General features: G+C 62.4%; 53 protein-coding genes and 1 pseudogene (2 of these 54 cut by a window edge). 29 read left to right on the top strand and 25 right to left on the bottom strand.

The annotated features are described in order from the left end of the window. Both C4J89_RS26035 and dadA read right to left on the bottom strand, forming a co-directional pair. Positions 1 to 45, bottom strand: partial view of a RidA family protein gene (locus C4J89_RS26035; protein WP_124364960.1) — the start only. Its footprint begins 309 nt before the window's first position; only the first 45 of its 354 coding nucleotides appear in the window; the start codon lies at positions 43 to 45; the stop codon falls past the left edge of the window. Further along, complete coding sequence (gene dadA / locus C4J89_RS26040) at positions 17 to 1,318, bottom strand: D-amino acid dehydrogenase (protein WP_124368810.1); 1,302 nt, start codon at positions 1,316 to 1,318, stop codon at positions 17 to 19. Before dadA ends, C4J89_RS26035 begins: the two co-directional genes overlap by 29 nt. Positions 1,319 to 1,474: 156 nt before the next feature. Here dadA and C4J89_RS26045 point away from each other — a divergent pair, with 156 nt between their 5' ends. Continuing rightward, positions 1,475 to 1,963 (top strand): Lrp/AsnC ligand binding domain-containing protein, encoded by a 489-nt coding sequence (locus C4J89_RS26045; RefSeq protein WP_003176896.1) that lies wholly within the window; start codon positions 1,475 to 1,477, stop codon positions 1,961 to 1,963. Between the two features lie 124 nt (positions 1,964 to 2,087). Here C4J89_RS26045 and C4J89_RS26050 read toward each other — a convergent pair whose 3' ends face one another. Further along, positions 2,088 to 2,441, bottom strand: a complete 354-nt coding sequence (locus C4J89_RS26050) for a YkgJ family cysteine cluster protein (protein WP_124364962.1) — start codon at positions 2,439 to 2,441, stop codon at positions 2,088 to 2,090. Between the two features lie 114 nt (positions 2,442 to 2,555). Between C4J89_RS26050 and C4J89_RS26055 the strand changes: the two genes are divergently transcribed. After that, positions 2,556 to 3,848, top strand: coding sequence for an FAD-binding oxidoreductase (locus C4J89_RS26055; RefSeq protein WP_124415908.1), 1,293 nt, complete (start codon positions 2,556 to 2,558; stop codon positions 3,846 to 3,848). Here C4J89_RS26055 and C4J89_RS26060 read toward each other — a convergent pair whose 3' ends face one another. Beyond that, the gene (locus C4J89_RS26060; protein WP_124364964.1) at positions 3,849 to 4,073 is read right to left on the bottom strand and encodes a DUF1127 domain-containing protein; all 225 of its coding nucleotides are present in this window, start codon (positions 4,071 to 4,073) and stop codon (positions 3,849 to 3,851) included. 165 nt (positions 4,074 to 4,238) lie between these two features. On the opposite strand from C4J89_RS26060, the gene C4J89_RS26065 reads away from it, so the two are divergent. Continuing rightward, the gene (locus C4J89_RS26065) at positions 4,239 to 5,663 is read left to right on the top strand and encodes a PLP-dependent aminotransferase family protein (protein ID WP_124415909.1); all 1,425 of its coding nucleotides are present in this window, start codon (positions 4,239 to 4,241) and stop codon (positions 5,661 to 5,663) included. Between the two features lie 62 nt (positions 5,664 to 5,725). Next, positions 5,726 to 7,294, top strand: coding sequence for a phospholipase D family protein (locus tag C4J89_RS26070; protein WP_124415910.1), 1,569 nt, complete (start codon positions 5,726 to 5,728; stop codon positions 7,292 to 7,294). A 110-nt stretch (positions 7,295 to 7,404) separates the two neighbouring features. Here the strand turns inward: C4J89_RS26070 and C4J89_RS26075 are convergent, their stop codons facing one another. After that, a complete protein-coding gene (locus tag C4J89_RS26075; protein ID WP_124415911.1) occupies positions 7,405 to 8,898 on the bottom strand; it encodes an aldehyde dehydrogenase in 1,494 nt (497 codons plus the stop codon). Between the two features lie 232 nt (positions 8,899 to 9,130). On the opposite strand from C4J89_RS26075, the gene C4J89_RS26080 reads away from it, so the two are divergent. Continuing rightward, positions 9,131 to 9,493 (top strand): cupin domain-containing protein, encoded by a 363-nt coding sequence (locus tag C4J89_RS26080; RefSeq protein ID WP_124364968.1) that lies wholly within the window; start codon positions 9,131 to 9,133, stop codon positions 9,491 to 9,493. Positions 9,494 to 9,620: 127 nt separating this feature from the next. Here C4J89_RS26080 and rpmG read toward each other — a convergent pair whose 3' ends face one another. Together rpmG and rpmB are read right to left on the bottom strand one after the other, a co-directional pair. Next, positions 9,621 to 9,776, bottom strand: a complete 156-nt coding sequence (rpmG, locus tag C4J89_RS26085; protein ID WP_003176906.1) for a 50S ribosomal protein L33 — start codon at positions 9,774 to 9,776, stop codon at positions 9,621 to 9,623. Between the two features lie 11 nt (positions 9,777 to 9,787). Then, entirely contained in the window at positions 9,788 to 10,021 is a 234-nt protein-coding gene (rpmB, locus tag C4J89_RS26090; RefSeq protein WP_003176907.1) for a 50S ribosomal protein L28, read from the bottom strand. Positions 10,022 to 10,479: 458 nt separating this feature from the next. On the opposite strand from rpmB, the gene C4J89_RS26095 reads away from it, so the two are divergent. Further along, positions 10,480 to 12,075 (top strand): ABC transporter substrate-binding protein, encoded by a 1,596-nt coding sequence (locus C4J89_RS26095; RefSeq protein ID WP_124415912.1) that lies wholly within the window; start codon positions 10,480 to 10,482, stop codon positions 12,073 to 12,075. Between the two features lie 60 nt (positions 12,076 to 12,135). Here C4J89_RS26095 and radC read toward each other — a convergent pair whose 3' ends face one another. Beyond that, positions 12,136 to 12,810 (bottom strand): DNA repair protein RadC, encoded by a 675-nt coding sequence (gene radC / locus C4J89_RS26100; RefSeq protein WP_124364970.1) that lies wholly within the window; start codon positions 12,808 to 12,810, stop codon positions 12,136 to 12,138. A gap of 154 nt (positions 12,811 to 12,964) precedes the next feature. Here radC and coaBC point away from each other — a divergent pair, with 154 nt between their 5' ends. From coaBC to argB, 4 genes and pseudogenes are all read left to right on the top strand, one after another. Further along, positions 12,965 to 14,173 carry a bifunctional phosphopantothenoylcysteine decarboxylase/phosphopantothenate--cysteine ligase CoaBC gene (gene coaBC, locus C4J89_RS26105; RefSeq protein WP_048723622.1) on the top strand — a complete coding sequence of 403 codons (1,209 nt, stop codon included), beginning with the start codon at positions 12,965 to 12,967 and terminating at the stop codon, positions 14,171 to 14,173. Positions 14,174 to 14,178: 5 nt separating this feature from the next. Next, complete coding sequence (dut, locus tag C4J89_RS26110; protein ID WP_124368818.1) at positions 14,179 to 14,634, top strand: dUTP diphosphatase; 456 nt, start codon at positions 14,179 to 14,181, stop codon at positions 14,632 to 14,634. Between the two features lie 257 nt (positions 14,635 to 14,891). Continuing rightward, a pseudogene (locus tag C4J89_RS26120) lies at positions 14,892 to 16,295 on the top strand (phosphomannomutase/phosphoglucomutase); the annotation flags it as partial. Between the two features lie 19 nt (positions 16,296 to 16,314). Beyond that, on the top strand, positions 16,315 to 17,220 hold the full coding sequence (argB, locus tag C4J89_RS26125) for an acetylglutamate kinase (protein ID WP_124372285.1): 906 nt from the start codon (positions 16,315 to 16,317) through the stop codon (positions 17,218 to 17,220). A 198-nt stretch (positions 17,221 to 17,418) separates the two neighbouring features. Here argB and pyrE read toward each other — a convergent pair whose 3' ends face one another. Beyond that, entirely contained in the window at positions 17,419 to 18,063 is a 645-nt protein-coding gene (gene pyrE / locus C4J89_RS26130) for an orotate phosphoribosyltransferase (RefSeq protein ID WP_057723313.1), read from the bottom strand. A gap of 82 nt (positions 18,064 to 18,145) precedes the next feature. Between pyrE and C4J89_RS26135 the strand changes: the two genes are divergently transcribed. After that, a complete protein-coding gene (locus tag C4J89_RS26135) occupies positions 18,146 to 18,925 on the top strand; it encodes an exodeoxyribonuclease III (RefSeq protein ID WP_003195493.1) in 780 nt (259 codons plus the stop codon). Between the two features lie 58 nt (positions 18,926 to 18,983). Here C4J89_RS26135 and C4J89_RS26140 read toward each other — a convergent pair whose 3' ends face one another. Both C4J89_RS26140 and rph read right to left on the bottom strand, forming a co-directional pair. Continuing rightward, on the bottom strand, positions 18,984 to 19,355 hold the full coding sequence (locus tag C4J89_RS26140; RefSeq protein WP_124364976.1) for a DUF4870 domain-containing protein: 372 nt from the start codon (positions 19,353 to 19,355) through the stop codon (positions 18,984 to 18,986). Between the two features lie 22 nt (positions 19,356 to 19,377). Further along, complete coding sequence (gene rph / locus C4J89_RS26145; RefSeq protein WP_124415913.1) at positions 19,378 to 20,100, bottom strand: ribonuclease PH; 723 nt, start codon at positions 20,098 to 20,100, stop codon at positions 19,378 to 19,380. A 184-nt stretch (positions 20,101 to 20,284) separates the two neighbouring features. Here rph and C4J89_RS26150 point away from each other — a divergent pair, with 184 nt between their 5' ends. From C4J89_RS26150 to C4J89_RS26175, 6 genes are all read left to right on the top strand, one after another. Next, positions 20,285 to 21,148, top strand: coding sequence for a YicC/YloC family endoribonuclease (locus C4J89_RS26150; protein ID WP_124364978.1), 864 nt, complete (start codon positions 20,285 to 20,287; stop codon positions 21,146 to 21,148). Positions 21,149 to 21,158: 10 nt separating this feature from the next. Continuing rightward, positions 21,159 to 21,779 carry a guanylate kinase gene (gene gmk, locus C4J89_RS26155; protein WP_124405667.1) on the top strand — a complete coding sequence of 207 codons (621 nt, stop codon included), beginning with the start codon at positions 21,159 to 21,161 and terminating at the stop codon, positions 21,777 to 21,779. Between the two features lie 167 nt (positions 21,780 to 21,946). Continuing rightward, positions 21,947 to 22,210 carry a DNA-directed RNA polymerase subunit omega gene (rpoZ, locus tag C4J89_RS26160; RefSeq protein WP_003176920.1) on the top strand — a complete coding sequence of 88 codons (264 nt, stop codon included), beginning with the start codon at positions 21,947 to 21,949 and terminating at the stop codon, positions 22,208 to 22,210. 60 nt (positions 22,211 to 22,270) lie between these two features. After that, the gene (gene spoT, locus C4J89_RS26165; RefSeq protein ID WP_124364979.1) at positions 22,271 to 24,376 is read left to right on the top strand and encodes a bifunctional GTP diphosphokinase/guanosine-3',5'-bis pyrophosphate 3'-pyrophosphohydrolase; all 2,106 of its coding nucleotides are present in this window, start codon (positions 22,271 to 22,273) and stop codon (positions 24,374 to 24,376) included. A 39-nt stretch (positions 24,377 to 24,415) separates the two neighbouring features. After that, a complete protein-coding gene (locus C4J89_RS26170; RefSeq protein ID WP_003176922.1) occupies positions 24,416 to 24,796 on the top strand; it encodes a RidA family protein in 381 nt (126 codons plus the stop codon). A gap of 56 nt (positions 24,797 to 24,852) precedes the next feature. Then, positions 24,853 to 25,596: a hypothetical protein gene (locus C4J89_RS26175; RefSeq protein WP_124415914.1), complete on the top strand. Its 744-nt coding sequence runs from the start codon at positions 24,853 to 24,855 to the stop codon at positions 25,594 to 25,596. 123 nt (positions 25,597 to 25,719) lie between these two features. On the opposite strand, the gene C4J89_RS26180 is transcribed toward C4J89_RS26175, so the two are convergent. Continuing rightward, entirely contained in the window at positions 25,720 to 26,571 is an 852-nt protein-coding gene (locus C4J89_RS26180) for an SDR family oxidoreductase (protein WP_124415915.1), read from the bottom strand. Positions 26,572 to 26,760: 189 nt separating this feature from the next. On the opposite strand from C4J89_RS26180, the gene exbB reads away from it, so the two are divergent. The 6 genes from exbB to C4J89_RS26210 all read left to right on the top strand — a co-directional run bounded on the left by exbB (position 26,761) and on the right by C4J89_RS26210 (position 33,546). Beyond that, entirely contained in the window at positions 26,761 to 27,729 is a 969-nt protein-coding gene (exbB, locus tag C4J89_RS26185; RefSeq protein WP_124415916.1) for a tonB-system energizer ExbB, read from the top strand. A 6-nt stretch (positions 27,730 to 27,735) separates the two neighbouring features. Beyond that, the gene (exbD, locus tag C4J89_RS26190) at positions 27,736 to 28,161 is read left to right on the top strand and encodes a TonB system transport protein ExbD (RefSeq protein WP_003195519.1); all 426 of its coding nucleotides are present in this window, start codon (positions 27,736 to 27,738) and stop codon (positions 28,159 to 28,161) included. Continuing rightward, on the top strand, positions 28,158 to 28,904 hold the full coding sequence (locus C4J89_RS26195; protein ID WP_124364984.1) for an energy transducer TonB: 747 nt from the start codon (positions 28,158 to 28,160) through the stop codon (positions 28,902 to 28,904). Before exbD ends, C4J89_RS26195 begins: the two co-directional genes overlap by 4 nt. A gap of 159 nt (positions 28,905 to 29,063) precedes the next feature. Continuing rightward, the gene (locus tag C4J89_RS26200) at positions 29,064 to 29,984 is read left to right on the top strand and encodes a hydrogen peroxide-inducible genes activator (RefSeq protein ID WP_124364985.1); all 921 of its coding nucleotides are present in this window, start codon (positions 29,064 to 29,066) and stop codon (positions 29,982 to 29,984) included. Positions 29,985 to 29,992: 8 nt separating this feature from the next. After that, positions 29,993 to 32,068 (top strand): ATP-dependent DNA helicase RecG, encoded by a 2,076-nt coding sequence (recG, locus tag C4J89_RS26205; RefSeq protein WP_124415917.1) that lies wholly within the window; start codon positions 29,993 to 29,995, stop codon positions 32,066 to 32,068. A gap of 77 nt (positions 32,069 to 32,145) precedes the next feature. After that, positions 32,146 to 33,546, top strand: coding sequence for an aminoacyl-tRNA deacylase and HDOD domain-containing protein (locus C4J89_RS26210; RefSeq protein ID WP_124368829.1), 1,401 nt, complete (start codon positions 32,146 to 32,148; stop codon positions 33,544 to 33,546). A gap of 98 nt (positions 33,547 to 33,644) precedes the next feature. On the opposite strand, the gene C4J89_RS26215 is transcribed toward C4J89_RS26210, so the two are convergent. The 13 genes from C4J89_RS26215 to tagH form a co-directional block, all read right to left on the bottom strand. Beyond that, on the bottom strand, positions 33,645 to 34,019 hold the full coding sequence (locus C4J89_RS26215) for a helicase (RefSeq protein ID WP_124364988.1): 375 nt from the start codon (positions 34,017 to 34,019) through the stop codon (positions 33,645 to 33,647). Positions 34,020 to 34,143: 124 nt separating this feature from the next. Continuing rightward, positions 34,144 to 35,067, bottom strand: a complete 924-nt coding sequence (gene tagQ, locus C4J89_RS26220) for a type VI secretion system-associated lipoprotein TagQ (RefSeq protein WP_124368832.1) — start codon at positions 35,065 to 35,067, stop codon at positions 34,144 to 34,146. A gap of 84 nt (positions 35,068 to 35,151) precedes the next feature. Then, on the bottom strand, positions 35,152 to 36,864 hold the full coding sequence (locus C4J89_RS26225; RefSeq protein WP_124415918.1) for an SUMF1/EgtB/PvdO family nonheme iron enzyme: 1,713 nt from the start codon (positions 36,862 to 36,864) through the stop codon (positions 35,152 to 35,154). Further along, the gene (locus tag C4J89_RS26230) at positions 36,857 to 38,041 is read right to left on the bottom strand and encodes an ABC transporter permease (protein ID WP_124415919.1); all 1,185 of its coding nucleotides are present in this window, start codon (positions 38,039 to 38,041) and stop codon (positions 36,857 to 36,859) included. The genes C4J89_RS26225 and C4J89_RS26230 overlap by 8 nt, the downstream gene beginning before the upstream one ends. Then, on the bottom strand, positions 38,041 to 38,745 hold the full coding sequence (locus C4J89_RS26235) for an ABC transporter ATP-binding protein (RefSeq protein ID WP_124415920.1): 705 nt from the start codon (positions 38,743 to 38,745) through the stop codon (positions 38,041 to 38,043). The genes C4J89_RS26230 and C4J89_RS26235 overlap by 1 nt, the downstream gene beginning before the upstream one ends. Next, entirely contained in the window at positions 38,745 to 41,699 is a 2,955-nt protein-coding gene (locus tag C4J89_RS26240; protein WP_124415921.1) for a serine/threonine-protein kinase, read from the bottom strand. The genes C4J89_RS26235 and C4J89_RS26240 overlap by 1 nt, the downstream gene beginning before the upstream one ends. Beyond that, on the bottom strand, positions 41,696 to 42,415 hold the full coding sequence (locus C4J89_RS26245; protein ID WP_124364994.1) for a PP2C family serine/threonine-protein phosphatase: 720 nt from the start codon (positions 42,413 to 42,415) through the stop codon (positions 41,696 to 41,698). The genes C4J89_RS26240 and C4J89_RS26245 overlap by 4 nt, the downstream gene beginning before the upstream one ends. After that, positions 42,416 to 43,069, bottom strand: coding sequence for a type VI secretion system-associated protein TagF (tagF, locus tag C4J89_RS26250; protein WP_124415922.1), 654 nt, complete (start codon positions 43,067 to 43,069; stop codon positions 42,416 to 42,418). Then, entirely contained in the window at positions 43,066 to 46,566 is a 3,501-nt protein-coding gene (gene tssM, locus C4J89_RS26255) for a type VI secretion system membrane subunit TssM (RefSeq protein WP_124415923.1), read from the bottom strand. Before tssM ends, tagF begins: the two co-directional genes overlap by 4 nt. Continuing rightward, the gene (locus tag C4J89_RS26260) at positions 46,563 to 47,852 is read right to left on the bottom strand and encodes a DotU family type VI secretion system protein (RefSeq protein ID WP_124364997.1); all 1,290 of its coding nucleotides are present in this window, start codon (positions 47,850 to 47,852) and stop codon (positions 46,563 to 46,565) included. Before C4J89_RS26260 ends, tssM begins: the two co-directional genes overlap by 4 nt. A 6-nt stretch (positions 47,853 to 47,858) precedes the next feature. Further along, positions 47,859 to 49,193 carry a type VI secretion system baseplate subunit TssK gene (tssK, locus tag C4J89_RS26265; RefSeq protein WP_124368840.1) on the bottom strand — a complete coding sequence of 445 codons (1,335 nt, stop codon included), beginning with the start codon at positions 49,191 to 49,193 and terminating at the stop codon, positions 47,859 to 47,861. Between the two features lie 18 nt (positions 49,194 to 49,211). Further along, positions 49,212 to 49,721: a type VI secretion system lipoprotein TssJ gene (gene tssJ / locus C4J89_RS26270; protein WP_124415924.1), complete on the bottom strand. Its 510-nt coding sequence runs from the start codon at positions 49,719 to 49,721 to the stop codon at positions 49,212 to 49,214. Positions 49,722 to 49,777: 56 nt separating this feature from the next. Continuing rightward, positions 49,778 to 51,106, bottom strand: a complete 1,329-nt coding sequence (gene tagH, locus C4J89_RS26275) for a type VI secretion system-associated FHA domain protein TagH (RefSeq protein ID WP_124415925.1) — start codon at positions 51,104 to 51,106, stop codon at positions 49,778 to 49,780. A gap of 389 nt (positions 51,107 to 51,495) precedes the next feature. Here tagH and tssA point away from each other — a divergent pair, with 389 nt between their 5' ends. The 6 genes from tssA to tssF form a co-directional block, all read left to right on the top strand. Further along, on the top strand, positions 51,496 to 52,512 hold the full coding sequence (tssA, locus tag C4J89_RS26280) for a type VI secretion system protein TssA (protein ID WP_124415926.1): 1,017 nt from the start codon (positions 51,496 to 51,498) through the stop codon (positions 52,510 to 52,512). A gap of 54 nt (positions 52,513 to 52,566) precedes the next feature. Next, on the top strand, positions 52,567 to 53,073 hold the full coding sequence (gene tssB / locus C4J89_RS26285) for a type VI secretion system contractile sheath small subunit (protein WP_003195557.1): 507 nt from the start codon (positions 52,567 to 52,569) through the stop codon (positions 53,071 to 53,073). A gap of 2 nt (positions 53,074 to 53,075) precedes the next feature. Beyond that, complete coding sequence (gene tssC / locus C4J89_RS26290) at positions 53,076 to 54,572, top strand: type VI secretion system contractile sheath large subunit (RefSeq protein WP_065953261.1); 1,497 nt, start codon at positions 53,076 to 53,078, stop codon at positions 54,570 to 54,572. Between the two features lie 148 nt (positions 54,573 to 54,720). Beyond that, the gene (locus C4J89_RS26295; RefSeq protein WP_005792512.1) at positions 54,721 to 55,209 is read left to right on the top strand and encodes a type VI secretion system tube protein Hcp; all 489 of its coding nucleotides are present in this window, start codon (positions 54,721 to 54,723) and stop codon (positions 55,207 to 55,209) included. A 78-nt stretch (positions 55,210 to 55,287) separates the two neighbouring features. Then, on the top strand, positions 55,288 to 55,803 hold the full coding sequence (gene tssE / locus C4J89_RS26300) for a type VI secretion system baseplate subunit TssE (RefSeq protein ID WP_042945974.1): 516 nt from the start codon (positions 55,288 to 55,290) through the stop codon (positions 55,801 to 55,803). Beyond that, positions 55,800 to 57,103 carry the 5' portion of a type VI secretion system baseplate subunit TssF gene (gene tssF, locus C4J89_RS26305; protein WP_124415927.1) on the top strand. 556 nt of this gene lie beyond the right edge of the window, so 1,304 of the gene's 1,860 nt are visible here — the first part of the coding sequence; it begins with the start codon at positions 55,800 to 55,802; the stop codon falls past the right edge of the window. The genes tssE and tssF overlap by 4 nt, the downstream gene beginning before the upstream one ends.

A 57,103-nucleotide genomic window follows, 5' to 3' on the forward strand; every position in this document is an offset into this window, starting at 1 on the left:
GATCTGGCTCATACGCTCATTGGTGAGCTGGCGCTGGATTGACATGTCTTGCAGACTCCTGGTGGTTGCCGTAACGGGAAATAGCGAGGCCTTCGGCGCTGATCTGCGGGGTTTTCTTCGCCATCAGGTCAGCCAGCAAACGACCGGAGCCGCATGCCATGGTCCAGCCGAGGGTGCCGTGGCCGGTATTCAGGAACAGGTTCTTGAATGGGGTGCCGCCGACAATTGGTGTGCCATCGGGTGTGGTCGGGCGCAGGCCGGTCCAGAAACTGGCTTGGGCCAAATCGCCGCCCTGAGGATAAAGGTCGTTGACGATCATCTCCAGGGTTTCACGCCGGCGCGGGTTGAGCGACAGGTCAAAACCGGCTATCTCAGCCATGCCGCCGACGCGGATGCGGTTGTCGAAACGGGTGATCGCGACTTTGTAGGTTTCGTCGAGGATCGTCGAGGTAGGCGCCATTGCCGGGTTGGTGATCGGCACCGTCAGTGAATAGCCCTTGAGAGGGTACACAGGCGCCTTGATCCCCAGCGGCTTGAGCAGCTTCGGCGAATAACTGCCGAGGGCCAGCACGTAGCGGTCGGCGGTTTCCAACTTGCCGTCGATCCACACGCCATTGATGCGGTCGCCTGCATGATCGAGGCGCTGGATGTCCTGTTCGAAACGAAACTCAACGCCCAACTGCTCGCACATCTGCGCCAGGCGTGTGGTGAACATCTGGCAGTCGCCGGTCTGGTCGTTGGGCAGGCGCAGGGCACCGGCGAGAATATCGGTGACGCTGGCCAGGGCTGGCTCGACCCGAGCGATGCCGGCGCGGTCAAGCAACTCGAAAGGCACGCCGGACTCCTGCAACACGGCGATGTCCTTGGCCGCACCATCGAGCTGGGCCTGGGTGCGGAACACTTGGGTGGTCCCCAGGCTGCGCCCTTCGTAGGCAATCCCGGTTTCAGCGCGCAATTCGTCAAGGCAATCGCGGCTGTACTCAGAGAGGCGGACCATGCGCTCCTTGTTCACCGCATACCGGCTGGCGGTGCAGTTGCGCAGCATCTGCGCCATCCACAGGTATTGGTCGATATCGGCAGTGGCCTTGATTGCCAGCGGCGCATGGCGCTGCAGCAGCCACTTGATCGCCTTGAGCGGCACGCCCGGCGCGGCCCATGGCGACGCGTAGCCTGGGGATACCTGGCCGGCGTTGGCGAAACTGGTTTCCATGGCGGCAGCGGGTTGGCGGTCGACCACGACGACTTCAAAGCCGGCCCGCGCCAAATAATAGGCACTGGTCACCCCAATGACGCCGCTACCCAAGACCAGAACGCGCATTTTTATATCCTCACCACGGGCTGAGCCGCTGACGTGTGTTATTCGAGCAATGATGGACGCAGTGTAAAAAACAATCGCCAGTGCATTTCACTATATAAATGCCTATATTTGGCGACAATTCTCGGCACAAACCGTTTTAACAGAGGCGTATCCCCTATGCGTACCAACACCCAGACCAAGCGGGAGCTGGACAAGATCGACCGCAATATCCTGCGCATCCTGCAAACCGATGGGCGCATTTCGTTCACGGAACTGGGCGAGAAGGTCGGGCTGTCGACGACGCCGTGCACCGAGCGGGTACGCCGGCTGGAGCGCGAGGGGATCATCATGGGCTACAACGCGCGGCTCAATCCGCAGCATTTGAAGGGGAGTTTGCTGGTGTTTGTCGAGATCAGCCTGGATTACAAGTCTGGCGATACGTTCGAAGAGTTCCGACGCGCCGTGCTCAAACTGCCCCATGTGCTGGAGTGCCATTTGGTGTCCGGGGACTTCGACTATCTGGTGAAAGCGCGGATTTCCGAAATGGCTTCGTACCGCAAATTACTCGGCGATATCCTGCTCAAGTTGCCCCATGTGCGCGAATCCAAGAGCTATATCGTGATGGAAGAAGTGAAGGAAAGCCTGAACCTGCCGATTCCGGACTGACTGACACAACTCATTCAAATGTGGGAGAGGGCTTGCCCTCGATTGCAGTGTGTCAGGCATCGCAGAATGACTGACACACCGCTATCGGGAGCAAGCCCCCTCCCACATTGACCGAGTACACCTGCTACACCAGTACCTGGCGAGTACTTGCCATGTACTCATGGATCTGCTTTTCCACCCGTGGGTGAATCAGCTCCACAGGGCGCCGACCATTCGGGCATGGCAGGGTCTTGGTGGTGCCAAACAGCCTGCAGATCAACGGGCGTTCGTCGTAAACCGTGCAGCCGTTCGGCCCCAGGTGCACGCAGTTCAGCTCATCCATTGCAGCTTCCTGCTCGGCGGCCGTCTTGCGTGGCAGGCGCGACATTTCCTCGGGCGAGGTGGTGACCGGCCCACAGCAGTCGTGGCAGCCAGGGACACACTCGAACGAAGGAATCTGTCGGCGCAGGGCGCTGACTTTCTGACTGTTGCAACTCATCGACACCTACACCCCACCGCGAACAGGCCTGGATTCTGCCGTAAAACGGCGCGCACAGACAGCTCCGTCGGACCGTTGTATCCTGCGTCAAATTTTCCAAACAGGGAGGCCCCCATGACCGCCAGCGCCCGGCACACCGCGTCCTACTACGCCGCCAGCAGCGTGCCGCACCCCGATTACCCGGCATTGACGGGCGAGGTGCACGCCGATGTCTGCGTGATTGGCGGGGGGTATTCCGGGCTCAATACCGCCCTGGAACTGGCCGAGCGCGGCTTCAGCGTGGTGCTGCTGGAAGCGCGCAAAATCGGCTGGGGCGCCAGCGGGCGTAACGGCGGCCAACTGATTCGCGGCGTCGGCCATGGCCTTGACCAATTCACCAATGTGATCGGCACCGACGGCGTGCGCCAGATGAAACTGATGGGCCTGGAAGCGGTGGAGATCGTGCGCGAGCGTGTCGAACGCTTCCAGATCCCCTGCGACCTGACTTGGGGCTACTGCGACTTGGCCAACAAATCCCGCGACCTGCAGGGCCTCGCCGAAGACGCCGAAGAGCTGCGCAGCCTGGGTTATCGCCATCCAGTGCGCCTGCTGCAAGCCAGCGAAATGGCCAGCGTGATTGGCTCCGACCGCTATGTGGGCGGAATGATCGACATGGGCTCCGGACATTTGCATCCGCTGAACCTCGCCCTGGGTGAAGCCGGCGCGGCGCAGCAACTGGGCGTGAAGTTATTCGAGCAGTCGCAAGTGACGCGCATCGACTACGGCTCGCAGGTCAAGGTGCACACCGCCCAGGGCCAGGTACAGGCCAAGACCCTGGTGCTGGCCTGTAACGCTTACCTCAATGACCTCAACCCACACTTGAGCGGCAAAATATTGCCCGCAGGCAGCTACATCATCGCCACCGAGCCCTTGAGTGAAGCGCAAGCCGCCCGCCTGTTGCCGCAGAACATGGCGGTGTGTGACCAGCGGGTAACGGTGGATTATTTCCGCCTGTCCGCCGACCGCCGCCTGTTGTTCGGCGGCGCCTGCCACTATTCCGGGCGCGACCCGAAAGACATCGGCGCCTACATGCGGCCAAAGATGCTGCAGGTATTCCCGGAATTGGCCGATGTGAAAATCGACTACCAATGGGGCGGCATGATCGGCATCGGCGCCAACCGGTTGCCGCAGATCGGACGCCTGGCGGATCAACCCAATGTGTATTACGCCCAGGCCTATGCCGGCCATGGCCTCAACGCCACACACCTGGCGGGCAGGTTGCTGGCCGAAGCCATCAGCGGCCAGCAGCAAGGGCGCTTCGACCTGTTCGCCCAGGTGCCGCACATGACTTTCCCTGGCGGCAAATACCTGCGCTCGCCGCTGCTGGCCCTGGGGATGCTCTGGCACCGCCTCAAAGAACTGGCCTGATCAATCGCGCCAGAACGGTTTCAAGCCTTCATGGCGCGCCTGTTCTGCCGTCAGGCCCACGTCGCGCAACTGCTCGCGGGTCAGCGTCAGCAACGCCTTGCGGGTATGACGGCGGCGCCAGAACAGGCTCCAGCGATTGTCGGCAGGCATAGACAACCTCCGCTCCTGCGCTGCTTCCAGTTCCTGGCCATGTAATGCCAGCCGTACATCGCTCATGCCGTTCATTTACCGTCCCCTCGTTAGCGTGCCGCCTTGAGTGACTAGGATGAGCGCGCGAGCAAAACCAATACAGATTCAACCTCCCTTTATTAATTCCATACAGATACTGCTATGAACGGCTGAATCCTGTATTTTCCATCTATCTGTATTGGTCTGCTGGGAGTGGCCGCCGTGACCCTGTACGTCAACCTCGCTGAATTGCTGGGTACCCGCATCGAACAAGGCTTCTATCGCCCCGGCGACCGTCTGCCCTCCGTGCGGGCCTTGAGCGTGGAGCATGGGGTCAGCCTGAGCACCGTGCAGCAAGCCTATCGATTGCTGGAGGACAATGGCCTGGCGATGCCCAAGCCCAAGTCCGGCTATTTTGTACCGGTGGGCCGTGAACTGCCGGCGCTGCCCGAGGTGGGTCGCCCTGCCCAGCGGCCGGTGGAAATTTCCCAGTGGGACCAGGTGCTGGAGTTGATCCGTGCCGTGCCGCGTAAGGACGTCATACAGTTGGGCCGTGGCATGCCGGATGTATTGTCGCCGACTATCAAGCCATTGCTTCGCAGCCTGGCCCGCGTCAGTCGTCGCCAGGATCTGCCGGGGCTGTATTACGACAATATCCTTGGCTGTATGGAATTGCGCGAGCAGATTGCGCGACTGTCATTGGATTCCGGTTGCCAACTGACTGCCGAAGACATCGTCATCACTACAGGCTGCCACGAGGCCCTTTCCACCAGCATCCGCGCCATTTGTGCGCCCGGCGATATCGTTGCGGTGGATTCACCGAGTTTTCACGGCGCCATGCAGACCCTCAAGGGCCTGGGCATGAAAGCCTTGGAAATCCCCACCGACCCGATCACCGGCATCAGCCTTGAAGCCCTGGAACTGGCGCTGGAACAGTGGCCGATCAAAATCATCCAGCTCACCCCCAACTGCAACAACCCCTTGGGCTACATCATGCCGGAGGCGCGCAAGCGCGCACTGCTGACCCTGGCCCAGCGCTTTGACGTGGCGATTATCGAAGACGATGTGTATGGCGAACTGGCCTACAGCTACCCGCGCCCGCGCACGATCAAATCCTTCGACGAGGACGGCCGGGTGCTGCTGTGCAGCTCGTTTTCCAAAACCCTGGCGCCTGGGCTGCGCATTGGCTGGGTCGCGCCGGGGCGTTACCTGGAACGGGTGCTGCACATGAAATACATCAGCACGGGCTCTACCGCCACGCAGCCGCAGATTGCGATCGCCGAATTTCTCAAAGGCGGGCATTTCGAGCCCCATTTGCGCAGGATGCGTACGCAATACCAGCGCAATCGCGACCTGATGCTCGACTGGGTCAGCCGCTACTTCCCCGCCGGCACGCGCGCCAGCCGGCCCCAGGGCAGTTTCATGCTGTGGATAGAATTGCCGGAGGGCTTCGATACCCTGAAACTCAACCGCATGCTGATGGAACAGGGCGTACAGGTGGCGGTAGGCAGCATTTTTTCTGCATCCGGCAAGTACCGTAATTGCCTGCGCATGAACTACGCTGCCAAACCGACCCCACAGATTGAAGAGGCCGTGCGCAAGGTCGGTGCCGCTGCGCGCATCCTGCTGGCCGAATCGGCGGACTGACCTTTTCCGAGCAATTGCCGTCATATGCCGACAACCGCCCTGACCTGGATGGCGCTTCCTTGATGACTCAACGGCTTTTATCGCTTTTCCTGTTGGGAGCGCTGGCACTGGGTGGCTGCGCGACGGCCCCCACACCGCGTGTGCCCAGTGATGCCCTGCCCGCGGCACAGTCTTCCTTCGGCCGCTCGATCCAGGCCCAGGCGGCGCCGTATCAGGGCCGTTCGGGCTTTCGTTTGCTGCCCAACAGCAGCGAAGCCTTCATGGCCCGCGCCGAGTTGATCCGCAACGCCCAGACCAGCCTCGACCTGCAGTACTACATCGTGCATGACGGCATCAGCACGCGCATGCTGGTGGATGAACTGCTCAAGGCCGCCGACCGCGACGTGCGTGTGCGCATCCTGCTGGATGACACCACCAGCGACGGGCTCGACCAGATCATCGCGACCCTTGCCGCCCATCCCAAGATCGAAATTCGCCTGTTCAACCCGCTGCATCTGGGCCGCAGCACGGGCGTGACACGCGCCATGGGGCGCCTGTTCAACCTGTCGCTGCAACACCGGCGCATGCATAACAAACTCTGGCTGGCAGACAACAGCGTCGCGATCGTGGGTGGGCGCAACCTGGGGGATGAGTATTTCGACGCCGAACCCAATCTGAATTTCACCGATATCGACATGCTCAGCGTCGGGCCGGTGGCTGAGCAACTGGGCCACAGTTTCGATCAGTACTGGAACAGCGCGCTGAGCAAACCTATCGATGAGTTTGTCGCAACCATGCCCTCCAAGGTCGACCTGGCTGTCGCACGTGGACGCCTGGAAGCGTCACTGGCCCAATCGCGCCAGCAGAACCACGCCCTGTATAACCGCCTGCGTACCTACCAGACCCAGCCGCGCATGGATATCTGGCGTCGCGAGTTGATCTGGGCTTGGAACCAGGCGCTGTGGGATGCGCCGAGCAAGGTGCTGGCGAAGGCCGACCCGGACCCGCAATTGCTGCTCACCACGCAACTGGCGCCGCAGTTGGCAGGCGTCAGCCGTGAGCTGATCATGATTTCGGCGTACTTCGTTCCGGGCCCGCCCGGGCTGGTGTATCTGACCGGCCGCGCCGACGCGGGCGTGTCGGTGAGCCTACTGACCAATTCCCTCGAAGCCACTGATGTACCAGCCGTGCACGGCGGCTACGCACCCTATCGCAAGGCGCTGCTGGAGCATGGGGTGAAACTCTATGAGCTGCGTCGACAACCGGGCGACCCCAGCGCAAGCAGCGGTCCGCACCTGTTTCGACGAGGCAGCTTGCGCGGTTCCGACTCAAGCCTGCACAGCAAGGCGATGATTTTCGATCGGGAGAAGTCGTTTATCGGCTCGTTCAATTTCGATCCACGCTCAGTGCTATGGAACACCGAAGTCGGCGTGCTGGTGGACAGTCCGGAACTGGCGGAGCATGTGCGTAACCTGGCGCTGCAAGGTATGGCGCCGGCGTTGAGCTACGAGGCGAAGCTGCAGGACGGGCAGATTGTGTGGGTGACCGAAGATAACGGCCAATTGCACACCCTGACCCGGGAGCAGGGTAGTTGGTGGCGCCGGTTCAATGCCTGGTTCGCCACCAGCGTCGGCCTGGAGCGCATGCTCTAGAAACACGCTTATCCCATGTGGGAGGGGGCTTGCCCCCGGTTGCGGTGTGTCAGTCACCAGATGCAGCGACTGACACTAAGCTACCGGGAGCAAGCCCCCTCCCACATTTGTTAGAGCTTGATCCAGGTCGCCTTCAGCTCGGTGTATTTGTCGAACGCATGCAGCGATTTATCGCGACCGTTACCCGACTGCTTGAAGCCACCGAACGGTGCCGTCATGTCGCCGCCATCGTACTGGTTGACCCACACACTGCCCGCACGCAGGGCCTTGGCAGTCAGGTGTGCCTTGGAGATATCCGCCGTCCACACCGCTGCGGCCAGGCCATATTGGGTGTCGTTGGCGATAGCGATGGCTTCTTCGGCGCTGTCGAACGTGATCACCGACAGGACCGGGCCGAAGATCTCTTCCTGGGCAATCTTCATGGCGTTGGTCACGCCGTCGAAAATGGTCGGCTCGACGTAAGTGCCACCGGTCTCTTCCAGGGTGCGCTTACCACCGGCGACCAGCTTGGCGCCATCGGCATGACCCGATTCGATGTACGACAGCACGTTGTTCATCTGCTGGGTATCCACGAGCGCGCCCACATTGGTGGCAGGGTCCAGTGGGTTACCTGGCTTCCAGCCCTTGAGCGCCTCGATCACCAGCGGCAGGAAAGCGTCCTTGATCGAACGTTCCACCAGCAGGCGCGACCCGGCGGTGCAGACTTCGCCCTGGTTGAAGGCGATGGCACTGGCGGCGGACTCGGCGGCGGTTTGCAGGTTCGGCGCATCGGCAAACACAATGTTCGGGCTCTTGCCGCCGGCTTCCAGCCACACGCGCTTCATGTTCGATTCGCCGGAACGGATCAACAGCTGCTTGGCGATTTTGGTGGAACCGGTAAACACCAGGGTATCCACGTCCATATGCACCGCCAGCGCGTTACCCACGGTATGGCCGTAGCCTGGCAGCACGTTGAACACGCCTTTTGGAATGCCGGCTTCAACGGCCAGGGCAGCGATGCGGATGGCGGTCAGCGGAGACTTTTCGGACGGCTTGAGGATGACCGAGTTACCGGTCGACAGCGCCGGGCCGAGTTTCCAGCAGGCCATCATCAGCGGGAAGTTCCACGGCACGATCGCACCGACCACGCCCACAGGCTCACGGGTCACCAGACCCAGTTGGTCATGGGGGGTGGCCGCCACTTCATCGTAGATCTTGTCGATGGCCTCGCCGCTCCAGCTCAGCGCCTGCGCCGCGCCGGGTACATCGATGTTCAGGGAGTCGCTGATCGGCTTGCCCATGTCCAGGGTTTCAAGCAAGGCCAGCTCTTCGGCATTGGCCTTGAGCAGCGCGGCGAAACGGATCATGACGGACTTGCGCTTGGCCGGCGCCAGGCGCGACCAGACACCGGAATTGAAGGTGGCACGGGCATTTTCCACTGCGCGCTGGGCGTCGGCGGCGTCACAGCTGGCTACGTTGGCGAGCAGACGGCCATCGACCGGGCTGATGCACTCGAAGGTGTCACCGGAAGCGGCGGCGGTGTATTCGCCATTGATGTACGCGCGGCCTTCGATCTTCAGGTCCTTGGCGCGTTGTTCCCAGTCGGCACGGGTCAGGGTGGTCATGCAAGTGTCCTCCTCTTATTTGGATACAAGGGCCTGGGAGATTTGATCCCGGCGCCTCCACGAATTCTTGCCTGGCCAGCCTGCTGTTCGGCTCAAGGCACTTGCCACCCTAAACCAGCGACTGGGGATGTTTCAATATATTTGACATAACGGCGGCAAACGCCCTTGCGATGTTCATTTTAATAAACATAGACTTTGAGCTTTCCAACCGCAGGCCCGACGGGATAAGCCCATGAGCATCCAGGACATCGTTGATTTCAGCCAAGCCAACACCGCCCCCGAACGCTATCGCCCTGCCCCCGAAAAAATCCTCAAGGGCGATCCCGAACAGACGATCTACAACCACTACAACAGCCCATGTGGACAAATGAACGCGGGTGTCTGGGAAGGCGATGTCGGGCAGTGGACAGTCAATTACACCGAACATGAATACTGCGAGATCGTGCAGGGGGTGTCTGTGCTGCGCGATGCCGAGGGGAACGCCAAAACCTTGCGCGCCGGCGACCGCTTCGTGATCCCTGCCGGCTTCAGCGGCACCTGGGAAGTGCTGCAAGCGTGCCGCAAGATCTATGTGGTGTTCGAACAGAAAGACTGATCAGTGAACAGCGGGACGCGGAGCGCCCGAGGCGGCGTTACCACGCAGAGCGTGGGAACGATCATCACAGGCAAAAAAAAGCCCGTATCGTGAGATACGGGCTTTTTTTCACAAGGAAGGAAATCAATTACTTGATTTTGCCTTCTTTGTAGATCACGTGCTTGCGAACGCGCGGGTCGAACATTTTCTTTTCGAGCTTGTCCGGGGTAGTACGCTTGTTCTTGTCGGTAGTGTAGAAGTGACCAGTACCGGCGCTAGAGATCATTCGAATCAATTCACGCATGATAGAGCTCCTTAGATCTTGCCGGCGGCGCGGATTTCGGCCAGCACGACAGTGATGCCACGCTTGTCGATGATACGCATGCCTTTGGCAGATACACGCAGGCGAACAAAACGTTTCTCTTCTTCAACCCAGAAGCGGTGATGCTGCAGGTTCGGCAGGAAACGACGACGGGTTTTGTTATTTGCGTGGGAAATGTTATTCCCAGTCACCGGACCCTTACCGGTAACTTGACAGACTCTCGACATGCCTCAGCCCTCTAAAACCACATGCCCAACCCGGCATGGGTTGGCCGCTTAATCTCTCAGTCATTTGGCGCCAGGCGCCGCGTTTCTTTAGGGTCTTACCGGCTACACCTACAAGCGAAGGAACCGGGCCCCTAGAAAAGAGCGCTGCTTTATACCAGAAAGACCCAGATGCAACAACAGCGAGTGTGTTTTTACCTGGGTAAATCTCGGCTATTGGCGCCTGAACCGTTGCCAGGAGGGGCCGCTACAACAGCCGACCGCTCGTCGCACAGAATGATTTTCAGCGCCCGCAAGTACTCGGACCTGCAAGGTGAAACGCGCTGAGGCGCCATCAAAACAGCATTTGAGCCAAAAGCACAGGCAAAAATAGGCTAGTCATTTAACCAACAGGCCACTACGGTAGGCCTTTTCCAGACTGCACTCGCAGATGGGCCTTCGATTTGCACAGGAAACCTAATATGCGCCTCGCTGCCCTACCGCTATTGCTAGCCCCCCTCTTAATCGCGCCGACGATGGCCGTTGCCGCCACCAATCTGAGCGTTTGCACCGAGGCCAGCCCCGAAGGGTTCGACGTGGTGCAGTACAACTCGTTGACCACCACCAACGCCTCGGCGGATGTGCTGATGAACCGTCTGGTGGACTACGACGCAACCGGCGCAAAACTGGTGCCGAGTCTGGCGGACAGTTGGGACGTCTCGCCAGACGGCCTGACGTACACCTTCAAGCTGCACCCGAACGTGAAATTCCATCGCACCGAGTATTTCACCCCGAGCCGTACCCTGACCGCCGAAGATGTGCGCTTCAGCTTCGAACGCATGCTCGACCCAGCCAACCCGTGGCACAAGATCGCCCAGAGCGGCTTTCCTCACGCGCAATCCCTGCAATTACCCACGCTGATCAAGAAGATCGACGCACTCGACCCGCTGACCGTGCGCTTCACCCTCGATCACGCCGATTCCACGTTTCTTGCCGCACTGAGCATGGGCTTTGCCTCGATCTACCCGGCCGAATATGCCGACAAACTGCTCAAGGCCGGCACCCCGGAAAAACTCAACAGCCAGCCCATTGGCACCGGGCCCTTCGTTTTTGTGCGATTCCAGAAGGATGCGGTGGTGCGCTACAAGGCCAACCCGGACTACTTCGCCGGCAAACCGACGGTGGACAACCTGATCTTCGCGATCACGCCGGATGCCAATGTGCGACTGCAGAAACTGCGTCGCGATGAATGCCAGATCGCCCTGTCGCCCAAACCCCTGGATATGGGCGAGGCCGAAAAAGACCCAGCCCTGAAGGTGGAAAAAACCGCAGCTTTCATGACCGCGTTCGTCGCCATCAACAGCCAGCATCCGCCGCTGGACAAGCCCGAAGTACGCCAGGCGATCAACTTGGCCTTCGACAAAGGCAGCTACCTCAAGGCCGTCTTCGAAGGCACCGCCGAAGCGGCCAACGGTGTTTACCCACCCAATACCTGGAGCTACGCCAAGGAGCTGTCGGGTTACCCACAGGACCTGGCCAAAGCCAAGGCGCTGCTCAACCGCGCCGGCCTCAAGGATGGCTTCAAGACCACTATCTGGACCCGCCCTACCGGCAGCCTGTTGAACCCCAACCCAAATCTTGGCGCTCAACTGTTGCAGGCCGACCTGGCCAAGGTCGGCATCCAGGCCGACATCCGTGTGATCGAATGGGGCGAGTTGATTCGCCGCGCCAAAGCCGGCGAGCATGACCTGCTCTTCATGGGCTGGGCCGGTGACAATGGCGACCCGGATAACTTCCTCACCCCGCAATTTTCCTGCGCGGCAGTCAAGTCCGGCACCAACTTCGCCCGCTACTGCGACCCTGCGCTGGACAAGCTGATCAGCGCTGGCAAGACCACCAGCGAACAAGGCGTGCGCAGCAAGCTCTACCAGCAGGCGCAGGCGCAGATCCAGCAGCAGGCCCTGTGGTTGCCCTTGGCGCACCCCATGGCGTTTGCCCTGACACGCAAAAATGTCGACGGCTATCAGGTGAGCCCGTTTGGTCGCCAGGATTATTCCAAAGTAAGCGTCAAGCCTTAAGCTGCAAGCTGCAAGCTGCAAGCCCGCTTGTGGCTTGCAGCTTCAAACTTGCAGCTGTCCTCACATCCATCCATATTCCGCCATCGACAACGGATCACCATCACCCACGATGATGTGATCCAGCACCCGCACGTCCACCATTTCCAAGGCCTTCTGGAGAACTTTGGTCAACTTTCGATCAGCGGCGCTTGGATCCGCGCTTCCCGAAGGATGGTTGTGGCACAGGATCAATGCCGCCGCGTTGTACGCCAGCGCGCGCTTGACCACTTGCCGGGGATAGACCACAGCCGTATCGATAGTGCCGTGGGACAGCGCTTCGAAACCCAGCACTCGATGTTTGGAGTCGAGAAACAGGCAGCCAAACACCTCGTGAGTTTCATGACGCAGCAGCGCCTTGAGGTATTCGCGCACGGCCAGCGGACTCTCCAGCACCGAATCGTTGCGCAGGCGCTCGGCCATATGGCGCCGGGACATTTCCAGTACCGCCTGCAACTGGGCAAACTTCGCCGGCCCCAGGCCCAACTGCTGATTGAACAGCGTCTGGCTGGCTTCCAGCAGCGGGCGCAGGCCGCCGAATTGCGCCAATAAATGGCGCGCCAGGTCCACCGCACTCCTGCCAGACACTCCGGTGCGCAGGAAGATCGCCAGCAATTCGGCATCGGACAGACTGGCCGCGCCCCACTCCAAAAGCTTCTCTCGCGGCCGCTCGGCAGCAGGCCAATCGCGAATACTCATCCCGCCTCCTCTCCATGATGTACGCCGCATGCGCCGCTGTTGCCAGACGGACGCTGTGTTATCGTAGGCCCTCTTTTTTGCATGCGATTTCACCTGGGGAGGGGTCATCGCAGGCGTCACTGAACTGGCTTCACTGAACTGGAAAGGCAAACCAATGCAGCGTCTGTATCGGAAACGCATCGTTCTCGGCGTCGGCGGCGGCATTGCCGCCTACAAGAGCGCAGAGCTGGTTCGCAGGCTCCTGGACCAAGGCGCCGAAGTGCGCGTGGTCATGACCCGTGGTGGCAGTGAGTTCATCACCCCGCTGACCATGCAGGCCTTGTCCGGCCACCCGGTTCACCTGGATCTGCTGGACCCGGCGGCCGAAGCCGCCATGGGCCATATCGAACTGGCCAAATGGGCCGACCTGGTCCTGATCGCGCCGGCTACCGCCGACCTGATCGCGCGCCTGGCCCAGGGCATCGCCGATGACCTGCTGACCACCCTGGTACTGGCCACCGACGCCACCGTCGCCATCGCCCCGGCGATGAACCAGGCCATGTGGCGCGACCCGGCCACCCAGGCCAACACCCAGCTTCTGCAAAGCCGTGGCCTCAAGGTCTTCGGCCCGGCGTCCGGCAGCCAGGCCTGCGGCGACGTCGGCATGGGCCGCATGCTCGAAGCCACCGACCTGGCGCTGTGCGCTGCCGAGTGCTTCCAGCACCTGGCCCTGACCGGCAAACACGTACTGATCACCGCTGGCCCGACCCAGGAAAACATCGACCCGGTGCGCTACATCACCAACCATAGCTCAGGAAAAATGGGCTTTGCCCTGGCTGAAGCTGCGGTTGAGGCAGGCGCACGGGTCACCCTGATCACCGGCCCGGTGCATTTGCCAACGCCTGATCGTGTGACGCGAATCGACGTAGTCAGCGCCAGGGACATGCTGGCGGCCTGTGAGGCTGCCATTCCGTGCGACCTGTTCATCGCCTCGGCAGCGGTTGCAGACTACCGACCGGAAGTCGTTGCGCCGCAAAAGCTCAAGAAAGACCCTACAAGCGGTGATGGCCTGCTCCTGCAAATGGTGCGCAACCCGGACATCCTGGCCACCATCGCCACCCGTCCGGATCGTCCGTTCAGCGTCGGTTTCGCCGCCGAGACCGAACATTTGCTGGACTACGCCGCACGCAAATTGAAAGACAAAAACCTCGATCTGATCGTTGCCAATGATGTCGCCAACCCGAGCATCGGCTTCAACAGCGAGGAAAATGCCATCAGCGTGATCGACCGCGAGTTGCACGCCACCGTTTTCGCCCAGACCAGCAAGGGCAAGATTGCCCGCCAACTGATCTCTTTTATCGCCCAACGGCTGAACCAGGTTTAATGTCCATGCACGCTTTGCAAGCCAAGATCCTCGACCCCCGCATCGGTAGCGAATTTCCACTGCCGGCCTACGCTACCCCAGGCTCCGCTGGCCTGGACCTGCGCGCCATGCTCAAGCAAGACACCGTGCTCGAGCCGGGCCAGACCCTGCTGATCCCCACCGGCCTGTCGATCTACGTCGGCGACCCAGGCCTGGCAGCCCTGATCCTGCCGCGCTCGGGCCTGGGTCACAAACACGGCATCGTGCTGGGCAATCTGGTGGGCCTGATCGACTCCGACTACCAGGGTGAGTTGATGGTCTCGTGCTGGAACCGTGGCCAGACCGCGTTCAACATTGCTGTCGGCGAGCGTATTGCCCAACTGGTGCTGGTGCCGGTGGTACAGGCACATTTCGAACTGGTGCAGGAATTCGACGAAACCCAACGCGGCGCCGGCGGTTTCGGGCATTCCGGCAGCCACTGACTAAGCTGAACCTGGCCGGATGCGATTGTCCGGCCAGACGCCACCGCCCGGCTATTCAGGATGAAGAATACGCACACGGCATCAGCGATTTTTCTACAATAAAATCAAAGAATTACGTACAAATAAGCACGCCGCCGAAGCGCCGATGGCACTTTTACACCACGAACTCTCTGCCGAAAACGCCGTCATACCCTTCAGTTTGAGCCTGCCGGCCAGCCACACCAGGCCAGCCTTGCCCCCTTTCAGATGGAGTTCTTCCCGCGATGAGTACCGCAGCCCGTGTAGCCCCGACTTTTCCCGACAGCATCTTTCGTGCCTACGACATTCGTGGCGTGGTGCCCAAAACCCTGACCGCCGAAACCGCCTACTGGATCGGCCGCGCCATCGGCGCGCAGAGCCTGGCCCAGGGCGAGCCGAATGTTTCGGTGGGCCGTGACGGCCGCCTGTCCGGCCCGGAGCTGGTGGAGCAACTGATCCAGGGCCTGGCAGACAGCGGTTGCCATGTCAGCGACGTCGGGCTGGTGCCCACGCCTGCGCTGTACTACGCCGCCAACGTGCTGGCCGGCAAATCCGGCGTCATGCTTACCGGCAGCCACAACCCGTCGGACTACAACGGTTTCAAGATCGTGATCGCCGGCGATACCCTCGCCAACGAACAGATCCAGGCCCTGCACACGCGCCTGAAAACCAACGACCTGACCAGCGGCACCGGTAGCATCACCAAGGTCGACATCCTGCAGCGCTACTCCGACGAAATCACCCGCGACGTCAAGCTCGACCGCCGCCTGAAAGTGGTGGTGGACTGCGGCAACGGCGCGGCTGGCGTGATCGCCCCGCAATTGCTCGAAGCCCTGAACTGTGAAGTGATCCCGCTGTTCTGCGACGTCGACGGCAACTTCCCCAACCATCACCCGGACCCAGGCAAGCCTGAAAACCTGGTGGACCTGATCGCCAAGGTCAAGGAAGTGGGCGCCGACGTGGGCCTGGCCTTCGACGGCGACGGCGACCGTGTAGGGGTGGTGACCGAAACCGGCGAGATCGTGTACCCGGACCGCCTGTTAATGCTGTTTGCCCGTGACGTGGTGGCGCGCAATGCCAACGCCGAAATCATCTTCGACGTTAAGTGCACCCGCCGCCTCACGCCGCTGATCAAGGAATACGGCGGCCGCCCGCTGATGTGGAAGACCGGACATTCGTTGATCAAAAAGAAAATGAAGGAAACCGGCGCCTTGCTGGCCGGCGAAATGAGCGGTCACGTGTTCTTCAAGGAGCGCTGGTTCGGTTTCGACGACGGCATTTACAGCGCTGCGCGCCTGCTGGAGATCCTCAGCAAGGAAAAATCCACAGCGCAAGAGCTGTTTCAGACCTTCCCCAACGATATTTCTACGCCAGAGATCAATATCCATGTGACCGAGGAGAGCAAATTCAGCATCATTGACGCACTGCACGATGCGCAATGGGGTGAAGGCGCCAACCTGACCACCATTGATGGTGTGCGAGTCGATTACGCCAAAGGCTGGGGCCTGGTTCGCGCGTCCAACACCACGCCGGTGCTGGTGCTGCGCTTCGAGGCGGATACCGAGGCTGAGTTGCAGCGCATCAAGGACGTCTTCCACGTCCAGTTGAAACGTGTTGCCCCTGATCTCCAATTACCGTTCTGATTTTTTACCGGAGCCCTGAATGACCCTCGAACGCGAAGCCGCTGCCAACACCGCCAAGGTCCTGTCCGAAGCGTTGCCTTACATTCGACGCTACGTCGGCAAGACGCTGGTGATCAAGTACGGCGGCAATGCCATGGAAAGCGACGAGCTGAAAACCGGCTTTGCCCGCGACATCGTGATGATGAAAGCCGTGGGGATCAACCCGGTTGTCGTCCACGGTGGTGGACCGCAAATCGGCGATCTGCTCAAGCGCTTGTCGATCGAGAGTCACTTCATCGATGGCATGCGCGTCACTGACGCGCAGACCATGGACGTGGTGGAGATGGTGCTCGGTGGCCAGGTCAACAAAGACATCGTCAACCTGATCAACCGCCACGGCGGCAGCGCCATCGGCCTGACCGGCAAGGATGCGGAACTGATCCGCGCGAAAAAACTGACCGTGACCCGTCAGACCCCGGAGATGACCCAGCCGGAAATCATCGACATCGGCCAGGTGGGCGAAGTGATCGGCATCAACACCGATCTGCTCAACCTGCTGGTCAAGGGTGACTTCATCCCGGTGATCGCGCCCATCGGCGTGGGCGTCAACGGTGAGTCCTATAACATCAACGCCGACCTGGTGGCGGGCAAAGTGGCTGAGGCGCTGAAGGCTGAAAAGCTGATGCTGCTGACCAACATTGCCGGCCTGATGGACAAGCAAGGCAAGGTGTTGACCGGCCTGACCACCCAGCAGGTGGACGAGCTGATTGCCGACGGCACTATCTACGGCGGCATGCTGCCAAAAATCCGCTGCGCGCTGGAAGCCGTGCAAGGCGGCGTCGGCAGCTCGCTGATCCTCGACGGCCGGGTGCCAAATGCAATCCTGCTGGAAATCTTCACCGATACCGGTGTGGGTACGTTGATCAGCAATCGCAAGCGTTCTTAGGTTCCAGAAAACAAAAGGCCCCGCTCAATCTGATTGAGCGGGGCCTTTTTTGCACAGATCTTGAAAACACCGAAGATCAAATGTGGGAGGGGGCTTGCCCCCGATAGCAGCGGGTCTGTGCTGAATTAATCAACTGATACACCGCCATCGGGGGCAAGCCCCCTCCCACATGAGCCCTCACCTGCATGAATATCTGTGTCAGACGCCAAACTGCTCGCGATACGCCTTAACTGCCGGCAAGTGCTGCTTGAGCTGCGGATCATCTTCCAGGAACTGCAACACCTGGTTCAACGACACAATGCTCACCACCGGAATGCCGAAATCACGCTCCACTTCCTGGATCGCCGACAACTCGCCGTTGCCACGCTCCTGGCGGTTCAGCGCGATCAGCACGCCGGCCGCCTTGGCGCCGTCCTGGGAAGCGATGATCTGCATCACTTCGCGGATCGCGGTGCCGGCGGTGATCACATCGTCGATGATCAGCACATCGCCCGTCAGCGGCGCGCCCACCAGGCTGCCACCTTCGCCGTGGGCCTTGGCTTCCTTGCGGTTGAAGCACCACGGCAGGTCCTGCCCGTGATGTTCCGCCAGCGCCACCGCGGTAGCCGCAGCCAGGGGAATGCCCTTGTAGGCCGGGCCAAACAGTACGTCGAAGGAAATACCGCTTTCAACGATGGCCGCCGCGTAGAAACGCCCCAGTTGAGCCAGGGCCGAACCCGAGTTGAACAGGCCTGCATTGAAGAAATACGGGCTGGTGCGCCCGGACTTGAGGGTGAACTCACCGAAGCGCAAAACCCCGCGATCGATGGCAAAACGAATGAAATCGCGTTGATACGCCTGCATGAAAAAAGCCTCAGATACCACGGATTTAGCTAATTAGGTAGACGGCGTGTATCATACACGCACGCGATTTTTGGGGCCATTTATGCGGATCATCAGTGTGAACGTTAATGGTATTCAGGCTGCAGTCGAGCGTGGTTTGCTCAGTTGGCTGCAAGCACAGAATGCCGACGTCATCTGCCTGCAGGACACCCGCGCCTCCGCCTTTGAACTGGACGACCCAGCCTTCCAACTGGATGGCTACTTCCTTTATGCCTGCGATGCCGAAGTGCCCACCCAAGGTGGCGTGGCTTTGTACTCGCGGTTGCAACCCAAGGCGGTCATCAGCGGCCTCGGCTTCGAGACAGCCGACCGCTACGGGCGCTACCTGCAAGCCGATTTCGACAAGGTCAGCATCGCGACCTTGCTGCTTCCTTCGGGGCAGAACGGCGATGAAGACTTGAACCAGAAATTCAAGCTAATGGACGATTTCGCCCGTTATCTGGATAAACAGCGACGCAAACGTCGCGAGTACATTTATTGTGGCTCGCTGTACGTGGCGCAACAGAAGCTGGATATCAAGAACTGGCGCGACAGCCAGCAATCCCCTGGCTTCCTGGCGCCGGAACGGGCCTGGATGGACGAGATTGTCGGCAACATGGGCTATGTCGACGCCCTGCGCGAAGTCAGCCGCGAAGGCGACCAGTACAGCTGGTGGCCGGATAACGAACAGGCTGAAATGCTCAACCTGGGTTGGCGTTTCGACTACCAACTGCTGACCCCAGGTCTGCGCCGGTTCGTACGCAGTGCCCGCTTGCCGCGCCAGCCGCGCTTCTCGCAGCACGCACCACTGATCGTGGACTACGACTGGACCTTGACCATCTGAGGTCTTTTTCCAGGCACAAAAAAACCGACAGCGATGTCGGTTTTTTTGTGGATGGCTATTATTTGACCAGACGCCAGGTCAGAGGATAGCGATAGGCGATCCCCTTGTTGGCCTTGATACTGCCGATGATGGTCAGCACCACCGTGGCAATCGCCAGGGCAATCATCAGGAAGAAACCAATCACTGCGAAGGCCAGCACGATGCAAGCGATCCAGGCGATGGCGACGGTGATCTGGAAATTCAGGGCTTCCTTGCCCTGATCATCAATAAACGCATCCTGCTCCTTCTTCATCTGCCACAGGATCAGTGGCCCCACAACGCTGCCGAAAGGGAACACGAACCCCAGAAACGCCGCGAGATGGCACAACATCGCCCCCTGCCGCACTTCATAGGAAGGCGCAGGCACCGGCATTTGGCTGTTGTCATTCATGGCGTTTCTCCTTGAGACCGGCTCAGTCAGCCAGTGCGGCGTTCTGCAGTTCGAAAATTTCGCTCATGCCTTTCTGCGCCAGGGCCAGCATGGCGTTCAGTTCAGCTGGCTGGAACGGCGCGCCTTCGGCGGTGCCCTGCACTTCGATGAAACCACCGGTGCTGGTCATAACCACGTTCAGGTCGGTCTCGGCGGCCGAGTCTTCCAGGTAGTCCAGGTCCAACACCGGCTCGCCCTGGTACATGCCGACCGAGACGGCGGCGATCATTTGCTTGAGCGGATCGCCGCCTTTGAGGCCGCCACGCTTCTTGATCACTTTCAGTGCGTCAACCAGGGCCACCATGGCGCCGGTGATCGACGCGGTGCGGGTGCCGCCGTCGGCCTGGATCACGTCGCAATCGACGTACAGGGTCACGTCGCCCAGCTTGGTCATGTCCAGGGCCGCGCGCAGGGAGCGGCCGATCAGGCGCTGGATTTCCAGGGTACGCCCGCCCTGTTTGCCACGGCTGGCCTCACGCTGGTTACGCTCGCCGGTGGCGCGCGGCAGCATGCCGTATTCAGCGGTCAACCAACCCTGGCCCTGGCCTTTGAGGAAGCGCGGCACGCCGTTCTCGACGCTGACGGTGCAGATGACCTTGGTATCGCCAAACTCGACCAGTACGGACCCCTCGGCGTGTTTGGTGTAGTTGCGGGTGATGCGGATCGAGCGGAGCTGATCGGCAGCGCGACCACTTGGACGTTTCATAGGGAATACCTGTACTGAGGACGAAAAACTGCCGAGCATTATAGAGCCGCCAGCCGATTCGGGGCACTTCTAAAAATCCGGTTACGAATGCGCATGTTTGGGCGCCTCCTGCGCACTGCGCTACAATCCTGCGCCTTCTTAACCACCAGCCCGTGTTTGCGGGACTGTAACGCGAGGTACCTCCATGGTGCACAGCATGACCGCCTTCGCCCGCGTCGAAAAAGCCGGCGCACAAGGCACCCTGAGCTGGGAACTGCGCTCGGTCAACAGCCGTTACCTGGAGCCGCATCTGCGCCTGCCGGAGTCGTTCCGCGACCTCGAGGGCGCCGTGCGTGAAGCGCTGCGCCAGGGCATTTCCCGCGGCAAGCTGGAATGCACCCTGCGCTTTACCGAAGAAACCACCGGCAAACCATTGCAGGTCGACCGCGACCGCGCCGCGCAACTGGTGGCTGCCGCTGAAACCATCGCCAGCCTGATCAAGCAGCCGGCCGCGCTGAACCCCCTGGAAGTGCTGGCCTGGCCCGGCGTGCTGGTGGCCGACGCCACCGACCCGCAAGCCCTCAACGCCGAGGCCCTGGCCCTGTTCAACCTGGGCCTCAAGGAACTCAAGGCCGGCCGCGAGCGTGAAGGCGCCGAGCTGGCGCGGTTGATCAGCGAGCGCTTGAGCTCAATCGAAGAAGACGTCGTCACCCTGCGTGAGCTGGTGCCGCAAATGCTCGCCACCCAGCGCCAGAAGGTCCTGGATCGCTTCGCCGACATGAAGGCCGACCTCGACCCCGTGCGCCTGGAGCAGGAAATGGTCCTGCTGGCACAAAAGAGTGATGTCGCCGAAGAGCTCGATCGCCTGAGCACCCACATCCTCGAAGTGCGCCGGGTGCTCAAGTCCGGTGGTGCCGCCGGTCGGCGCCTGGACTTCCTGATGCAGGAACTCAACCGCGAAGCCAATACACTGGGCTCCAAAGCGTTCGATCCGCGCAGCACCACGGCTGCGGTCAACCTCAAAGTGTTGATCGAGCAAATGCGCGAACAAGTACAGAATATTGAGTAAGGCACCCTCCATGACCCACAGCACCGGCACCCTTTACATCATTTCCGCCCCTTCGGGCGCGGGCAAGAGCAGCCTGGTCAAGGCCCTGACCGACGCTGACGAGCAGATCCGCATCTCGGTTTCCCACACCACGCGCGCCATGCGCCCGGGTGAAGTGAACGGCGTGCACTATCACTTCGTCGAGCGTACCGAGTTCGTCAAGATGATCGAGCACGGTGACTTCCTGGAGCGCGCCGAAGTATTCGGCAACCTCTATGGCACCTCGCAAAGTCATCTGCAGCAGACGCTGGATGAAGGCCATGACCTGATTCTGGAAATCGACTGGCAGGGCGCCGAACAAGTGCGCCAGCTGATGCCCAAGGCGCGTTCGATCTTCATCCTGCCGCCCTCGCTTGAAGCCCTGCACCAGCGCCTGACCAACCGCGGCCAGGACAGCAACGAGATCATCGAGGGCCGCATGCGCGAAGCCGTCAGCGAAATGAGCCACTACGTCGACTACGACTACCTGATCATCAACGACGATTTTGCCCACGCGCTGGATGATTTAAAGGCGATTTTCCGCGCCAACCAGCTGCAGCAAAAGCGTCAACAGCAGCGTTTCGGCAAATTACTCGCCGAACTGCTCGGCTGATTGGCCCTTCCCAAAACCGCTGCAAGAGCTTTACATTGGCACTTGCAGCGGTTTTGCGAGGGTCAGCGAAAAATCAGCGCTTCCCTAAACGCTGGTGATTTTTTAAACTGCTCAGTCCGCTCGCCCAACCGGGCAGCGCGCATCTTGCATTCGCTCCGAGGAATACCATGGCCCGCGTAACCGTTGAAGACTGCCTAGAACACGTGGATAACCGCTTTGAGCTGGTCATGCTCTCTACCAAGCGTGCCCGTCAACTGGCCACTGGCGGCAAAGAGCCCCTGGTCCAGTGGGAAAACGACAAGCCTACCGTTGTAGCCCTGCGTGAAATCGCAGAAGGCCTGATGAGCTATGAGTTCATCGCCAACGCTGAAATCGTTGAAGACGAACCGCTGTTCGCAGCGTTCGAGGACGAGTCCAACGAGGCCGTCTAAGCCTATGCCTGGTCGACGTAGCACGGCGCGGGGTCACAGCCTTCGGCAGGAGTTCACACTTTGCCGAGCATAGACGCCCTCGCCGATCGCTTATCGGCCTACCTCGGCCCCGACCAGGTCAACCTGGTCCGCCGAGCGTATTTCTACGCCGAACAAGCTCACGATGGCCAACGCCGTCGTAGTGGCGAAGCGTATGTCACGCATCCTCTTGCGGTGGCAAATATTCTGGCCGACATGCACATGGACCATCAGAGCTTGATGGCCGCGATGCTGCATGACGTGATCGAAGACACCGGCATCGCCAAGGAAGCGCTCAGCGCGCAATTTGGCGAAACCGTGGCCGAGCTGGTCGACGGGGTCAGCAAACTGACCCAGATGAACTTCGAGACCAAGGCCGAAGCCCAGGCGGAAAACTTCCAGAAGATGGCCATGGCCATGGCCCGCGATATCCGCGTGATCCTGGTCAAGCTGGCCGATCGACTGCACAACATGCGCACGTTGGAAGTGCTCTCCGGCGAAAAACGCCGGCGAATCGCCAAGGAAACCCTGGAAATCTACGCGCCCATCGCCAACCGGCTGGGCATGCACGCCATTCGTATCGAGTTCGAAGACCTCGGTTTCAAGGCCATGCACCCGATGCGCTCGGCGCGCATCTACCAGGCGGTCAAGCGCGCCCGGGGCAACCGCAAGGAAATCGTCAACAAGATCGAAGAGTCCCTGAGCCATTGCCTGGCGATCGACGAGATCGAAGGCGAAGTCAGCGGACGGCAGAAACACATCTACGGCATCTACAAGAAGATGCGCGGCAAGCGTCGGGCCTTCAACGAGATCATGGACGTGTATGCGTTCCGGATCATCGTCGACAAGGTCGACACCTGCTACCGCGTACTGGGCGCTGTACATAATTTGTACAAACCGCTGCCGGGGCGCTTCAAGGATTACATCGCGATTCCCAAGGCCAACGGCTATCAGTCGCTGCATACCACGTTGTTCGGTATGCACGGCGTGCCGATCGAGATCCAGATCCGCACCCGCGAAATGGAAGAGATGGCCAACAACGGCATCGCTGCCCATTGGCTGTACAAATCCAGCGGCGATGAGCAGCCCAAAGGCACCCATGCCCGTGCCCGCCAGTGGGTCAAGGGCGTGCTGGAAATGCAGCAACGTGCCGGCAACTCCCTGGAATTCATCGAAAGCGTGAAGATCGACCTGTTCCCGGACGAGGTCTACGTGTTCACGCCCAAAGGCCGGATCATGGAGCTGCCCAAGGGCTCCACGGCGGTCGACTTTGCCTACGCCGTGCATACCGATGTGGGCAACAGCTGTATCGCCTGTCGGATCAATCGTCGTCTCGCGCCGCTGTCCGAACCGCTGCAAAGCGGCTCCACGGTGGAGATCGTCAGTGCACCGGGCGCGCGACCGAATCCGGCCTGGCTCAACTTCGTCGTGACCGGCAAGGCGCGTACGCACATCCGCCACGCCTTGAAACTGCAGCGGCGTTCCGAATCCATCAGCCTGGGCGAACGCCTGCTGAACAAGGTGCTCAACGGTTTTGACAGCGCCTTGGACAAGGTCCCGCAGGAGCGCGTGCAAGCGATGCTTCACGAGTACCGCCAGGAAACCATCGAGGACCTGCTGGAAGACATCGGCCTGGGCAACCGCATGGCCTACGTGGTTGCACGCCGCCTGCTCGGCGAAGGCGAACAGCTGCCGAGCCCCGAAGGCCCGTTGGCGATTCGCGGCACCGAGGGCCTGGTGCTCAGCTATGCCAAATGCTGCACTCCGATCCCGGGCGACCCGATTGTCGGCCACCTGTCGGCGGGCAAAGGCATGGTGGTGCACCTGGACAACTGCCGCAATATCAGCGAAATCCGGCACAACCCGGAAAAATGCATCCAGCTTTCGTGGGCCAAGGATGTCACCGGCGAATTCAATGTCGAGCTGCGCGTGGAGCTGGAGCACCAGCGTGGCTTGATCGCGCTGCTGGCCAGCAGCGTCAACGCGGCCGACGGCAATATCGAGAAAATCAGCATGGACGAACGCGATGGGCGCATCAGCGTGGTCCAGCTGGTGGTCAGCGTGCACGACCGCGTGCACCTGGCCCGCGTGATCAAGAAACTGCGTGCCTTGACCGGCGTGATTCGCATCACCCGCATGCGTGCGTAGTTCTTCAAACAAGCCATCGCCTATTACAAGGAGTCATTCATGACCAAGACAGTAATCACCAGCGACAAAGCCCCGGCCGCCATCGGTACGTATTCCCAGGCGATCAAGGCGGGCAATACCGTCTACATGTCCGGCCAGATCCCGCTGGACCCAAAGACCATGGAACTGGTGGAAGGCTTTGAAGCACAGACCGTACAGGTCTTCGAAAACCTCAAGTCCGTGGCTGAAGCGGCTGGCGGTTCGTTCAAAGACATCGTCAAGCTGAACATCTTCCTCACCGACCTGAGCCACTTCGCCAAGGTCAACGAGATCATGGGCAAGTACTTCGAACAGCCGTACCCAGCCCGCGCCGCCATCGGCGTCGCTGCCCTGCCAAAGGGCGCGCAGGTTGAAATGGACGCAATTCTGGTCATCGAGTAAAAACACCCGGCGCAGCCTCAACCGCTGCGCCGACTTTGTTTCAGAAGGATTTAGTCATGCGCAAAGCGCTTATTGCCTCTTCGTTGCTCGCATTGCTGCTCGGCGGCTGTGCCAGCAACCCTGCCAATCTGGATGTGAGCGGTACCTGGATCAACCAGGCCGCCATCGATGCGGCAGCCAAGGGCGGCCCTTTGCGTGAAGCCTTGCAGACCTTTGGCCCGAACCTCGAATGGGAGGTCAACACCAAGGCCCTGCAGGCACGCTACTACAACGGTTTTGAAGTAGCGGAAGGCAAGTTGCTGGCGCAAAAGCCCGGCGCCTGGAGCGTGGACTTCTACGGCAGCTCTGCCACCGAGCTCAAGCGTAGAGGCAAAAAGCTGCTGCAGGTGGCCAACGACAACGAGCCTGAGCAACTGTTCACGCGCTCCCAGGACCCGGCTCCGGAGGGCGCACCACTGGGCGCCAACTTCGAGCGGGCGCTTTATGCGGCGTACCTGGGCGGAGACTGGAAGATCACCGACGGTGTCGGTAATGGCGCCACGGTACAGTTCCAGGCCAACGGCAAAGTCGCCGGCCTGCCTGGCGCTGATCAGTATTCGCTGTGCCTGGCCGGGGATTGCGCCTCCATGAGCGGCGGCTACGACAGCCTTTGGCTGCAGGAGAATGGCGTGGGCAACCCGTGGATCTTTGCGCGCAAGGGCAAGCAGCTGGAAATCTTCCAGGCGATCAACACTGCGCAAGCCGATGAAGTGCCGTCCTTCACGCCTGGCCCGCGCCAGTGGTTGCTTGAAAAGCAATAACCGCTGCGACACAGATCCAAATGTGGGAGGGGGCTTGCCCCCGATAGCGTTTCTTCAGTCAACCTCTCTTTGGCTGACACACCGTTATCGGGGGCTAGTCCCCTCCCACATTTTGTCCGTCGTTCAACCTTTCAAAATGGCTGCATAGCCTTCGCGATAAGTCGGATAGGTCGGCTTCCAGCCCAGCGCCTTGATGCGCGCATTGCTGCACTGCTTGCTGCCCGCACGCCGCACACTGGCGTCCTCGGACCACTCCGTCACGCCCAGATACTCGCGCAACCAACCCACCACCTCGGCCAATGGCGCCGGCGCATCGTCGACCCCGATATAAACCTTGTCCAGCGAACCGCCCTGCTCCACATGCCGCAACAAAAACGCCAACACGCCCGCAGCGTCATCGGCGTGAATCCGGTTGCCATATAAAGGCGGGTCGACGGCTACGCGATAACCCTGCCGAACCTGTGTCAGCAGCCACTCGCGGCCTGGACCATAAATGCCGGTCAGCCGCACGACGCTCGCGGGGATGCCACTATTGAGTGCCACTTGCTCGGCTTCGAGCATGACTTGGCCGGAATAACCCTTCGCCTGAGTTTCAGAGGTTTCGTCGACCCACTCGCCATTCTGCTGCCCATATACGCTGCTGCTGGACACAAACAGCAAATGCCTGGGCGTCTGGCCGTAATCGCCCAGCCACTCCAGCACATGCTGCAACCCCTGCACGTAGGCAGCGCGGTAACCGGCCTCATCGTGGTCGGTGGCCGCAGCGCAGTACACCAGGTAATCCACCCCGCCGATCGGCCAGGTATCGGGACAGGCTTTATCGAACAGATCACCGGCGATGCCGATCACGCCGCCGGGAAGGCGCGAAATATCGCGGCGCAGGCCATGCACCTCCCATCCTGCGGCCAGCAATTGGCTAGCCAGCCGACTACCCACATCGCCGCAACCGGCAATCACAACAGAAGGCGCAGACATCATAAAACTCCATTCTCAAAGGCGCAGATTAGCCGCGCGAGAGGATCAACGGCCAGTAAAAAGCGAAATAAAGTAACAGTGCCACTTTAGTTAACAAGAATTACTTGCAATAATAACCACCCATTTGTCCTCGACCCACAGGGGTCTGGCAGGACGATCACCCATTCTTTTCTCTCAGGTCCGGCCAGCATGACACGTCATACAAACCCCGCTTCGCCAACCAAGCCTCACAGCCCATCCCGCGCGTGGCGTGCGATTGCTGCGATGCTGTTCAGCGTACTGCTGGCGCCGACCGCCGCCTTCGCTGATGCCACCGCACCTGCCGCGCCAGCCGCTGCCGAGCAGAATACCGCCACCCCGGCTGCGCCTGCCGCCGCGCCAACCGACCCGGCCCAGGCTGCAGCTCCTGCCGACGGCACTGGGGTAGTGCTGGAAGAAGACAACACCCTGGGCATGGCCCATGACCTGTCCCCGTGGGGCATGTACCAGAACGCCGACGTGGTGGTGAAAGCCGTGATGATCGGCCTGGCTATCGCCTCCATCATTACCTGGACCATCTGGATCGCCAAAGGCTTCGAGCTGCTGGGCGCCAAGCGTCGTCTGCGCACTGAAATCGTCCACTTGAAAAAGGCCGCCACCCTCAAGGAAGCCAGCGAGACGGCAACCAAGAAGGGCACACTGGCCAACACACTGGTGCACGATGCGTTGGAAGAAATGCGCCTGTCGGCCAACACCCGCGAAAAAGAAGGCATCAAGGAACGCGTCAGCTTCCGCCTGGAGCGCCTGGTGGCCGCTTGCGGTCGCAACATGAGCAGTGGCACCGGCGTACTGGCGACCATCGGTTCCACCGCCCCCTTCGTCGGCCTCTTCGGTACCGTGTGGGGCATCATGAACAGCTTCATCGGCATCGCCAAAACCCAGACCACCAACCTCGCCGTGGTTGCTCCCGGCATCGCCGAAGCCTTGCTGGCTACCGCCCTGGGCCTGGTTGCCGCGATCCCAGCGGTGGTGATCTACAACGTCTTCGCCCGTTCGATCGCCGGCTACAAGGCCCAGGTATCGGACGCGTCGGCAGAAGTCCTGCTGCTGGTCAGCCGCGACCTCGATCACCTGCCTACCGAGCGCAGCTCGCAACCGCACATGGTGAAAGTGGGGTAATCGGCCATGGGCCTGCATTTGAATCAAGGCGACGACGAGCTCGTCGAGAATCACGAAATCAACGTCACGCCGTTTATCGACGTGATGCTGGTGCTGCTGATCATCTTCATGGTGGCAGCACCGTTGGCTACCGTGGACATCAAGGTTGACCTTCCCGCGTCCAGCGCCAAGCCGGCGCCACGCCCGGAGAAGCCGATTTTTCTCAGCGTGAAGGCCGACCAGCGCCTGTTCCTGGGCGAAGAAGAAGTCAAGGCTGAAACCCTGGGGCCGGTGCTCGATGCCAAGACCCAGGGCAAGAAAGACACGACCATCTTCTTCCAGGCCGACAAGGGTGTGGACTACGGCGACCTGATGAGCGTGATGGACGCCTTGCGGGCAGCCGGCTACCTCAAGGTAGGCCTGGTCGGACTTGAGACGGCAGCCAAGAAATGATCACGACGCGCCACAAACTGACGCGTTATGGCAGCAGCCTCGCAGTCGTGCTGGGCGTGCATGCCGTCGCGATCATCATCGCGCTTAAATGGTCCGCGCCCCAGGCGATCCCGTTGCCTCCGGCCGCGATGGTCATCGACTTGGCGCCCCTGCCGGCGCCACCGCCACCGCCTGCACCGCCCAAGGTCGTTGCGCCACCGCCACCACCGGTCGAAGAGCTGCCGCTGCCGAAGTTGGCCGAGGCGCCCAAGCCGACGATCCAGGTGCCTAAACCGGTCAAGCCCAAACCCAAGCCACAACCGCCCAAGCCGGTGGAGAAAAAGCCCGAGCCGCCCAAGGAGAAACCTTCCGAGGAGCCACCGAGCGACACGCCGCCGAGCAACGCGCCTGCGCAGAAATCCGCCCAGCCCGCTCCCGGCCCGTCGGCGCAACAGCTTGCCGCCCAGGCCTCCTGGCAAAGCACCCTGCTGGCGCACCTGCAAAAGTACAAGAAGTACCCGCCGGGCGCCCAGCAACGTGGCAAGGAAGGCATGAACCGCTTGCGCTTCGTGGTCGACGGCGAAGGCAATGTGTTGTCCTACGAGTTGGAGGGCCGCTCCGGCAACGCCGACCTGGACCGCGCCACGCTGGAGATGATCCGTAAGGCTCAACCCCTGCCCAAACCACCGGCCGACCTGTTGAAAAACGGCAGTGTGGAGCTCGTCGCACCGTTCGTTTACAACATCGATAAACGTCGCCGCTAGCAGGGCAATGTGGAAGGGGGCTGGCTCCCTTCCACATTCAGCGGCAGCGAATCAGCAAAATTACCGACAGTCCTCGCTCAATCCCCAGCAAAGTTCTGATAACGTGCGTCTATCGATTGCAGCCGGTATGCTTGGCTCGCAACCTCATGGACGCCCGCTATGACTCTTACAGAATTACGCTACATCGTGACCCTCGCCCAAGAACAGCACTTCGGCCACGCGGCCGAGCGTTGCCACGTCAGCCAGCCGACGCTGTCGGTGGGCGTGAAAAAGCTCGAAGACGAACTCGGTGTGCTGATTTTCGAGCGCAGCAAGAGCGCCGTGCGCCTCACCCCGGTGGGCGAAGGCATTGTTGCCCAGGCCCAGAAGGTGCTGGAACAAGCGCAAAGCATTCGCGAGCTAGCCCAGGCCGGCAAGAACCAGCTGACCGCACCGCTCAAGGTCGGCGCCATCTACACTGTCGGCCCGTACCTGTTCCCCCATCTGATCCCGCAACTGCACCGCGTCGCGCCGCAAATGCCGTTGTATATCGAAGAAAACTTCACCCACGTGCTGCGCGACAAACTGCGCAACGGCGAGCTGGACGCGATCATCATCGCCTTGCCGTTCAACGAGGCGGACGTGTTGACCCTGCCGCTCTACGACGAGCCGTTCTACGTACTGATGCCCGCCTCGCACCCGTGGACGCAGAAGGAAACCATCGACGCCGGCCTGCTCAATGACAAGAGCCTGCTGCTGCTCGGTGAAGGCCACTGCTTCCGCGACCAAGTGCTGGAAGCCTGCCCGACCCTGACCAAAGGCAACGACGGCGCCAAGCACACCACGGTGGAATCCAGCTCCCTGGAGACCATTCGCCACATGGTCGCGTCCGGCCTGGGTATTTCGATCCTGCCGTTGTCGGCGGTAGACAGCCATCACTACGCCCCCGGCGTAATCGAAGTGCGCCCACTTACGCCGCCGGTGCCCTTCCGCACGGTGGCAATCGCCTGGCGCGCCAGCTTTCCACGGCCAAAAGCGATTGAGATCCTCGCCGACTCGATCCGCCTGTGCTCGGTGGCCAAGCCGCCTGCTGCGAGCTAAGTAACCGTATGACTGAGCTGTCGCAGGTGCCGGTGACGGCACTCAAGGGTGTCGGTGAGGCCATGGCCGAGAAACTCGCCAAAGTCGGCCTGGAAAACCTTCAGGACGTGCTGTTCCATCTGCCGCTGCGTTATCAGGATCGTACCCGCGTCGTGCCCATCGGCCACTTGCGTCCCGGCCAGGACGCGGTGATCGAAGGCACCGTCAGCGGCGCCGACGTGGTAATGGGCAAGCGCCGCAGCCTGGTGGTGCGCCTGCAGGACGGCACCGGCGGCCTGAGCCTGCGCTTCTACCATTTCAGCAATGCGCAGAAAGAAGGCCTCAAGCGCGGTACCCGCGTGCGTTGCTACGGCGAAGCGCGTCCGGGGGCCTCGGGCCTGGAGATCTACCACCCGGAGTACCGCGCCATTACCGGCGACGAACCACCGCCGGTGGACACCACCCTCACGCCGATCTACCCGCTGACCGAAGGCCTTACCCAGCAACGCCTGCGCCAGTTGTGCATGCAAACCCTGACGATGCTCGGCCCGCAAAGCCTGCCCGACTGGCTGCCGCTGGAGCTGGCCCGCGATTATCAGCTGGCGCCTCTGGCGGATGCGATTCGCTACCTGCATCACCCGCCGGCCGACGCCGATGTGGACGAACTCGCCCTCGGCCATCACTGGGCGCAGCATCGCCTGGCCTTCGAAGAACTGCTGACCCATCAACTGTCCCAGCAGCGCCTGCGCGAAAGCATGCGCTCGCTGCGCGCACCGGCGATGCCTAAAGCCACGCGCCTGCCCGCGCAATACCTGGCCAATCTGGGCTTCGCACCGACCGGCGCGCAGCAACGCGTCGGCAATGAAATCGCCTACGACCTCAGCCAGCAGGAACCGATGCTGCGCCTGATCCAGGGCGATGTGGGCGCGGGCAAGACCGTGGTCGCCGCCCTCGCCGCCTTGCAGGCCCTGGAAGCCGGTTACCAGGTCGCGTTGATGGCGCCCACGGAAATTCTCGCTGAGCAACACTTCATCACCTTCAAACGCTGGCTCGAGCCGCTGGGGCTGGAAGTCGCGTGGCTGGCCGGCAAGCTCAAGGGCAAGACGCGCGCAGCGGCGCTGGAGCAGATTGCCGGCGGCACGCCGATGGTGGTGGGCACCCATGCGCTGTTCCAGGATGAAGTGCAGTTCAAGAACCTGGCCCTGGTGATCATCGACGAACAGCACCGCTTTGGCGTGCAACAGCGCCTGGCCCTGCGCCAGAAAGGCGTGGGTGGGCGCATGAACCCGCACCAGTTGATCATGACCGCCACGCCAATCCCACGCACCCTGGCCATGAGTGCCTACGCCGACCTCGACACCTCGATCCTCGACGAACTGCCGCCCGGCCGTACGCCGGTCAACACCGTGCTGGTCACCGACACGCGACGCGTCGAAGTGATCGAACGCGTGCGCGGCGCCTGCGCCGAAGGCCGCCAGGCGTATTGGGTGTGTACGCTGATCGAAGAGTCCGAGGAGCTGACCTGCCAGGCCGCCGAAACCACCTATGAAGACCTCACCAGTGCCCTGGGCGAGCTCAAGGTCGGGCTGATCCACGGCCGTATGAAACCTGCCGAAAAAGCTGCAGTGATGGCCGAGTTCAAGGCCGGCAACCTGCAACTGCTCGTGGCCACTACTGTGATCGAGGTCGGCGTGGACGTGCCCAACGCCAGCCTGATGATCATTGAAAACCCCGAACGCCTGGGCTTGGCCCAACTGCACCAGTTGCGCGGCCGCGTCGGCCGAGGCAGCGCCGCCAGCCATTGCGTGCTGCTGTATCACCCGCCGCTGTCGCAGATCGGCCGCCAGCGGCTGGGCATCATGCGCGAAACCAACGACGGCTTTGTCATCGCCGAAAAAGACCTCGAGCTGCGCGGCCCGGGAGAAATGCTCGGTACCCGCCAAACCGGTCTGCTGCAATTCAAGGTCGCCGACCTGATGCGCGACGCCGACCTGTTGCCCGCAGTGCGCGATGCGGCGCAAGCGCTGCTGGAACGCTGGCCTGAGCATGTCAGCCCGCTGCTCAACCGCTGGCTGCGGCACGGGCAGCAATACGGCCAAGTGTGACAGCCGACTCACTTATCCGACCTACACCTCTACCAAGCTGGTTATACTCCAATGAATGAAAAAAATTGGATCAGGCCATGTCAGAAGTTGCCCTCGCTACCGCCCCACTGACCGCCCCGCCGGTCATTCGGGCGTTGCTCGCAAAGCTCGCCATCCCCTACACGGAAGTCGCCGAACAGACGGGCCTGAACCCTGCGCGAAAGGTCCAGGCGGTACTGCTCGAAGATGCCGTTGGCGCGCTCATGGTGCTGTTCCCCCAAAGCCAGTTGCTCGACCTCAACCGCCTTACCGAGCTCACCGGTCGGCGCCTCACCGCCGTGGCGCCGGAGCGCGTCGAGCGCATGCTGGGCAAGCATGAGCTGAACCTGCTGCCGGGCCTGCCGCCGCTCACCAGTTCGCCGTGCCTGTATGAAGGCAGCCTGCTCAACGAGCCGAGTCTATTGGTGCATTCGGGCGAAGCCGGGTTGCTGCTGGAAATCGCCAGCGAGCACTTCAAGACCATGCTGACCAAGGCCAGTGCGGCTCAGTTCGGCGAGCCCCTGAGCAACATTCGCCCCAACCTCGACCGCCCCAATGATGACCGTGAGGAAATCACCCAGGCGATGCAGGCATTCACTGCCCGCCGTATTCAGCAACGCCTGGAAGCGACCATCGAGATTCCGCCACTGGCCGACACCGCGCAGAAGATCATCAAGCTGCGTGTCGACCCCAACGCCACCATCGACGACATCACCGGCGTGGTGGAAACCGACCCGGCCCTGGCCGCCCAAGTGGTGAGCTGGGCGGCGTCGCCCTACTACGCTTCGCCGGGCAAGATCCGCTCGGTGGAAGACGCCATCGTGCGCGTGCTGGGCTTCGATCTGGTGATCAACCTGGCGCTGGGCCTGGCCCTGGGTAAAACCCTGAGCCTGCCCAAGGACCGCCCGCATCCGTCCACGCCGTACTGGCACCAGTCGATCTACACCGCCGCCGTGATCGAAGGCCTGACCCGCGCCATGCCCCGCGCCCAGCGCCCGGAAGCCGGCCTGACCTACCTGGCAGGGTTGCTGCACAACTTTGGTTACCTGCTGCTGGCCCATGTGTTCCCGCCGCACTTTTCGCTGATCTGCCGCCACCTGGAGGTCAACCCGCACCTGTGCCACAGTTACGTGGAACAACACCTGCTGGGCATCAGCCGCGAGCAGATCGGCGCCTGGCTGATGCGTTACTGGGACATGCCGGACGAACTGTCCACCGCCCTGCGCTTCCAGCACGACCCGAGCTATGACGGGCAGTACGCCGAATACCCGAACCTGGTGTGCCTGGCCGTGCGCCTGTTGCGCAGCCGAGGAATCGGTTCCGGGCCGGATGAAACCATCCCGGATGCACTGCTCGAGCGCCTGGGCTTGAGCCGGGAAAAGGCTGAAGACGTGGTCGGCAAGGTGCTGGATGCCGAGGTGTTGTTGCGCGAACTAGCCTCGCAGTTCAGCCAGCACTGAACCTGATCATTCCCACGCTCCGCGTCACCACTTAAGAGCGGACGCGGAGCGTCCAAAGCGGCATTCCCACGCAGAGCGTGGGAACGATCACTGAACGCTTACTTCTTTTTCTTCGGCTTCAGATACTTGGTCAACCCCTGGAACCAGATCACCAGCCCCGGGTTGCCCTTGATCTGGATCGATTTGTCCTGAATCCCCGTCATGAACGCCAGTTGCTTGTTCTTCGCCTGCATCGTGGCGAAGCCGTAGGCGGCGTCTTTGAAGGCAATCGCAAACGCCGGCTCAGGGTGTACACCCGAGCGGCTAGTGATGCGTTGGTCTTTGACGATGAAGTGACGGGCAACCTTGCCGTCGAGGGTCTGCAGCTGGAAGGCCAGGTCTTTGTCACCTAGCTGCTGCTGGAAGGCGGGGTTGGTGCGGCTGGCTTTGCCCATCATCAGGCCCAGCACCCACAGGAGAAGACGAAATTTCATGCACACGGCCTCGGTGTAATTATTGAGTGGCCGCAGCAGTGTAACGATTTGCAAACAGAACGCCACCGATCTCGCGCTTTAGCGGGAGATCGGTTGACGTTTAACGCTTATAGCAACAGGTTACTTAAACGTTAGGGCAAGGAACCGGGGCCCAGTCGGCCAGGTTTGGATCGCGGCAGCTGCCTTCGAGCTGAGCCTTGCCGGAGCTGGCGACCTGCTTGCTTTCAGCCTGCTTGGCCTGAACGGTCTGGATGCTCTTCTCGGTGGTCACCGCTTCTTTCGGCACGGTCGGGAGCACGGGTTTCTTGGCCGGCTTCACGGCTTTCTTGCCTTTGGCCGGAGTGACCACAGGCGTGGTGTCGGCGGTGGCCACGGTCACCACGTCGCTACGCTGCACGCCAACCTGCTGCAGGTCTTTCTCGTAGGCCTGGGTGTAGTTGTTAAGGTCTTCGCTGGCTTTGCCGTTGACTGCGACGATCAAGTCATTGGATTCCTTCAGGCCCGCAACGATTTCCGCCAGGCGCTTGCGGCCTTCGGTGTCGTTGACGGTCTTGGCCTTGCGGTCTGCGACCAGCTTGGTGAATGCGCTCTGGTAGCACTGTTGCGAAGCCTTGGCATAAGCAGTGCTGCGGTCGATGTCCGAGGCACTTTTGTTGAAGTCGGTGGAGTAGGAAGCGATGCGCTGGTTGTCATCGCTGATCTGCTTCTGACGCTCGGTGTAGTAGCCCGCCGCGCCACCCGCCAGGGCGCCGCCCGCTGCGCCGATAGCGGCGTTACGGCCGCGCTTTTCCTTGTCGCCGGTCAGGGCGCCCAGCAAGGCACCGCCGGCCGCGCCGATGGCTGCGCCGGTCACCACCGACTTGGTCATGTTCGAATCGGTAGCACGCAGGTGCTGCACCGGCTCGTAGCAGTTGGGGTAGTACTCAACCTTGGTGCTCGACGCGACCTTGGACGCAGGCGACGTTGCGCAACCGGTCAACACGGTACTGAAACCGGCCGCAATCAGCAGCAGGTGACGCTTGGAAACCGACTTACGGGAAAAAAGCATAGGTGTGATCTCTATTAAGTTTGACTTGCCCAGCACGGCCCACCGCCGCCTGAGTCCCTTCCAAGCTCGCTAGACAGCCAACGATCAAGACCGCTGACCGCTCGCTGCGAGCAATTCCTTCAAGATCGTCGCCGGGTCGGCCCGCTGTTGCTTGCGGTAGTTGCCGACATGGCGAACGAACAGTGTCGCGCGCGTCACCAGGCTCTTGCCAAGCACCGGCTTGCGATCCAACTCTTCCTTGATTCGTTGAAACTGGGCCTGGATCACCGCATCGGTGTAGCGCGTGCCGGTGGCCAGGTTGTCGATGTAGATCGCCACGGCGCCGTCCAGCGCGCTGCGCCCATTGGCGATGGCCATGTCGAACAGCTGCGCGCTGGCCTGGTCTTTGTTATCCACGGCCTGCTGGCGGCTCTTCTGCAGGTTGGCCAGGCGGATGTTGTAGTTGCTGATGGTCTCGGCCACCAACGCGGCGGACTGAATCAGGTTGCCTGCCGCTTCCTCGCGCTGCTGGGCGATCAGCGAAACGTTGCGCTTGAGCTCTTCGTTGACCAGCCCCAGTTCGGCCTGCAGCTTGGGGTCGACGCTGGCGGCGATGATGCTGTCCAGGCGCTTGGTCGGGTCCTGGGCGTCGTCGATGGCGTCGGTCAGCGACGCCAGGCGGCCTTCTTTCTGCCACTGCGCAAACAGCTCCTTGTAGCGCGAGCGCGGCGCCGACAGCGCGCCAATCGCCACGCGAAACCCGGTGGTCTCGTTGCTTTGCTCGGTGCCATCGGCGGCAAACAGCGGGTACTCGCGGCGCATGCCAGTGAACAAGGTGCCTTCGCCTTCCAGGTAATTGCCGCCCTTGACCACGAAGCCGCCATAGGTGCCCTGGCGGCGCCCGGCGTGCACCAGTTGGAAGGATTCCTGGACCATTTCCGCAGCGTTGCCGATCACATCGAACATCCCGATCGGGTTGGGCAGCTTGGTGCCGATAGGCATCAGCCGTGCCGCCTGGCCGGTGCCGCCGGCGACCTGGTTGAACACCGCGTAATCGCTCAGTGGACCGTCGTTTTCACTACCCTCGACGCGGCGCGGAAACAGGCGGCTTTCCAAGTCCTGGCGACTCACTGCCTGGCCACCGCGCGCGGCGAATTCCCATTCCACTTCGGTGGGCAAGCGCACAAAGCCCAGGCCGCCGTCTTCGGCCGAGGCCCCGCGCCCACTCACCGGCAGCAACTCGCGGTGGTATTTCATCAGCCAGGCGCTGTACACCGCCGAGAAGCGCTCGGCTTCAAAGCGCGACAGTTTCACTTTGGGCAAGCGCCCGGCCATACCTTCAGGCGCATCACAGGCCGGCGCCGGCTCGCCACTGGCCAGCGACTGCGCCTGGGACATTACCTGGGCGTACTGGCGGGCGGTCACTTCGTACTTGCCGATGAAGTACAGCATGGGCTTGAGCGGGGTCTTGGCGTCGGTCTTCGGCATCAGCGGCGCGATGACGGTGTTCCAGTCCTTGGGCAGGTCCTTGAGGGTGAACTGACCGTTGATGAAGTCGCGCCGGTAACCGGAGATAAACGATTGCTGGTAGCCCGCCTCGCCTTCGGCAAAGGGATAGCCGAGGCTCACCTCACGGTCGTCCAGGGTGCCCTGGGCCAGCACATAGGCGTAGCGGAACACCATATTGCCTTCGCATGGCAGCGGCAGGCTCACGTCGTCCGGCAACGGCTTGGGGTTATCGAGCTTGTCGCTTGCCTCATCGGCCCAGGCCAGCGAGGCCAGGCTCAGCGCCACACAGGCGCCCAATAACTTAAACATCTCTGATTCCTTCAGAAGCCTGGATACGCTCCACTCGCCAACCGCCACATGCCGCCGCCACGGCGCTGACGCCGAGCACAGCCGCCAGGGCCAAGCCGTAGTGACGCGCCAACAGATGGCTGGCGTATTCGCCCGGCACCTGCACGAATAATCGGTTCAAACCCGCCTCGGCCAGGCTATACAGCCCGGCACTGAGCACGGCGGCAAAACTTGCGCTGTACAGCGCCTGCATCACGACGAACAGCAACAGCGCAGCGGTGGAAAAGCCCAGCAGGCGCAACACCGACAACTCCCGACGTTTACGCGCCACCGCCGCCAACACCCCGGCGAAGGTCGCCGCAAACGCACCGGCCAACGCCAACCCGCAGATGATCCAGAATACGAGCGACAGGTTGCGACTCAACGACTGCACCTGGGCGATGGTTTGCGCCTGGGTCGACACCAGCACATTCTGCCCGGCGAAATACAGCCGCAGCCGTTCCACATCGCTGAGCGTGCGCGCATACAAACGAAACGCCGGGTACACCCGCTGCTCGCCCACACCCGCCGCCTCACCTTCCCATTGCAACGCCAGCACAGCGCGGCCATCGCGATAATCTTCCACCGCCTCCAGCAACGCCAGGTCAGCAAACAACCCGTCACGGGCGAAGGCTTCCAACGGCAATACCGCCAGCACCTGCACCCGCGTGCGCTGCGCCTCGACGCGCCCCGCCAGTTGCCGCGTAAAGCGGGGCTCCAGCCAGTCGCCGGGCCGGGCCGCGAGCTTTTCGGCGGCGGTATGGCTGAGCACGATCTGGTCCAGGCCCTTCGGCATCGGTAAACCGACCAGCAACGGGTCACCCGCAGCGGTCGGCAGCATCTCCATTACCACTGCGCCCACCTGCGCGGTCGCCGCAATCTGCCGCGTACGCGCGATGGCAAACGCCACATCACTACGCTGGGCAAGCTGCTCGACGAGGGCGCTGCTGAATCGACCGCCGCCCAGCGGGATAATTTCACGGGTGGCGGGGTCGGTCTCCAAGCGTTGGGTCAAACTGCTAACCAGTCCAAACTTCAGGCCAAATAACACCATCAATGGCGCGATGACCGCCACCAGCGCCAGCACCGAACACGCCGACAGCCACGCATCGTTGCGATAATCCTGCCAGGCGAGCGACGAGACCAGGCCGATGCGCATCAGCACGCCTCCCCAAGCGTCGCCGTGACGCCGCCGTCCGCATCGCGACGGCAGCCGATGCGGCGCACTTGCAAGCCACTGGCGCGGGCCAAGGGTTCATCATGGGTGGCAATCACACAGGCGGCGCGGTGTTCACGGGCCTGGGCCAGCAGCGCCTGCATCACGCGCTCGGCATTGAGCGGGTCGAGGGATGCGGTCGGCTCATCGGCCAGTACCAGTTGCGGCGCGTGGGCCAAGGCGCGGGCACAGCTCACACGCTGGCGCTGGCCCACCGACAACGCGGCCGGACGCTTGTCCAACTGGTCACTGATTTCCAGCTGCTCGGCCAGGCGCGCCACGCTGCCGTCGTCCTTTAACCCCAGCAACTGGCGGGACAAGGCGATATTGCCGCGCACATCGAGAAACCCCAGCAGCCCGCCGGTCTGCAGTACATAGCCCAAATGCCGGCTGCGCAACTGGGCCAAGGCGGTTTGGCTGTCTGCGCGCCAAAGCCCGTCGATGTCGAACTGGTTGAACTCAAACTGGCCGATCCGATCCGGCGCCAACACCAGCGCCAACATATCCAGCAAGGTGCTCTTGCCGCAGCCGCTGGGCCCGACAATCGCCAGTTGTTCACCCGCGCGCAGCTGCAGCGCCGGAATCACCAGGCTATAACGCTGGCTACCGACGCCCCGGCTCTTGTGCACCGCGTTCAGGCTCAGCATCACGGCAACGTCGACAACGGCACGCGGTACAACGCATCGCCCGGTTCGGCATCGCCGAAACGCACCCAATTGGCCAGGTCATTGTGGAAGGTCTCGTAGAGGCGGATTTTCGAATCCAGCTCGTCGATGAAGTCTTCCTGCTCGGCCACGCTCAATGACAACCACAGATCCTGGGTCATGTTCAGCGACTTGCTGCGATACGGCAGGCCTTCCAGGTATTCGCCCAGCAGGCCGCCGTCGGCCAGGTTGCCGCCCTTGCGCAGGGCTTGCGGGTCGCGGCTCATATAGGCCGAGGCGCTGGCGATTTCCTGGAAGAAGTCCTTGGGTGAGCTTTGGGTTTTGCGCGCCGCATCGACGATCAGTTTCAGCGACTGCTGCAGGTCGTTCAATTGCAGCTTGGTCAGCATCACGCACACCTGGAACGCCGGCAGCGCCGGGTTGGTCAGGTCGCGGTCGGCAGTCCAGGCGCTGACCAGCTGGGGCGCCTGGCTCGCGGTTTTGCGACCAAGGAAATCCATGTGCATCGCATAACCGACCGCAGCGGATTTATCCGCCAGGCTCGGCGCAGCGCTGAGCAGCGGCACCGGCTGCGGCGTGTTGCTGCGCACCTGATGCACGAGGTTGGCGAACACCGTGCCAATCTCGTCGACGCGCTCACCGAGCTTGTGCACGTCACCACCGGGCACCGGCGTGTACAGGTCGCCGATCCGTGGGTTGGCGTCGGCGGTCAGGATGCGGTACTGGCTTTCGGCGCCGGCATGGGTTTTCTTGCCGGCGTCAGTGCGCAGATGCAGCGCGTAGATCTTGATCTGCTTGCCCAACGCCGCCTGGCGCACTTCGGCTTCATTCATCTGGGTGGCGGCGAACGGGTCGTTCTTGCGCAACGCACCGGCATCGGAGACCAGCAGGATGATGCGCCCGCCGTAGCCGGACCAATCCATGCCGTCCACCGCCTGCATCACCCCGGCAAACGCGTCTTCGTTGAACGAATGGCTGGACACCGTCGAGGCCTTGACCTGCCGCGCCATGTCGAGAAAGCGTTGCGGATCGCGGCCCTGGTCGAGGGTGATCAGGGTCTTGGCCACGTATTCCAGGCCGGGGGTTTTCTTGATGCTGTTGCGAAAGCCCACCAGGCCGAAGCTGACGCTGTCCAGCTCGCCGCGCTCGGCAATACGGGTTTGCAGCTCGTGTACTACGTCGCGCACTTGATCAATATACGGCTGCATCGACACGGTGGTATCGACCACCAGCACCACCGCCGTGCGGAAGGCGTCGGCATTGGCGCTGGTCACGGGCGTCGCGGGCTTGGCGACCGCGCTGCTGCCAGGGTCGATGGAGGCGACATTAAGCAGCTGCACGGGCTGGCCGTTGTCGTCGAAGCTCTCTTTGGAATCAAAAATCGGCAGCAGGTAGAACTGGTTTTGCGGCACCGCGCTGGCGGTGGGTTCCAGGGCCAGCACTTGTTGATTGTCGTCGCGGTTGTTCTGCGCCTTGGCCAACACAGCTTTCGCCGCAGCCGGATCGGCCAGCAGTTTTTCCACCTCAGCGGACTGGCGCAGGAACATCACCGGGGCACGGCCTGAGCGCTCGGTGAATTTGAGCACCAGGCTTTGCTTCCAATCACTGACCTGCGCGGCCGGCAACCACCCGTCACTGCGCCCATCGGTGGCCGCGCCGACACGCACCCAAGGGCTGCCGTCGACTTCTTTGCGCTGGTACACATACAGCACGGAAAACGCCGGCAAGACTTTGCCCGGTGCACTGCCCGCATCGGCAGACAGTTTGGCGCCGGGCTTGCTGAGCACGCGTTGGAACAGGGTTTTCTTGCCGGCCATCAGCAACGGACGCTGGCCGCCATCCGCAACCGCCGCAGGTGGCTTGGCTGCAGGCACCACGGCAGCAGGCGGCTTGACCGGCTCGTCGGCGGCGCTCAACCACCAGTAACTGGCGCCACCGATGGCCAGTGCCACCGCTACGGCAACCGCCGCCAGCGCCACTACCGGCCCACGGCGCTGTTCGCTGTGGTGCACCGGCGCGACTACCGGTTGACGCGCGGGTTGTGGCTTGTCAGTGGGTATTTCGATGGACTCCGGCGTGATACCCGCCAGGTCAAAACTGATGGGGATCGGCAGCGGCCGTACCAGGGTGGCCTCCGGCGAATCCGCCGGCAGTTGATCCAGCGCCAACAGCAACGCCGTCGCATCCGGATAACGCTCCGCCGGGTCTTTGGCCAGCAACTTGCGCAGCACGCCCTGGTAACGACCATGGTGCACCGGCAGCTCCGGCAAAGGCTCCGTCAGATGAGCCAATGCGGTGGAAAGCGCATCGGTTCCACGGTAAGGCAGCTCGCCGACCAGAATCTCGTAGAGCACCACGCCCAGCGCATACAGGTCGGCGCGGCCGTCGATCTCCTGGCCGCGTGCCTGTTCCGGGCTCATGTAGCTGGGCGTGCCCACGGCAAAGCCGGCCTGGGTGAATTGGGTGCGGTCGTCCAGGGACTTGGCGATGCCGAAGTCCGACAACACCGCCGTACCATCGGCGCGGAACAGAATGTTCGCCGGCTTCACGTCGCGGTGCACCAGGCCCTGGGCATGGGCGTACCCGAGCGCCGAGGCGATCTGGCGGATCAGCGTCACGCCCTGCTCCGGCGTCAGCCCGGCGGCAATGCGCTCCTTGAGCGTGCCGTTGGGCAGGTACTCCATGGCCATGTAGTACAGCTCATCGACATTGCCGATGTCATGGATGGTCACCGTGTGCGGGTGCGACAAGCGCGCCAGGGTCTTGCCTTCGCGCAGGAAGCGCTCGCAGAAGCTCGGGTCGGCCGCCAGCGCCGCCGCCATCACCTTCAGGGCCACCTTGCGCTCCAGCGAACGCTGGGTCGCCAGGTACACGTTGGCCATGGCGCCTTCGCCGATCTCGCCCTCGATGTCATAACCGGGGATGACGATGTTCATGGCGACACCTTCACGACGATGGTGGTGATGTTGTCCGGTGCGCCGCGATTGAGCCCCAGGTGGACCAGGCTGCGCACGATTTCATCCGGCGCGTCGTGGCCGAGGACCTCACGGATTTCGTGGTCCTCGACGGTCTTGGTCAGGCCGTCGCTGCACAGCAGGAAACTGTCGCCGGGGGCGATCAGCAGATCGACCGCCGCCACGTCCAGTTGCGCTTCCACGCCCACCGCACGGGTCACGATATTGGCGCGCGGGTGCACACGGGCATCGGCTTCGCTGAGCAGGCCGCTGTCTTGCAGGTCCTGCACGTAGCTGTGGTCGCGGGAGATGCTTTCCAACTCGCCGTCGCGCAGGCGGTACAGGCGGCTGTCGCCGGCCCACAGGCACACCCCGCGCAAGCCGCGCGCCGCCAGCACCACGACGGTGCTACCCATCATGGTCACGCCCCGATTGGCGGTTTCTTCACGGACCGCCGCATTGATGCGGATCAGGTCGTTGCGCAAGGCGGCCGCGTATTCCTCAAGGGAGCGCCCCACCGGCACATTGCGCAGGCTGTCGACAATCAGGCTGCTGACATAATCCCCCGCGGCGTGGCCGCCCATGCCATCGGCCACCACCCACAGGCGGTTTTGCGGCAGGTCCAGGCATGCGTCTTCATTGACCTGGCGCACCATGCCCACATGGCTTTTGCTCGCCGATTGATACGTCGCCCCCATCTACACCACACCTTCTTGTCCGAGCAAAAACTGCGCAAAATCGCGGGCGGCAGGCAAGCCCTGACACCGTAATAAACCGGGTGAAATACGCTGCGAACCTCGGCCCCACCAGAGGCTGGCCCCTTCGCAGGCCTGTTCGGCGAGCGCCGCCATACGCCCGTGAGGCACGCTGGCGGCCACCCGTTGCAAGCCGGCAAAACGGCTGTCGAGCGCACGCGGTTCGGTCGCCGGCACGCCCAGGCGGTCGAGGCCATCGTTGAACCCTTCGAACGTCGCGCCCGCGTCCAGAGTGCTGAGCAGCAGCTCTTCGGTCTGTTCGAACCAGACATCCGGCCCGCCCACCAGGGCGGCGGGGTTAGTGTCGTGATCGAGCACCGCCACCACCGCCAGCGGAAAATAACGCCCGACCCGATCGATACTCGGCATCACCACACCCGCCGCCGCGTCCGGCCCGCACACGCCTGGCGCGAGTACGAAGCGCCACAGCGGGCTGACCAGATAAGCGTTGAGCCAATCAGCGCCCAGGCTGTTCTGGCTGGCGAGCAAACCCGCCGCCAGCCAGCTGTCCCACGGGCCGATAAAACTCTGGGGCAAGGCGCGGCTGACGAAATCACCGCGGCTGGCCAACTTGCCGTAGAAACCCAGCGTGGTCATAGCCGCTCCGGCAGGCTGAAGCCGCTGAGCACACGGCTCTTGAACGGGTTGAAGGCGCTATTGGCGCGCAGCTCGTAGGCAATGCTCGCGCCGTCGACCCGCAGGCGCAGGTTGAAGCGGTCCGGCGAGTTGCCGGCGGTCAGGTCCGATTGTTCCAGCAGGCGGAACCAGGCCCAGGGGCCGTCGAGGGTCACGCCGGAGCGCCCGCTGGCCGCTGGCGGCATGATCGAGATACGCACCACGCCACTGCTGCCGGGGTTCGGCCATTGCATCGCCACCGGCCGGCTCGGGCCGTGGTCGTAGCTCAGTTGCTGGCCGTCGAGATCAAGCAGGAACTGGGTGATGGTCGGGTCCATCGACACCGGCTTGAGTTCGAAGCGCACGATGGGCTGGGTGCCCCCCGATCTGAAGAACGCGTCCCGAATCGTCGCCGCGCGCTGGAAGGTTTGCAGCACGCCCGGCGCGATGCCGAGTTTCTGCGCCGCGCCCGGCTGCCAGCGCCAGGTCTGGGCCGAGGTGTCGACGTAGGGCTGCAGGTACTTGCGGAAGTAGTTATCCATCACCCCGCCGACGCCGAAGAACTGGCCGAAGTCATCCAGGGTCGCGTCCCGCGCACTGCCCGGCGACATTGGGTAGCGCCCGGCCAGGGACTGGCGATACACGTTGACCACTTCGCTGACCCAGGCCGCGTTCAGCTGGTTGCGCACGCCGCCCATCATGCTGTTGGTGGTGGAATTGACCACCGACTTGACCATGCCCTGCACCAGCGCAGGCTGGCGCTCGGCGTTCAGGCTGACCCGCGTGGCCGCCGCTGCCGCCTGGTTCTTCGCCTCGCCCAGCAAGGCATCGCCGCTGGCACCGACCATGGCGCTGACCTGCACATACAGCGCGTTCATGTCCGATAGCAGGCCGTCGATCGCCGCCGGCTCGCCCTCGTTTTTGCTGACGATGCTGTTGAGTTCGGCAAAGTGCGCCGTGACCGGGTCATCCGCAGCCGCAGGCGCGTTGGCGCTCGCTTGCTCCTGGCCGAGCAGGCTGCCCAGGCGCTCCTTGAGCTTGTCGACACCGCCCTCCACCGGCACGCCCTTGGCGGCCAATTGGCGCTCTTCGGCTTGCAGGTCGGTCTCCCTGGCCACCGCCACCAGCAGCTTTTTCAGCGGCGAGGTCGGCCCGGAGATCACGCGCAGCACATCGGCCGCCTGGGCCACGCTGGTGATCGGCACAAAGTCGATGTCTGCCAGCAACGCATCCCATTGGCGCTGGTAATCCTGGAAATACAAGCGGCGCACATCGGCGGCCAGGCTCACCACGTTCTGTTGATCGGCCTGTGCCTGGCCGAGCACCCATTGTTCTTCGGCCAGGGTACCGGTCTGGTTCAGGCTGCTCAGCAAAAAGCCCTGGCGATAGCCCTTGGCGGTGAAAAACCCGCTCAGCGGTTCGCCCAATGGCTTGCCGCTCTTGCGGCTGAACACCAGCGCAGCATCGCGGCCGGCGGCTTCGTTGAGGCGAAAGTCCGGGATGCCGTCGGGCAGTTTCTGACGCTTGACCCGGTCGTAGACGCGCTGGGCCACCGGCAGTTGTTGCAGTTGACGGCGCAGGTCATCGATCAGGCGTGGGTCAAGGCGCGCATTCGGTGGGTGGCGGTCAAACAGTGCCTGCAAATGCCCGGTCAACGCCTGGCGCTGATCGGCCGGCAGGTCGCGTGGCAGGTTGCGGTCCCAGTCGAGGGCGATCCAGGCCTTGATGAAGTCCGGGTCGTAGTGCTCGCTGTCGGCCAGCATCAGGTAGGCCTTGAGGCCTTCGTAGAGAAAGTCCGAGTTGCCGCCGCCATGCAATTGTTCTTCGATGCGCGTGACCAGGCGCGGCGCGAACACCGCGATCAGCAACTTGCGATAGACGCTCGCGGACTCGGCTTCGAGCATGTCGCCCTGGTACAGCCCCAGCCCTTCGGACCAGCTCGGCGAGTCACCCGCCAGGTTCTTCACCGCGTTGAGCAGCGGCAGCACGGCCAAGACTTCACGCTGCGCCGGGCTGAGGTTCTGCACGGCCTGGCCCAGGGGCGCGACCTTCTGATCGACCTGGGCGATATACGCCTGGTTGGCGCGATAACTTACCCACCACAGGCCGCTGACCACCACCACGGTGGCCACGGTGGCGGCCAGCACACCCCGGGCGATCCACTTGCGGCGGCGCTCGACTTTCGGGTTCACCCCTACCAGGCCACGCTCGGCGAACGCCACGGCGGTGAACAGCTTTTCGATGAAGTAACTGCGCCCGGTGCCGCTCTGGCGCGCCAGGTGCTGACGGTCCAGGTTCATGCTCTGGGCCATGGCGCCGATCAGGCGGTCAATCGGGCTGCCTTCCTGGGTGCCGCTGGTGAAGTACACGCCGCGCAACAGCACGCGCTCTTCGAAGGCGTTGGGTTTGAACACGCCTTCGAGGAAGCTTTGCAGGCAGTCTTTCAGCGCACCGAACTGTTGCGGGAAGCCATAGATCAGGTCGCGGCGCGCCGGGTCGCGCTCTTGTTGCAGGCGTTCCACCAGGCGCTCGTTGAGGCGTTGCTCCAGGCCGGCGAATTCGCTCTGCAGATGGGCCAGCGGGCTGTCGCTGTGTTTGCCGTCGTCCAGGGCAAAGGTCATGCCCCACACCTGGGCGCGGTCTTCCTTGCTCAGGTTGTCGAAGAACTCCATAAAGCCCGGCACCAGGTCGAGCTTGGTCAGCATCAGGTAGATCGGGAAACGCACCCCCAGCTGGGTGTACAGCTCCTGGATACGCAAGCGAATCGCGGCCGCGTGGGCGGCGCGTTCGGCGTCGGTGCCGAGCAGCAGATCCGAGAGGCTGATGGCAATGAACGCGCCGTCGATGGGGCGGCGTGAACGCTGCTTTTTCAACAGGTCAAGAAAGCCCAGCCATGCGGCCTTATCGACCGTGGAGTTGCTGTCCTGGGTGGTGTAGCGCCCGGCGGTGTCGAGCAAAACGGCCTGGTCAGTAAACCACCAGTCGCAGTTGCGCGTGCCGCCGACGCCGCGCACCGCACCGGCGCCCAACTGCGCAGCCAACGGGAAGTGCAGCCCGGAATTGACCAGCGCGGTGGTCTTGCCCGAACCCGGTGGGCCGATGATCACGTACCACGGCAGCTCATAGAGATTGCGGCGTTCGTCGCCACCCAGCTTGGCTTTCTTAAGCAGCGCCAAGGCCTCTTCCATGCGCTGGCGCAGGGTGCTGAGCTCTTCGGCAGTGGCGACGCTGTTGGGGTCGACCGGGGTTTCTGCGGCCAGGCTGCGCATGACTTCGGCGGCCTGACGGCGCGCCTGGATGATGCGCAGCACGCGATAGGCGATCCACAGCGCAAACACCAGGATGATCAGCGCCCAGCGGCGCCCTTCCGGCACCAGCACATCGAGCAACGGCCCGACGAACCAGATGATCAAGCCCAGGGCGATCAAACCCAGCACGGGGATCACCCAGCGAATCATGAAACTGAACAACGCCTTCACTCGACGCCCTCCGCCAATACGGTGATTTCAACCCGACGATTGCGGGCACGGCCTTCGGCCGTACTGTTGGTCGCCAACGGCTCGGTGTCGCTGCGGCCTTCGGCGCTGAAGCGCTCGGCCTGGCCAGTCTTGGCCGCAAGGATTTCCAGTACCGACTTGGCCCGCGCTTCGGACAGCGCCCAGTTCGACGGGAAGCGCAGCGTGGCAATCGGACGGTTGTCGCTGTGGCCGGTCACCCGCACCTGGCCCTTGACCTTGCGGACCGCGTCGGCGATGCGCAGCATCAGCGGCTGGTAGTCATCGACGATGCTGGAGCTGGCGGACGCAAACAGTTCATCACCACGAATTGTCACCACCGAGCGATCAACCTTGTCTTCCACGGCCACGCGGCCGGCCTTGATGTCTTCGGCCAGAAACCCGGCCAGACGCGGCCGTTCGATCACTTTTGGCTGCGCCACCGGACGGTCGATGGCCTGCACCGGGATCTCGCCCAGGGCATGGATATTCTTGAACACAGGTTCAGCCTGCGACGCCAGCAGCATGCGCAGGCCAAACAGCAACGCCAGCAGCAGCGCCAGGCCGATCGCCACGGCAATCCACGGCGGCATGAATTGCGCCAGGCGATCGCGGGCCACGGTCACGCCGCGCCAGTGCGGCGACAGCTCACGCTCGTGCTCGCCCCGCGCAGTGCGAATCGCGGCCGCGGTGCGCTCGCGCAAGGCTTCCAACTGGCTGCGCCCGTCGGTCATCACGCGGTAGCGGCCTTCGAACCCCAGGCACATGCACAGGTACAACAGCTCCAGCAGGTACAGGCGTTCCCGTGGGCTTTGCAGGCAGTGGTCCAGTAATTGGAAGACCTTTTCGCCGCCCCAGGCTTCGTTGTGTACGGTGATCAGCAAGCTCTGTTTGCCCCAATCGCTGGTGCTGCCCCAGGGCGTGCTCAATACGGCTTCATCCAGGGCAGTGCACAGCGCGTAACGGGCCAGCAGCACTTCGTTACGCGCCACACCGGCGGCTTCGGCGCGCTCTTCGAATTGGCGCAGATAGGCCAACAACTGCGCGCGCAGGCTGGCTGGCGCCGGGTGCGCGATGGTGTTGCGCAACCGCGTCAGCAAGGCCAGCAGCGGGCCGGCGGCGCTTTCCAGCGGGTTCAGGCCCTGGCTTTTGCCGGTGAGCATCGGCGCGGCCGGCATCGACAAGGGCGCCGGCTCCGCACGCGCAGGTTCCGGCGCACGGCCGCCTGGGCGCGGCATGAACTGAGTGCGGTCATCATCATTGGGATGCATCGCGGTTTATCCTCGGATCGCCCAGAAGGCCAGGTTCAAACCCGGGAACTGCCCGGCGATGTGGAAGGCGAAACCGCCGGAATTGCTCAACTGCTGCCAGTGCTCGCTGCCCCGGTCTAGCTCGTAATAGGTGCTGCCCGCGTGATACGGCAACTGGCGTGGCGCCACCGGCAACGGCAGCAGGCCAATGCCCGGCAACTGCAGGTTGACCAGGTCGCGGATGTGCTCCACCGAGCCGACCTTGCTCTGCTGGCCGAAGCGCGCACGCAGGGTTTCGCCGGGCACGTCGGCACGCACCACGAGGATGAAGCTGGCGTTGTCGAGCAGGGTCTTGTCGGCCAGCATCGCCACGTGGATGCCGTAGGCCTTCTCCACAATCGGGATCGGCGTGGCCTTGCTGTCGATCAGCATCGACAGCGCTTCGCGCAGGGCCGCCATCACCGGGGCGAAGCTCAGGGCCAGGTCGTCGTGCTGGTAGTGCGGGTATTCCTGGGGGCGCCGGCCGGAGGTGGAAAACGTCGAAAACTCACCGGCAAGGCTGACCAGCTCGCTGAAGAGGCGTTCCGGGTGCAGCGGGCTCAACTGGCTGAAGTGCTGGATCAGCGGCTGGGCGCGATTGACCAGTTGCAGCAGCATGAAGTCGGCGATTTCCGAAGCGCCACCAGCACCCGAGGCCACCACACGACCGGCCAGGGCTTCGCCACGTTGGTGCAACAGGCCGAGCAGTTCACTGCGAAATGCGCTCAGCGGTTTGCTCGCGGCCACGTCCAGCACCGGCGGAATGTAGCTGTCATCGAGCACCAGTGCGCGGTCGGCGCGCTTTTCCTTGATGCGCACCAGGCCAATGGCGGCGTAGTCGCTGATGCCGTCCTGGGCGGTCAGCAAACGCAACGCCCGCGAGCCCACGGCCACCGGCGCGCGGTTTTCGAAGGGTGCGTTGTCGTCGCGCACTTCACGCACCTGGCTCACGTAGCGCGCAGCTTCGAGGGCCTCGCCGGCATCCACGGTGTCACGCGCGCCGGCGCGTTTGAGCGGCAGGGCCAGGTACACCAGGCCGTCGCGCAGGTTATCGTCGATATTCAGCGGGCTCGGCGCCAGGTCGTCCTGGGGAATATTGAATGGCGTGCCGTCAGGCAACAGGCCACGCGCCGACACAATGGCCAGCTTGCCCTGGGCGAGCAGGCCCTGGTCGATCAGCAACTCGGAAAACCCCCAGGCGCCAGCGGACAGGGGACGACTGCGGGCGTCGATCAGGTTTTCCAGGTAACGGTCATGCTGCTGGAAGTGCTGCGTTCCGATGAACATGCCTTCCGACCAGACCACGCGATTGTTCCAGGACATGGGGGCTCCGATTGCTTGTTAGTGGGCTGGGCTGGCGGGGGTAGCCACGACGTCTGCGCGCACAGCACGCACATCGAGGCTGATCTGATATTCGGTGTATTGGCGCGGCGGCACGTTGATAACGGTGCGCCATTGCGCGCGGTCCAGCTCGCGATAGCCCACCAGCAGGCCGATCTGGCGCGTGGCCGGGTCGAGATCGCGCTGGATGCTCAGCTGTTGGCCGGGCTGAATCACCACTTCGTCCTGGTCGAGCAGGTCCAGGCCAAGGGTGGATTGCGCACGATCAGCCAGGGCGAAGTAATCGGAGCGGGCGAAGGTGGCGGCGTTTTTCAGCTCGAAAATACGCACCCGTACCGGGGCGGCCTGGCCGTTGGCGCCGGGGTTGAGCCCGGCAATCGCGTGAAAATGCAATTCGACGGCAGCCGTGTCCGCTTCAGCCTCGGCGGCGGCTTCGGGCTTGACCGCGTCCTTGGCACACGCCGCCAGCAACAGCGCGGTGGCGGCTACAAGTAAAAACCTGGGAATCATCCTGCGTCCTCAATGACGTGCTTAGCTATCCGTTTTATCCATCAGTGCGACGCGGTTCAGCGTCGCTGTCGTACGCTGTGCTCTTCGTAGGCCCGGCTGAATTCGCGGCCGAACAGGTCCTGGAAATCTTCCTGGGCCTCGCGGGAAATAGTGTTGTAAAGCTCGGTGAATTGCTGCCAGTACTGGGCCTGGCGCGAGCCGTTGAAAATACTCGAGAGGCCAGCGGGCTTGCCCATGCGCTCTTCCAATTGCGCCGGTTCAAAGCGCAGCAGCAGGTGCTTGAGCGCGGCCTCCACGCCGGCCATCACCGCCAATTGGTGGGTGCGCAGGTCGTCGAAACTGTCACGTACCGCGACATCAGGCGCCATAAACGCCTGGTTGCCGTGACGAAGCAGCAGCAGTAACGCTTCGTCGGCATTCGGGGCGAATTTCAACGGGTTGTTTTCGGCGGGGCGGATCATGGTTTGCTGCATGCGAAATTCGCCCTTGAGGCTGGCGCGGGCACGCAATACGTCGATCAGGCCTTCGACCATCAGCCTGTAGCTGCGGCCGATGCTTTCCATCTGGGCGCAGGCAGCGGCCTGGTCCAGGCGCAGCTGATCGAGGCCGGCACCGCGCAGGAAGGCTTGCAGCAGGTCGGGCTGTGGCTGGGCGTCGCCGACAGGGCGCGCAACAGGCTCAACCACGGGCGGCGGTTGGGGAATCGGCGCGGGAGCTGGCGCAGCATTGATGAGCGGCGCGGGCGCGTCGCCAAACGGGTCCCAGTCTTCGGGAATCACCGAACCTTGCACCATCGGTGTGTCGGCAACCGGCACGGCGACCGGCGCCGGCGCACGGAAGTCGTGCTGCTCGGACGGCACATGGTCCGCCACGGTGGGCGGTGGCACGGCGGCGGGGCTGAGAAAGTCGAACAGGTCCGGCAGGGTTTCCATCGACGAGGCGCCATGGAACTGCGGCGCGATCATTGGCGTCGGCGCGGGCGGGCTCGCCACCGCGCCCATCAGCGCTTCAAAGCTGTTCGGCGACTCACCGGCAAACGGCTGGCTGTCGACGGCCTGCACGTTGAAATCAATACGCGCCTGGATTTCGTAATCGCCGATCCGGATCAGCTCGCCATCCTGCAGCGGCTCGCTGTTACCCCGGCGCAAACGGATACCGGCGTTAACCAACTCCACGCCGTTGGTGCTGTTATCGGTCAGGTAATAACGGCCATCTTTGTATTGAATAATGCAATGTTGGGAGGAGACGAGGCGCTCGGGGTCGGGCAGTACCCAGTCGTTTTCCGAACTGCGGCCGATCGCCATCGAGCCCTGGTTCATGGACTTTTCGGAGCACTGCCCAGGGGTAATCTTGTGATAACTAGTGATAGTCAAACACAGCGACATCTTGCCTCCTTGCTGATACATCGCGCGCGGTCGATCCAAGGGCTACGCTTGCCTGGATACTCCGTCAGGTCGTGGGGACGACCGTCTAAATCTGCAATTGCCAGCATGATCGCTGATCTTATCTGGCTTGCATGACAAAAATCCTCTGCGGGCGCACGGTTCGACCCACCAGTCGCGCAGGTTGTTAAACACCGCACATCTGTCACAGAGGGCGAATAGCTTACCTTGACAAGGCATAAGTACTACACCAAAAATGCACAACTTCTTGAACATCAATGATGGCACGATAGTGGCACTCTGATGGTATCACCAAGAACATGCAAAGTTCACCGCGCAACTAATGCATGCATTGCCCGGCATCTAACGGGCTGATAGGGAGATCGAACTCAGTGGATGTGCCATTGTTGCTCACCGCCGTTTCCGCGTCCTCGCCCTGTGGCGAAGACATGGAATATGACGCGCAATTTCTGCAATTGGAACGTGATGCCAAGGGCCAGCCTGAGCGCAGCATGGGCGATTCGATCCTGCCCGCTGAGCCACCCGAATGGCGCAGCATCCAGCAGCAGAGCCTCGACTTGCTGCAGCGCAGCAAAGACCTGCGCATCACCCATTTCCTGCTGCAAAGCTCGCTCGCCCTGCAAGGCGTGGTCGGGCTGGCCGACGTCCTGACCCTGATCGATGCGTTATTGCGCCAATACTGGGCCGACCTGCACCCGCGCCTGGATGCCGATGACGATAACGACCCCACCGTGCGCATCAACGCGCTGTCCGGCTTGACCGGCGACACCACGATTCGTCTGCTGCGCGAGAGCATCCTCACGCGTTCGCGCACCTTCGGCCCGGTGAGCCTGCGCGCCGCGTTGAACGCCAGCGGCCTGCTGAGTTTTCCCGATGAACAACTGGGCGCCCAGCAACTCAACGCCGCGTTCCTCGACAGCGACCCGGAGCAACTGCAGGCCACCCGCGACGCCTTGAGCGCGGCGCGTGCCGCCTGCGAAGCCATCGAACAACAGGTCAACGAGCAGGTCGGTTCCGCCCGGGGCGTGGACCTCAGCGCGTTGAAACAGCCGCTCAAGCAGGCCTTGCAACTGCTCAACCAAGCGGTGCCAGGCACCGACAGCAGCAGCGAACCCGAGGCCGTCAGTGAAGACAAAGCTCCCTCGGTGGACTACGCCGCCCCCGCAGCACCCCGTCCTGCCGGCGATATCGCCAGCCGCGATGAGGTGCTGCGCAGCCTCGACAAAATCCTTGCGTATTACACCCGGCACGAGCCTTCGAGCCCGCTGCCGGTGCTGTTGAACCGCGCGAAGAATCTGGTGCACGCCGATTTCGCGGCCATCGTGCGCAATCTGATTCCCGACGGCATGTCCCAATTTGAAAACCTGCGCGGCCCGGACAGCGAGTAAGCCGCCGGACCGTGCAGTAACAACACCGTCGCTCAAGCGACCAGGAGCAGCAACGTGGCGAAGCAAAGTTCTCAGAAATTCATCGCGCGCAACCGCGCGCCTCGAGTGCAGATCGAGTACGACGTCGAGCTCTACGGCGCCGAGAAAAAGGTCCAGCTGCCCTTCGTCATGGGCGTGATGGCCGACCTCGCCGGCAAGCCTGCCGAGCCGCTGGCACCCGTGGCCGACCGCAAGTTCCTTGAAGTGGACGTCGACAACTTTGACTCCCGCCTCAAGGCCATGCAGCCACGCGTGGCGTTCCACGTACCCAATGAGCTGACAGGCGAAGGCAACCTGAGCCTGGACATCACCTTCGAAAGCATGGACGACTTCAGCCCGGCCGCCGTGGCGCGCAAGGTCGATTCCTTGAACCAGCTGCTCGAAGCCCGCACCCAACTGGCCAACCTGCTGACCTACATGGACGGCAAGACCGGCGCCGAAGAAATCATCATGAAGGCGATCAAGGACCCGGCACTGCTCCAGGCACTTGCCAGTGCGCCCAAGCCTGCAGGGGAGCAGTAAGCATGACTGACAATACCGTTCGCGAAGGCGCGTCCAACCTGGGCGCCACCGAAGAGACCAGCGAGTTCGCCTCGCTGTTGATGCAAGAATTCAAGCCCAAGACCGAGCGCGCCCGCGAAGCCGTGGAAACCGCCGTGCGCACCCTGGCCGAACAGGCTTTGGCGCAAACCGACCTGGTGTCCAACGACGCGATCAAGTCGATCGAATCGATCATCGCCGCCATCGACGCCAAGCTCACCGCCCAGGTCAACCAGATCATCCACCATCAGGATTTCCAGCAGCTGGAAAGCGCCTGGCGTGGCCTGCACTACCTGGTCAACAACACCGAGAGCGATGAGCAGCTGAAGATTCGCGTGCTCAACATCTCCAAGCCGGACCTGCACAAGACCTTGAAGAAATTCAAAGGCACGGCGTGGGACCAGAGCCCGATCTTCAAGAAGATGTACGAAGAAGAATACGGCCAGTTCGGCGGCGAACCTTACGGCTGCCTGGTAGGCGACTACTACTTCGACCAGTCGCCGCCCGATGTGGAATTGCTGGGCGAGCTGTCGAAAGTCTGCGCCGCCATGCACTCGCCATTCATCGCTGCGGCTTCGCCGACCGTGATGGGCATGGGCTCGTGGCAGGAACTGTCGAACCCGCGCGACCTGACCAAGATCTTCACCACCCCGGAATACGCCGGCTGGCGTTCGCTGCGTGAATCGGAAGATTCGCGCTACATCGGCCTGACCATGCCACGCTTCCTGGCGCGCCTGCCGTACGGCGCCAAGACCGACCCGGTGGAAGCCTTCGCCTTCGAAGAAAACACCGACGGCGCCGACAGCTCCAAGTACACCTGGGCCAACGCCGCGTACGCGATGGCGGTGAACATCAACCGTTCGTTCAAGCACTACGGCTGGTGCTCGCGCATCCGTGGCATCGAGTCCGGCGGTGAAGTGGAAAACCTGCCGGCCCACACGTTCCCGACCGACGACGGTGGCGTGGACATGAAGTGCCCGACCGAAATCGCCATCAGCGACCGCCGTGAAGCGGAACTGGCGAAGAACGGTTTCATGCCGCTGCTGCACAAGAAAAACACCGACTTCGCCGCGTTCATCGGCGCCCAGTCGTTGCAGAAACCGGCCGAATACGATGACCCGGACGCTACCGCCAACGCCAACCTGGCCGCGCGCCTGCCGTACCTGTTCGCCACCTGCCGTTTCGCGCACTACTTGAAGTGCATCGTGCGCGACAAGGTCGGCTCCTTCAAAGAGAAGGACGAAATGCAGCGCTGGTTGCAGGACTGGATCCTCAACTACGTCGACGGTGACCCGGCGCACTCCACCGAAACCACCAAGGCCCAGCATCCCTTGGCAGCCGCCGAAGTGATCGTGGAAGAAGTGGAAGGCAACCCGGGGTACTACAACTCCAAGTTCTACCTGCGCCCGCACTACCAGCTCGAAGGGCTGACGGTGTCGTTGCGTTTGGTATCGAAGCTGCCTTCGGCCAAGAGCGCTTAAGTAACTCGCTCGTTCCCACGCTCCGCGTGGGAATGCCGCCCGGGGACGCTCTGCGTCCCAGTAACGCAGAGCGTCACAGGATGCGTTACCACGCAGAGCGTGGGAACGATCACCAAATCAAGTGGCCTGGGCCACACAGGGAGAAAACATGGCTGTTGATATTTTCATCAAGATCGGCGACATCAAGGGCGAGTCCATGGACAAGGCCCACAAGGACGAGATCGACGTGCTGAACTGGAGCTGGGGCATGGCCCAGTCCGGCAACATGCATGTGGGCGGTGGCGGCGGCGCGGGCAAGGTGAATATCCAGGACCTGTCGCTGACCAAATACGTCGACAAGGCGTCGCCGAACCTGATGATGCACTGCGCCAGCGGCAAGCACATCGACAAGGTCAAGCTGACCGTGCGCAAGGCCGGTGGCGAAAGCCAGGTCGAGTACATGGTGATCAACCTGGAAGAAGTCCTGGTGACCTCGCTGAGCACCGGCGGTTCGGGCACCGATGACCGCCTGACCGAGAACGTCACCCTGAACTTCGCCCAAGTGATGGTCGACTACCAGCCGCAGAAAGCCGACGGCACCAAAGACGGCGGCGCGATCAAGTTTGGCTGGAACATCCGTTCCAACACCAAGCGCTGATAGCCCTTGTGACCGTGGTTTCACGCCACGGTCGCAAACCTTGTGTTCCTCTCGCAACCCGTCCGTGGAGCTGCTTTGGTGGTAACTGAAATCGCTTCCCGCGACCGTCTGCAACCGTCCCTGCTGGACCGGCTGACCGACGACGACCCAACCAATCCCAAGGAAAGCGCGGACAAACGCGTGCTGTCCCTGACCCAATTGAAAGCCTCGGTATTGCGCGACCTGGCGTGGCTGCTCAACACCACGTCGTTGCTCGATGCCGATGCCACGCTGCATACCCCGGCCGGCACCTCGGTGGTCAATTACGGCCTGCCGGCGCTGGCGGGCAACAGCGTTTCCAGCGTAGACATCAAGGCCTTGGAAGCGCTGATCTACCAAGCCATCGCGACGTTCGAGCCGCGCATCCTGCGCCATACGCTGCGCGTCAAAGCCCGCGTCGGCCAGGGTGAAATGAACCACAACGCCTTGAGTTTCGAGATCGAAGGCGACCTGTGGGCCCAGCCGGTGCCGTTGCGCCTGCTGCTGCAAACCGACCTGGACCTGGAGTCCGGCCATGTGCGTGTAGTGAACGCCGACCAACGGAGGCGCCCATGAACCCGCGCCTGCTGGAGCTGTACAACCAGGAACTGCACCATGTGCGCGAAAGCGCCGCCGAGTTCGCCAAGGAATACCCGAAGATCGCCAGTCGGCTGACCCTGTCCGGCATGGACTGCGCCGACCCGTACGTCGAACGCCTGCTCGAGGGCTTTGCCTACCTCACCGCCCGCGTGCAGCTCAAGCTCGACGCCGAGTACCCGACCTTCACCCACAACCTGCTGGAAATCGCCTACCCGCATTACCTGGCGCCCACGCCGTCGATGACCGTGGTGCAACTGCAGACCGACCCCGACGAAGGCTCCCTCGCCAGCGGCTTCCCCCTGCCCCGCGACACAGTACTGCGCGCCGCCCTGGGCCGTGAAACCCAGACCTGCTGCGAGTACCGCACCGCGCACCCGGTGACGCTGTGGCCGTTGCAGGTGAGCAATGCCGAATACTTCGGCAACCCTGCAGCCGTGCTCGGCCGCCTGGCCGCCAGCGAACCGAAAGCCAAGGCCGGCTTGCGCCTGACCCTGCGCACCGGCGCCGAGTTGCCATTCAACAGCCTCGACCTGGATAACCTGCCGCTGTACCTCAGCGGCGCCGATGAGCAACCGTTCCGCCTCTATGAACAATTGCTGGGCAACGCCTGTGCGGTGTTCGCACGCAAGCCCGGCGGTGATTGGGTTGAGCGCTTGCCTCAGGACGCCTTGCGCTCACGGGGCTTTGACGATGCCGACGCGGCCATGCCGGTGGTGGCGCGTGCGTTCCAGGGCTATCGGTTGTTGCAGGAATACTTCGCCCTGCCCCACCGCTTCCTGTTCGTTGAATTCGCCGAACTGAGCCGTGCGGTCAAACGCTGCGACGGCCAAGAGCTGGAATTGATCGTGCTGTTCGACCGTCACGAACCGAGCCTGGAGGGCAGCGTCGGCGCGGCGCAGTTCCTGCCGTTTTGCACGCCGGCGATCAACCTGTTCCCCAAACGCGTGGACCGCATCCACCTGTCCGACCGGGTCAACGAACACCATGTGATCGCCGACCGCACGCGGCCGATGGATTTCGAGATTCATTCGTTGAGCGGCATCACCGGCCATGGCACCGGGCCAGAGCAGCCATTTTTGCCGTTTTACGCGGTGCGCGATCCCTCCCGCTACGGCCGCGACCAAGCCTATTACACGGTGCGCCGCGAACCGCGTGTGCTGTCCAGCGACCAGCGCCGCAACGGCCCGCGTTCCACCTATGTGGGCAGCGAAACCTTCGTCAGCCTGGTGGACAGCCGGCAAGCACCGTACCGCCATGATCTGCGCCAGTTGGGTGT

Origin of the sequence: Pseudomonas sp. R4-35-07 (assembly GCF_003852235.1) — a bacterium.
GTDB lineage: Bacteria > Pseudomonadota > Gammaproteobacteria > Pseudomonadales > Pseudomonadaceae > Aquipseudomonas.

Coding starts and splice junctions, on each gene's coding strand:
- C4J89_RS26215 (WP_124364988.1), bottom strand. CDS start 34,019: ATGAAATTTCGTCTTCTCCTGTGGGTGCTGGGCCTGATGATGGGCAAA.
- C4J89_RS26135 (WP_003195493.1), top strand. CDS start 18,146: ATGCGGATCATCAGTGTGAACGTTAATGGTATTCAGGCTGCAGTCGAG.
- C4J89_RS26245 (WP_124364994.1), bottom strand. CDS start 42,415: ATGGGGGCGACGTATCAATCGGCGAGCAAAAGCCATGTGGGCATGGTG.
- C4J89_RS26295 (WP_005792512.1), top strand. CDS start 54,721: ATGGCTGTTGATATTTTCATCAAGATCGGCGACATCAAGGGCGAGTCC.
- C4J89_RS26140 (WP_124364976.1), bottom strand. CDS start 19,355: ATGAATGACAACAGCCAAATGCCGGTGCCTGCGCCTTCCTATGAAGTG.
- tagQ (WP_124368832.1), bottom strand. CDS start 35,067: ATGCTTTTTTCCCGTAAGTCGGTTTCCAAGCGTCACCTGCTGCTGATT.
- C4J89_RS26210 (WP_124368829.1), top strand. CDS start 32,146: ATGTCAGAAGTTGCCCTCGCTACCGCCCCACTGACCGCCCCGCCGGTC.
- rpmB (WP_003176907.1), bottom strand. CDS start 10,021: ATGTCGAGAGTCTGTCAAGTTACCGGTAAGGGTCCGGTGACTGGGAAT.
- C4J89_RS26080 (WP_124364968.1), top strand. CDS start 9,131: ATGAGCATCCAGGACATCGTTGATTTCAGCCAAGCCAACACCGCCCCC.
- exbB (WP_124415916.1), top strand. CDS start 26,761: ATGACACGTCATACAAACCCCGCTTCGCCAACCAAGCCTCACAGCCCA.
- dut (WP_124368818.1), top strand. CDS start 14,179: ATGCACGCTTTGCAAGCCAAGATCCTCGACCCCCGCATCGGTAGCGAA.
- gmk (WP_124405667.1), top strand. CDS start 21,159: ATGACCCACAGCACCGGCACCCTTTACATCATTTCCGCCCCTTCGGGC.
- C4J89_RS26195 (WP_124364984.1), top strand. CDS start 28,158: ATGATCACGACGCGCCACAAACTGACGCGTTATGGCAGCAGCCTCGCA.
- rpmG (WP_003176906.1), bottom strand. CDS start 9,776: ATGCGTGAATTGATTCGAATGATCTCTAGCGCCGGTACTGGTCACTTC.
- rpoZ (WP_003176920.1), top strand. CDS start 21,947: ATGGCCCGCGTAACCGTTGAAGACTGCCTAGAACACGTGGATAACCGC.
- tssK (WP_124368840.1), bottom strand. CDS start 49,193: ATGTCCTGGAACAATCGCGTGGTCTGGTCGGAAGGCATGTTCATCGGA.
- C4J89_RS26235 (WP_124415920.1), bottom strand. CDS start 38,745: ATGCTGAGCCTGAACGCGGTGCACAAGAGCCGGGGCGTCGGTAGCCAG.
- recG (WP_124415917.1), top strand. CDS start 29,993: ATGACTGAGCTGTCGCAGGTGCCGGTGACGGCACTCAAGGGTGTCGGT.
- C4J89_RS26180 (WP_124415915.1), bottom strand. CDS start 26,571: ATGTCTGCGCCTTCTGTTGTGATTGCCGGTTGCGGCGATGTGGGTAGT.
- tagF (WP_124415922.1), bottom strand. CDS start 43,069: ATGACCACGCTGGGTTTCTACGGCAAGTTGGCCAGCCGCGGTGATTTC.
- C4J89_RS26150 (WP_124364978.1), top strand. CDS start 20,285: ATGGTGCACAGCATGACCGCCTTCGCCCGCGTCGAAAAAGCCGGCGCA.
- C4J89_RS26260 (WP_124364997.1), bottom strand. CDS start 47,852: ATGCATCCCAATGATGATGACCGCACTCAGTTCATGCCGCGCCCAGGC.
- tssJ (WP_124415924.1), bottom strand. CDS start 49,721: ATGATTCCCAGGTTTTTACTTGTAGCCGCCACCGCGCTGTTGCTGGCG.
- tssC (WP_065953261.1), top strand. CDS start 53,076: ATGACTGACAATACCGTTCGCGAAGGCGCGTCCAACCTGGGCGCCACC.
- coaBC (WP_048723622.1), top strand. CDS start 12,965: ATGCAGCGTCTGTATCGGAAACGCATCGTTCTCGGCGTCGGCGGCGGC.
- C4J89_RS26225 (WP_124415918.1), bottom strand. CDS start 36,864: ATGTTTAAGTTATTGGGCGCCTGTGTGGCGCTGAGCCTGGCCTCGCTG.
- C4J89_RS26200 (WP_124364985.1), top strand. CDS start 29,064: ATGACTCTTACAGAATTACGCTACATCGTGACCCTCGCCCAAGAACAG.
- C4J89_RS26170 (WP_003176922.1), top strand. CDS start 24,416: ATGACCAAGACAGTAATCACCAGCGACAAAGCCCCGGCCGCCATCGGT.
- rph (WP_124415913.1), bottom strand. CDS start 20,100: ATGAAACGTCCAAGTGGTCGCGCTGCCGATCAGCTCCGCTCGATCCGC.
- tagH (WP_124415925.1), bottom strand. CDS start 51,106: ATGTCGCTGTGTTTGACTATCACTAGTTATCACAAGATTACCCCTGGG.
- C4J89_RS26055 (WP_124415908.1), top strand. CDS start 2,556: ATGACCGCCAGCGCCCGGCACACCGCGTCCTACTACGCCGCCAGCAGC.
- exbD (WP_003195519.1), top strand. CDS start 27,736: ATGGGCCTGCATTTGAATCAAGGCGACGACGAGCTCGTCGAGAATCAC.
- C4J89_RS26070 (WP_124415910.1), top strand. CDS start 5,726: ATGACTCAACGGCTTTTATCGCTTTTCCTGTTGGGAGCGCTGGCACTG.
- C4J89_RS26095 (WP_124415912.1), top strand. CDS start 10,480: ATGCGCCTCGCTGCCCTACCGCTATTGCTAGCCCCCCTCTTAATCGCG.
- argB (WP_124372285.1), top strand. CDS start 16,315: ATGACCCTCGAACGCGAAGCCGCTGCCAACACCGCCAAGGTCCTGTCC.
- radC (WP_124364970.1), bottom strand. CDS start 12,810: ATGAGTATTCGCGATTGGCCTGCTGCCGAGCGGCCGCGAGAGAAGCTT.
- C4J89_RS26240 (WP_124415921.1), bottom strand. CDS start 41,699: ATGAACATCGTCATCCCCGGTTATGACATCGAGGGCGAGATCGGCGAA.
- dadA (WP_124368810.1), bottom strand. CDS start 1,318: ATGCGCGTTCTGGTCTTGGGTAGCGGCGTCATTGGGGTGACCAGTGCC.
- C4J89_RS26050 (WP_124364962.1), bottom strand. CDS start 2,441: ATGAGTTGCAACAGTCAGAAAGTCAGCGCCCTGCGCCGACAGATTCCT.
- C4J89_RS26045 (WP_003176896.1), top strand. CDS start 1,475: ATGCGTACCAACACCCAGACCAAGCGGGAGCTGGACAAGATCGACCGC.
- C4J89_RS26175 (WP_124415914.1), top strand. CDS start 24,853: ATGCGCAAAGCGCTTATTGCCTCTTCGTTGCTCGCATTGCTGCTCGGC.
- C4J89_RS26230 (WP_124415919.1), bottom strand. CDS start 38,041: ATGCGCATCGGCCTGGTCTCGTCGCTCGCCTGGCAGGATTATCGCAAC.
- pyrE (WP_057723313.1), bottom strand. CDS start 18,063: ATGCAGGCGTATCAACGCGATTTCATTCGTTTTGCCATCGATCGCGGG.
- C4J89_RS26060 (WP_124364964.1), bottom strand. CDS start 4,073: ATGAACGGCATGAGCGATGTACGGCTGGCATTACATGGCCAGGAACTG.
- C4J89_RS26075 (WP_124415911.1), bottom strand. CDS start 8,898: ATGACCACCCTGACCCGTGCCGACTGGGAACAACGCGCCAAGGACCTG.